This window comes from Flavobacterium sp. CF108, from assembly GCF_900129795.1.
Taxonomy (GTDB): domain Bacteria; phylum Bacteroidota; class Bacteroidia; order Flavobacteriales; family Flavobacteriaceae; genus Flavobacterium.
Map to the genome: position 1 here is coordinate 57,672 of NZ_FQWW01000003.1, position 57,671 is coordinate 115,342.

Sequence of the window (57,671 nt, forward strand, 5' to 3'; positions counted from 1 at the left end):
TGCTGCTCTGCTCCCGATAGCTATCGGGATTATGAGATTAAAAAAACTTTGCAACTTCATAATCTCAATTAAAAAATTAATGTAAATCATCTAATGAAAAAATTAAGTTATTTAAAACCTATTTTCAATTTTATAGTATTAGGATTACTGATTACAACCTTAAGCCGAATATTTTTATTTTTCCTTTTTAAAGAAAGGGTAGAGCAGACGCCTGATTTCTGGTATATTTTCCCAATCGGTTTGCGAATGGACTTGATTTTACTTTGTTATTTGTCCTTTCTGCCGGCTGTTTTAATTACTTTTCTGCCAAATAAATGGTTGAAATTCACCAATAGTTTTTTAGTAATTTACAGTTTCTTATTCCTGTTTTTGATTCTTTTTGTAGAATTAGCTTCGCCGGACTTCGTAAAACAATACGACACACGTCCAAATAAGATTTTCTTAGATTATTTAATTTACCCGAAAGAAGTGGTTGGAATGCTTTTAAAAAGTTACTTAATTTCTATCATCGTTACTTTTATAATTTTGGGGGCAGCGATTTATTTTGCCTTCAAAAAAGGGAAAAAATATTTTCATACTACAAGCACTGAATATAAATTCAAACTAATCGCTTTTCCATTAGTAGCATTTTTATTGTTTTTTGGAGCGCGTTCAAGTCTTACTTCAAAACGTCCTATCAATGCCAGTAATGCTGTTTTTTCTACAGATCAATTGACAAATACTTTAGGGTTAAATTCATTTTATACTGTTGCATTTGCCGCTTATTCTATTAAGAATGAAGGAAACACAAAAATGTACGGAAAAATGGATGAAGCCGAAGCCATTGCCCGTGTAAAAAAATACATGATCGCAGGCCCGACAGATTTTACAGATGCCGAAATTCCGTTTCTGCATGTACAGCAGCCGGATTCTGTTAAGAAAAAGCCATATAATTTGGTGATTTTTCTACAAGAAAGTTTAGGCGCAGAATATGTTGGAATTTTAGGCGGAAAACCTTTAACGCCGGAATTTGATAAATTATCAAAAGAAGGATTATTGTTTTCCAATTTATACTGCACCGGAACCAGAAGTGTTCGCGGAATCGAAGCTGTTGTAACCGGATTTTTACCGTCACCGTCTGAAAGTGTAGTGAAACTTGGGAATTCACAGCAAGGGTTTTTCACGCTTGCCGACGCTTTAAAACAAAAAGGGTACGATACGAGTTTCATTTATGGCGGAATGGCGAATTTTGATAACATGGCTTCATTTTTCAACGGAAACGGTTTCAGCGATATTGTAGATCAGGAAGATTTTGAATCAGATGGAAATAAATACGCTTTTAAGGGAACCTGGGGGTATTCTGATGAAGATTTGGTAACCAAAGCCAATAATTATTTCAAATCAAAAGGAGACAAACCATTTTTCTCTTTAATGTTTTCGACTTCAAATCACGAACCGTTTGAATATCCTGCTGGAAGAATAAAACAGTTTGATAAAAAAGCTGCAACGGTAAACAACGCCATGAAATATGCCGATTTCTCGATTGGTAAATTTTTCGAAATGGCTAAAAAAGAACCGTATTTCAAAAACACCATTTTCATTGTAATTGCAGATCATAATACCAGAACTTACGGAAAAAATTTAGTGCCAATAAATAAATTCCATATTCCAGCCTTCATTATGGGACCTGGAGTTCCAAAAGGAGCTGTTTATGACAGACTGGCAAGTCAAATAGATATTCCGCCAACGTTATTAAGTTATTTAGGACTTTCGTTTGAAACACCAATGGTAGGTAGAAACCTAAATAAATTAGATCCAAAAGTGCAAGGGAGATCCATTATGCAGTTTAATGATATCAACGCTTTTAGAGTAGAGAATCAGGTTGTAATTATGCAGCCGAATTTGAAACCGCTTCAATTCGAAATTAAAAACGATACGACTTTAATTCCGGTAAAATTAAATGAAGAATTAGCAAAAGATGCGTTGGCGCATGTAATTACAGCAGGAAATTTATACAAGGAAAACAAATATAAATTAAGACGCTAAGTTACTAAGATGCTAAGGTTCTAAGTTGTTATTTAGAGGACTTATAAAACGTTGTCACATTGAGCGAAGTCGAAATGCTTTGCGGGTTCTCGACTTCGCTCGAACTGACAAATCGTAAAAAAAAATATAACATGACAAGATTGAGGAAAAACTTAGAACCTTAGCATCTTAGTAACTTAGCGACTTTTATTAAAATAAAATTTTAATAAATCAGAAGCAGCAGCGAAAGGTGAAATCTCATCATTTTGCACTGCTTTTTTGTTTTGTTCTAGAAGCGTAATGATTTCGGGTTGGTTGAAGAAGTTTGATTTTAATTGTTCGTTGATGGTTTCCATCATCCAGAAATGATTTTGTTCATTTCTTTTTTCTTGGAAGAAACCAGTTTCTTTAGTCATTTCAAAGTAATCAGAAATAGTGTTCCAAATATCCGAAATGCCCTCTTTTGTAATAGCACTGCAAGTCGTGACTTTGGGCTGCCAGTTTGATTTTTTTGGCGGAAATAAATGCAAAGCCCTATTAAACTCCAGTTTCGCCTGATTCGCTTTTTTGATATTATCTCCGTCTGCTTTGTTGATGACGATTGCGTCTGCCATTTCTATAATGCCTCGTTTAATGCCTTGAAGTTCATCGCCCGCGCCGGAAATTTTTAATAAAAGAAAAAAGTCAACCATACTGTGAACAGCGGTTTCACTTTGTCCCACACCAACCGTTTCTATAATTATGGTATTAAAACCTGCAGCTTCGCATAAAATAATCGTTTCACGGGTTTTACGGGCAACACCGCCTAGGTTTTCTCCAGAGGCACTTGGACGAATAAAAGCATTTTCATCTTTTACCAGTTCTTCCATTCGGGTTTTATCGCCCAGAATACTTCCGTGCGAAATTGAACTGCTGGGATCAACGGCGAGAACGGCCACTTTTTTTCCTGCCTGAGTCAAATAAGTTCCAAAAGCCTCTATAAAAGTACTTTTTCCAACACCGGGAACACCAGTGATTCCTATGCGGATTGATTTATTGGCATGAGGTAAACAGCCTTTTATAATTTCGTCTGCTTTTGGTGAGTGTTCGGGATTTGTACTTTCGATAAGGGTAATCGAGCGGCTTAACGCGGTTATATTTCCAGAAAGGATTCCAGAGATTAATTCGGCCGCAGAAGGCTGCTGCCTGCGTTTGTTTTTAATTTGATTGATAGCCGAAACATTGGTGATTTCAGGAGATGAAATTCCAACTTTTTCTTGTAAACTGCTTGATTGTTTTTTTGAACTTGACAAAACGACACTTTTATGTGTCGTAAAAGTACAGAAAACAAAAAGAGTTTCAAAAAAAGGATTTCTTTGAAATTGTGGGTTGTTAGGTTTGCCACAACCCGAGAGATAGCGAACAGGCAGCAATTACACGAATTTACACGAATTTTTATGTCATTGCGAGGAACGAAGCAATCTCACGAAGTATGACACGAAGATTGCTTCTTGTTAGTGCGGTTGCTTCGTTCCTCGCAATGACTATGCGTGTTTTTAATACGCCGCAGTAAATCGAATCTGATGGTGTTTTGGGTTTTCAGTTTCATCAGCAATAACAACTGCTAAATCTTCTACAGATAAAATACTTCTTTGTTTGTCGTTAAAAACAGGATTTTCTAAGCCTAAACGGTATTTTCCTGTTCTTCCGGTTGTAATACCTTGGTGCATTTCGAAAGCGGGGCTAAAAAACGCCCAGTCTAGCTCTTTTTCTTCTTTTAAAATATTTAAATAATCTCTTGCTGCAGTAGCGCCGGCATAAAATTCTTTTGGAAAATCTGGAGTATCAACCGCTTGTAAACCCTGAGCAACAAACAAACTTCCTGCACCGCCAATTGTGATATATCGTTTTACACCCGATTTTTTTACTGCTTCCTGGATGGCTTTAGATCCTGCAATAAAATCATCATAAATGTTAGGGTTTGTCCATCCAGAATTATACGCATTGATCACAGCGTCGTTTCCTTTTAAAATTGCTGCTAATTCGTTTACATTAAAAATATCTGCACTTTTCCAGTTAATGCCGGCGGTGTCTTTTGGGGTTCTTGCAATAGCAGTAATATCGTGATTTCTGCCTGCTAATTCATTTAAGATTGCTGAGCCTACAAATCCTGTAGCTCCAATAATTGCGATTTTCATAATATATAAATTTATTTAGTAATAAAAAATGTTACAGTTTAGTGTAAAAAAATAGTTTTAAAACTGGTTCGAAAAATCTTCTAAAGAAATTCCCTGCAATTGTGCGCTTACTTTTTGATTTATGTCGGCATACAAAGCATCTAGGTTTTGATTGATTTTTTTCCCCACAGGACAATCCGGATTAGGCTGATTTTTAGCATAACCGAGATTGATGGTTTCAAAAGTCATTTCAAAAATTTCTTTTAAAGTCAACTTTGATGAATCTATGGCCAGTTTTGTACCGCCGTTTTTTCCTTCTTTACTTTCTACAATATGATGCGCTTTTAGGTTTGCAATTTCTTTTCGAACCAAAACCGGATTCAAATTAATACTTCCCGCAATATATTCTGATGACAAATAATCATTTGGAAATTTATTGAGGAGCGTAAGGATGTGAATCGTAATGGCAAATTTACCTGAAAGCATACTGTAATAAAATATATTACAAATATAATGAGTTTTAGAACACAAAAACAAATTTTAACTAAAAATTAATTCAGTTTGCTTTTTTGTCTGGGGCATAAAAACTTTAACACATAGAAACATAGTTCTTTTGTCTAAAAGAGAAGATCAAAAGAAACTAGTTTCTCACACATAGCTTATGTTTGTTAATGCAAGTGAAACGCCTTTTTTAAGTAAATAAAAGCTATGTTTCTATGTGTTAAAGTGGTTATAGATAGTAAGTTAAGATTTGATAAAAAAGAAGCGGGAGATTATGCACATCATCTATTTGAGTGATGCGCATTCTCTTGATTAACTATACAGTTTTTGATTGATTTTTGATGGAAAAAAAATATACCCAGGCTATAAAAAGAAGCTGTAATGGTATTCTAAACCATAGGAAAGACATGCCTTCGCCGCTATAGTTGGCACTTTCCAGATTTATATTGTGGTAAGCAGCGTAAATATTTGCCGGAAGCAGTACTATAAAAAACAGAATAAGAAGCCTGCCTGTGAGCAGTCTTGTTTTTGGGATCAGAAGCCCGGCCGCTGCTGTAAACTCTATTATTCCTGTAAGATACACAATTGTAACTGCAAAAGGTAAAAAAGAGATCATCATGGCCATTCCTTTGGTAAATAGAAAATGACCTATGGCAGTTAATACAAGCATGGCCGCCATAGCAATTCTGCCAGCTTGTGAAATTGCAGTTTTTTTGGTAATAAGTCTTATAACAAGCAGGGCAATCGTAAAAGTTCCTAATAATACAATTAAGGTTTCCATATCTTTTTTATACAAAGCTGCGTAATAAAGAAACCTGAAACAATGAACCTGGGTTAATAAATTCGTTTTCTTATTCTGCTCAATGCCTGTGGTGTAATACCAATATAAGAAGCCAGATATTTTTGAGGAATTTTTTGAATGAGCTGCGGCTGTTCAATAAATAGGTTGCGATACCGTTGTTCTGCAGAATCGTTGAGGAGCGAAAGTTCTCTTTTTGATTTTTGAAGAAATAACCCTTCGCTTGCCAGACGGCCAATGGTATTGCCAATTTTTGTTTCGGCATAAATTTCCTGCAGGTCATTATAAGATATACACCAAAGAGCAGTGTCGGCAAGGGCTTCAATGGTATAATTTGCAGGTTGTCTTGTAATAAAGGAATCGTAGCCGCTTGTAAATTCACCATCAAAAACAAAAACAAAAGTGAGATCGTTATCTTCACGAGGAATATAATATCTTACCAATCCTTTTTCTATAAAGGAGAGGTAATTTTCAACTTGGCCTGTTTGGAGTATTGGTGCTTTCTTTGAAAATTCACGGCGTATGAGCTTTGACGAAAAAATATTCCAGTCATCATCAGAAAGTTTTGCCATTCGCTCAAAATTATCTCTTATTTGCTGCATTGATTTTTAAAATTTCAGATTAAAAATAAACCCGTTGGGTGTAATCGCAAAAAAAACATTTAACACATAGTCCGATAGCTATCGGGATTCTTTGTCTAAAAGAAGATCAAAAGAAACTGGTTTCTAACACATAGAGCGCTATGTGAATTAAAAAAAAGTGAAACGCCTATTTTTTAGTTCTCAAAATCTATGTTTCTATGTGTTAATATTAATTATGCTCAATGAGTTAAAAATAACAAAAATCTTAGAGAAGGTGTGTAATTTGTTTTATGCATCAATTTATAAATACCTATTTTTGTGTTTAAGCCTTGATATGAACAACTTTATTATAATATTCTTCTTTTTGTTTTTAGGATTGCTTTTGCAGAATGTGAAGCGGTTTCCAACTCATATTTATAAAACGATCAATAAAATTGTTATTTATGTCTGCCTTCCGGCGATAACTCTATATCATATTCCGAAAATAAAATGGAGCAGCGAATTATTGTTCCCAATAGGAGCGGGGTGGATTAGTTTTTTTCTGGCTTTTGTGTTTTTTCATTTTTTAGGGCGACGACTGGGCTGGTCCAATAAACTAATTGGCTGTTTGATCCTGACCGCCGGATTAAGTAATTCATCGTTTTTGGGATATCCTATTGTTGAAGCTTTGTTTGGAAAAAAAGGTTTAGAAACGGCTGTATTGGTAGATCAGCCAGGAACTTTTGTGGTGGTTTCGACTTTGGGTGTTTTTGTTGCCGCTTTTTACTCTAAAGGAAGTCCTGATTTTAAAAGTATTTCAAAGAAGATTCTTTTATTTCCTCCGTTTATTACATTCGTCGCGGCGTGTTTACTCAACGTTTTTGATTATGATTTATATTCGAATATACAGCCTCTTTTATTAAAACTAGGAAGTTTGGTTACACCTCTGGCTTTATTTTCGGTTGGATTACAGCTCACTTTTAATCGAAAAAGCAAACATTGGAAATTTTTACGCCTCGGACTTTTTTTCCGACTTATTGTAACGCCGTTTATCATTTTCATTCTCTATGTTTTTGTTTTTAACCAGCGTTCTGAAGCTATAAAAATTACAATTATAGAAATCGCCATGGCTCCCATGATTACAGGCGCAATTTTGGCTTCGACTTATGGCTTAAAGCCAAAATTAAGCAGTATGATGATTGGTTTTGGGATTCCTGTTTCGTTTGTAACTCTTGCTATTTGGTACTTTGTGGTAGGTTTTATTTAATTTATTATAAACCGTTGGGTGCAATTATTTTCAACACAATAGTCCAGATAGCTATCGGGATTCCTTATCTAAAGAGAAGATCAAAAGAAACTAGTATCTCAAACATAGCCTATGTTTGTTAATGCAAGTGAAACGCCTTTTTAAGATTACAAAAAGCTATGTTTCTATGTGTTAAACTTAACATCCAAGTAAATTTAAAATACTAATTATATAGAGAATGTAGAATTTTAACTTTTTTTTAATTCTTACGTGTTTTCTAAATGTATTTTTTAGTTAATTTTAAAGGAACTAAAAAATTAAATTATGTCAACATTAAGATTAGGCGATATAGCTCCGGATTTTCATGCAGAAACCACACAAGGACCAATCAATTTTTATGAATACTTGGGAGATTCATGGGGCGTTTTATTTTCGCATCCAGCAGATTTTACTCCTGTTTGTACAACTGAATTGGGAACTGTAGCGAATTATATTCCGGAATTTGCCAAAAGAAATACTAAAGTTATTGCTTTGAGTGTAGACGGTTTGCAGTCGCACCTGGAGTGGATTAAAGACATTAACGAAACTCAAAATACAGAGGTTAATTTCCCAATTATTGCCGATGAAGATAAAAAAATAGCAACGCTGTACGATATGCTTCACCCAAATGCGAGCGATAAATTTACAGTGCGTTCTGTTTTTGTTATTGGTGCCGATAAAAAAATCAAATTAACATTGACTTATCCGGCTTCTACAGGAAGAAATTTTGACGAATTGCTTCGTGTTATTGATAGTTTACAATTAACAGCAAATTACAGCGTAGCTACTCCGGCAAACTGGAAAGATGGTGAAGATGTGGTAATTGCTCCAGCAATTCCTGATAGTGATATTCCGGCGAAATTCCCAAAAGGATATACACCAATTAAGCCTTATTTGCGTATTACCCCGCAGCCGAATAAATGAGGTACTGAGGGTCTAAGGTGCTGAGGTACTAATACTTTTTAAGATGTTAAGGTGCTAAGTTTCTAAGTTTTTTATTAAGAGGTTAAACTCTTAGTGGCTTAGAAACTTAGTACCTTTAATTTCTTTATGTTGTAAAGTTTCTAAGTTTTTAAGTATATAAAAAAGAAATCTTAGCGCCTTAGAGCTTTTGTAAGAGATATTCGCAAAGTTAAAAACCTCAGAACCTTAGCGGCTTAGAACCTTAGTTCCTTAGAAGCTCACTCATCTTTTTCTTATCTCCTACAACCCAAATGATGTCATTTGGCTGTAAAATTAAACTCGATTCAGGGTTTAAAATTCGGTTTCCGTTTCGTTCAATTCCAACGACTAGACCGCCGGTTTTCCCTCTGAATTGACCAATACTTTTTTGAATAAATTCTTCTTGAGAAACCTCTAACTGACGCAGTACAATTTCAGATTCCTGAACTGCAGGCGGAGCTTCAATTTCATTTTGATTTAAGTATTTGGCAAATTCTGTTACTTGGGCATCTGTACCAATTACGCAAATTTCATCGCTAGGAAACAAACGCTCATTTTTAGTTGGTATAGGAATCGTAATATCACCTCGTTTTATTTCAGCAATATTAATTCCGAGCTGTTCACGAATTCTTAATTCTTCAAGCGTTTTTCCTGCCAGATTCGATTCTTTTCCAATATCAAAAAATGACATGTGACCGTCCCACGGCATTAAATTGGCATAACGTCTGTCGATTTTTTTGTTTTCGCGGTCGTTGAGGTTTTTCAAAAAGTGATTCTCAATTTTATGATATTGTTCGTTCAGTTTTTTTGGAAAAAGCTGATACACTCCAATCGCAATAATCAAAGCTACAAAAGCTACTAAAGGTGAGAAAAAGATATTCAATAAAAAACCAACTAAAAATAATCCAAGGCTCATTCTGATTAAAATAAGCATTAAAAGTGCACCTCGGTATTTACGTTCTTCCCAAAGTATTTCGACTTCATCAACTTTTACACGGCGCAGCGATAATGCCCATAAAAAAGGAGCAATAATAACCATAGTAATAAGAGCTGCCAATGTGTTGCCAAATCTTGTGTCTTCAACCAAAGGAGCAACAAATTTAGCCGACAATAAAATGATGGCTGTAATAATAATAGTGTGTAATATGATCTGAATAAGATAAGCATTTAGGACTTTTTGCCAAATACTGACAGATTTTATCGCTTGTGCATTTAAGCTGTAACGGTTGATGTTTTTGACCCATTTTTTAGGAAGTTTTTGTTCCAGAAAATGAGAAAATGGCACAGCATATTTCACCATAAACGGTGTTGTAAAAGTTGTTACAGCTGAGACTGCTACAACAACGGGATATAAAAAAGAACTGGTAACATTGAGGGTCATTCCGAGTGTTGCAATAATAAACGAAAACTCTCCAATTTGCGACAAACTCATTCCTGTCTGCACGGATTGCTTTAACGGCTGACCCGCTAATAGTGCACCAATGGTAGAACTTACAGATTGACCAATAATTGTGACTAAAGTTAAAATTGCTACAGGCAGTGCATGTGTGTATAACATTTTGGGATCTATAAGCATCCCGACAGATACGAAGAAAATCGCGCCAAATAAATCTTTTACAGGTTTTACTAAATGTTCAATATGTTCTGCCTGAGTAGTTTCGGCAATAATTGATCCCATAATAAAAGCTCCTAAAGCCGGAGAGAAACCAACATTTGAGGCAAAGCTTACCATTGTTAAACAAAGTGCAAGAGAAATAATCAGCAGCATTTCGTCAGTAAGTAAATGTTTGGCTTTTTTAAGAAGTGTTGGAATAAAAAAGATTCCGCCAATAAACCATGCTGTAAGGAAGAATATTAGTTTTAGAACCGACATCATTAATTCGCTTCCTGAAAATTGCTGACTTACTGCAATAGTCGAAAGTAAAACCATCATTAAAATAGCTACAAGGTCCTGAACGATTAATGACCCAATTACAATTCCGGCAAATTTTTGTGCTTTTACACCAAGTTCATCAAAGGTTTTTAGAATGATTGTGGTAGAAGAAATGGATAAAATTACACCCAAAAAGATACTGTCCATTTGTTCCCAATCCATCCATCGCCCAACCAGATAGCCCAATACGACCATCGTGATAATCTGAGTAATTGCCGTTATCGAGGCAGTCCCGCCCACTTTCATCAGTTTCTTAAAACTAAATTCGAGACCCAGGCTGAACAATAAAATGATCACACCAATTTCTGCCCAGACTTCAACACTTTTCATCTCAGTAATAGTGGGAAAAAAATCAAAATGATTTCCGGCCAAAAATCCCGCAATTAAATACCCTAAAACTAAGGGCTGTTTAATTAATTTAAATAATAAAACGGCAATTCCGGCAGTCATCAGGATTAATCCCAGATCACTAATTAAAGGTTGTAAATGGTGTGTAGTTTCTGCAGCGGCATTTAAGGCAATCATAAACGTGGTATTTTAGTGAGTGATAATTCGATTTGCAATTTTGATTTATACTCTAAATTATTATTTGTTCCAGAACTTTTCTAATAGGTTCCAGCTGTTCTAATTTTGTAGCTGTCGATTCGGTAATACACATTCCAACTACATTTGATTTTTGTTTGATTTCTATGATTAAATCATAAACTTCATTTATTTTAAATCCATTACTTGATGGAAACAGGGTGTGTTTAAATTCTGATTCGTCTAAAACATCTAAATCAAGATGAATATAAACATTGTTAAAAGACTGGATTATATTTTCTAAATGGGAATAATGACATCTTAAAACAGATTTGATATTATTTGAGGCTATATATTCTATTTCTGGCTTGTCTAAATCTCTTAATCCAACAAAGCTTATTTGCCGTGGTTTAATGGTCGAAAAAAGAAGTTTCTTTATATTTTCATTTCCCTCACCAAGAAGTGTTCTCAAAGGCATTCCGTGAAATGCTTTACTAGGCGAACTCTCCGGGGTATTCAAATCAGCATGTGCATCAACCCAAATTACACATAAATCATTGCCGTAAATTTTGTTTAAATAAGAAATAGGAATAATTTCAATTCCACAATCACCTCCAATAGTTGCAACTTTTTTTAATTTATTTCCTGCAATTTCATTTTTAAAGAATTCAGTTTGTTTTAAAATAGAATTATAGGCAATAATATTATGATGTGTTTCTAAATCTTTTTCATAAAGAGAAATTTCTTTGAATTTATAATCTTTAAAAAATAACTTTAAGGTTTCTGCCCCGGCTTTTAATTCATTTGTTATTCCGGAACCTTGCCATTGAGGGTTTATAAAGAGCATAACATTTAAAAATTTTGTACATAAAAAAAGCTATCCCGATAAAGATAGCTTTTTTTGACAAAATATTTTAGGTTTTCTTTAGATTCCTGTGTAATTACTAGGAGTTATCTGCATTAATTCAGCTCTAACAGCATCAGAAACTTCTAAAGTCGCAATAAAATTATGAATTGCGTTTTTATCAATAGCTTCGTTAGTTCTTGTTAAACCTTTTAATGCTTCATACGGATTTGGATACGCTTCACGGCGTAAAATCGTTTGAATTGCCTCAGCCACAACTGCCCAGTTTTTCTCTAAATCTTCAGCAAATTTGCTTTCGTTCAATAATAATTTGTTCAAACCTTTCAGCGTAGCTTCAAAAGCAATAATTGTATGGCCAATTGGCACACCAACATTACGTAAAACCGTACTGTCTGTTAAATCACGCTGTAATCTTGAAATTGGAAGTTTTGCAGATAAGTGTTCAAAAATAGCATTTGCGATTCCTAAGTTTCCTTCTGAGTTTTCAAAATCAATTGGGTTTACTTTATGCGGCATTGCCGACGAACCAATTTCTCCAGCTTTGATTTTTTGTTTAAAATAATCCATTGAAACATACGTCCAGATATCACGGTCTAAATCGATAATGATATTGTTGATTCTTTTTAAACCATCAAAAAATGCTGCAAAATGATCGTAATGTTCTATTTGAGTTGTTGGAAAAGAATGTTGTAACCCTAATTCATTTTCAACAAAATTAGTTCCGAATTTTTTCCAGTCAATTTGCGGATATGCCACATGATGTGCATTGAAATTTCCTGTTGCACCGCCAAATTTAGCCGCAAACGGAATATTGAACAACAAACGCATCTGCTCTTCTAAACGCTCAACAAAAACAAGTATTTCTTTTCCTAAACGAGTAGGAGAAGCCGGCTGTCCGTGCGTACGGGCAAGCATTGGAATATCTTTCCATTCAACGCTTAATTCTTTCAATTTAGAAATTAAAGCAATCAATGATGGCGTATAAACCTGTTCAAAAGCTTCTTTTGTAGAAAGCGGAATGGCAGTATTGTTGATATCCTGAGATGTTAATCCGAAGTGAATGAACTCTTTATGTTGAGATAATCCTAATTTTTCAAAAGCATCTTTAATAAAATATTCAACCGCTTTTACGTCGTGATTGGTTACTTTCTCTGTTTCTTTAATCCAAAGTGCATCTTCTGTAGAGAAATTTTTGTAGATATTTCTTAAACTGTCAAATAAATTTGAATTTACGCCAGAAAGCTGAGGTAAAGGAATTTCGCATAAAGCGATGAAATATTCAATTTCAACCAGTACGCGATATTTTATTAAAGCTTCTTCAGAAAAGAAAGGTGCTAAATTTTGAGTTTTATTTCTATATCTTCCGTCAATTGGCGATATAGCATTCAATTCGTTTAGAGTAGTCATTGTTATGTTGTTTTTCGAAAGGTGCAAATATAAACAGAATTTGCGGATTTAAAGTAATGAGAAAGTCAATTGAAGACAATTTAAAAGGGCAAAACACGAATTAGCACTAATTTTTTAATTTATAGATAGTAAATAAATTCAAAAGAAATAATATTCGTGAAATTCGTGTTCAATAAATTATGTTCTTAAATCGATTTTAATTTTTCCCTTAAATCTGCAACACCTTCAGATGCAAATTTGGCAATTGTTTCTACTTTATTTCGAATATTTGGAATTGAAATAGGTTTTGGGTCAATATAAAAAACAGGCGTTGTACTTGGAGCATAAGAAATTAAACCTGCTGCAGGATAAACCTGTAACGAAGTTCCAATTACTGCAAAATAATCTGCTGTTTCGGTTATGTCAATTGCTTCTTCAAGTGCCGGAACTTCTTCTCCAAACCACACAATATGCGGTCGTAACTGATGTCCGTTTTCGTCTAAATCACCCGTTAGTAAATCCTCTGTCCAGTCTAAAATGAAATCACGATTTCGGGTACTTCTCACTTTTAATAATTCTCCATGCAAATGCAAAACTTTGGTGCTTCCGGCACGTTCGTGTAAATCGTCCACATTTTGAGTGATGATATAAACATCGAAATCTTTTTCTAATTCAGCTAAAATTTGATGTCCTAAATTGGGCTGAACTTCCTTAAGCTGCTGGCGTCTTTTATTGTAAAAATCCAAAACCAATTCTTGATTTTTGTTCCAGCCTTCGGGAGTTGCTACTTCCATTACGTTGTGACCTTCCCATAAACCATCGCTGTCACGAAATGTTTTAATACCACTTTCGGCACTAATTCCGGCGCCGGTTAAAACAACAAGTTTCTTTTTCATGCTTATTTATTAAAAGATAAAAATAGTAATTTATACGAATTAAGAGTTGTGCTGTAGGCACTAAATATCGGTAGAATATGAATGGAATAAATTTAGCGTGCCGTAGGTACGCAATAGCTGTCGTTATGTTGCGTACCTACGGCACGCTAACATACCTCAAACGTTATGGTCTACCGATATTGTGTGCCTAACGGCACGTTTCTTTTAGTAGTTGAAAATAATGATTTTTGTGAGCCAGTTAAAAACGCATATTTTGTGCCGTTAGGCACTAAATATCGGTAGAAAAATAGGAATTGAAATAAATTTGGCGTGCCATAGGTACGCAACAGCTGTCGTTTTGTCGCGTACCTACGGCACGCCAACAAATTTCGATAATTACCAATAGTTACCGATATTTAATGCCTAACGGCACATTTGCACGATTCTTTTTTAATATTTTTGAGAGACAATAAAACCGTAATTATACTTATTGTTTTGACTTTGCAGATTATTTAGTTTTAATGCCTCATAAAAACAAAAGAAATTCTAAATGATTTTAATTCAGTTTACAGGATTATCAGGTTCAGGAAAAACGACATTGGCCCAAAATGTTCAGCATTTATTAATCGAAAACGGTTATAAAGCTGAAATTGTTGACGGCGATGTGTACCGAAAAACGATTTGTAAAGATTTAGGATTTTCTAAAGAAGACCGCTGCGAGAATGTAAGACGTCTTTTTAATGTAGGACGAAATTTTGTTGCAGAAGATACCATTACATTAATGTCAGTAATAAATCCGTACGAAAGTCTGCGAAATGAATTAAGAACTCACGAATTTGTGCGAACTGTTTTTTTAGACTGCTCGATAAATAATTTGATTAAAAGAGATCCGAAAGGTTTATATAAAAAAGCATTATTGCCGGAAGATGATCTTGACAGAATTAAAAATTTTACGGGAATAAGTGATGTTTTTGAAACTCCAGAAAAAGCAGATTTAGTCTTAAAAACCGATTTAGAAACGGTATCTTTTTCAACAAATAAGCTTTACGACTTCATTATTGATAATTTAAGGAAAGGACTTTAGTTTTTAAAAACGAATTCCTGAATTTGTAAAATTTTGCTTATCTATTCGATGAATGGGTTGGTGTATTTTATATATTTACAGGACCAAAACAAATCTCAAATTTAACCCTAAGCTTATGAATCCTTCGTCAAGCATACTTCCTATTATCTTTTCGATTGAAAAATTACAGCAAGAACTTACAATTTGCGAAAATGATTTATGGACTCCTCATTTTAACACCAATCGGTATGAGGGAAACTGGACAAGCGTTTCTTTACGATCACAATCGGGTTTGGTAAATGATATTACCTCTTTTTCAAACAAGGAATACCAAAATACTCCGCTGCTGGATCGCTGTCATTATTTTAAAGAAATTATGGATTGGTTTCAATGCGAAAAAGAAGCTGTACGATTATTGCGATTAGGGCCAAACAGCGAAATCAAAGAACATACGGATAATGATACTTCTTACGAAGATGGATTTTTTAGAATTCATGTTCCTATCATAACAAATTCAGAAGTCTTTTTTTATGTAGATAAAAAACTTGTTCCTATGAAAATGGGAGAGTGCTGGTATGCTAATTTCCAGCTTCCGCATAGTGTTGAAAATAAGAGCGCCGAACCGAGAATTCATCTTACTCTTGACTGTATTCGAAACGACTGGTCTGATAAATTATTTGCCGAAATGGGGTTTGATATTCATGCTTCTTCAAATAAAAATGAATATTCTGATGAGATAAAACAACAGATCATTGCTGAACTTTCGCGGAATCCATCAGAAATGACAGCAAAAATTATCGCAGATCTTCAGTCAAAATAAAATAAACCACCAATGGAAAACATACATCATCCTCTTTCTAACTGGATTCCTTATAAGTTAATTGAAAAAAATAACGAAATCTATTTTGAATGGATTTATCTGGGAGATTTAAAATATGTCGATCCTTTTTTTGATGAAACAATTTCAAAATGCAGAGGCCACGAATGCAATTCAAAGTCGTTTAAAGTAATAAGTACTCCTGAAAATCTTATAGAATGGTCTGAAGAAATAATTTCGGTCGATTTAAAATCTTTGGTATTTCACGTTTCAAGATGTGGTTCAACAATGCTGAGTCAGTCTCTGGCCACTTCATCAGAAAATATTATGATTTCTGAAGCACCAATTGTGGATGAAATTTTACGAAGTAATTTGTTTGGTTTAGATAAAAAGACGGCACTTTTAAAAGCGGTCATTAAATTATTGGGCCAGAAAAGATTTCCGGAACAAAACAATTTAATTTTAAAACTGGATGCCTGGCATATTTTTGATGCGGGTTATTTAAGAAGCATTTTTACTGAAATACCTTTTGCACTTCTTTACAGAAACCCAACAGAAGTTTTGAAATCGCATCAAAAAAAGATGGGAATGCACATGGTCCCGAATTTACTGCCGCCGAGCGTTTTTGGAATTACAGCTCAGGAAATAAATAGAATAAGTTTTCAGCAGTATGGAGCCTTAGTTTTAGAGAAATATTTTGAAGGCTTTCTGGGGTTTTATGAAACAGATAAAAATGTTACGGCTCTTTATTATAATGGAGGAATGAAACAGGTTGTAGAAAAATTTATTTCGTTTATTAATGTTAATTATGCTTATGCCGAACTTGATAAAATGTTTGAGCGTTTAAATGCCCATTCTAAAAACGAAAATGAAGCTTTTAATGGTGATTCTTTTAAAGAAGAAGAATTAGAAATTAATTTTACAAAGCTTAATCTGCTGCACGAAAAATTAAACAACACGTTTCTGGAGCATCAGGAAAGCTAAAATACAGATGAATTTACTTTCTATTGATTTATATGTATTTTTGCGCCAAATACAAACAAAATGATTGATTTAGATTACCTGGCATTTCTCGAAAATATATTGACAGACAACCGAAAAGAGAAATTTTTAAAAGTATTAGAAAACCGAACCAAACATTTTACTATTGCAGTCGAAGATGTTTTTCAAATGCATAACACGAGTGCAGTAATGCGCAGCTGTGAGGTTTTTGGAATTCAGGAACTTAATGTTATTGAACAGCGTTACGGAAAACGAATCGATAAAGAAATTGCAATGGGCGCTCAAAAATGGGTTGATATCAATAAATTTGATTCGGTTACAAATTGTCTTTCGACTTTAAAAAATCAGGGTTATCAAATCATAGCCACAACTCCTCACGAAAATGATTGTCTGCTTGATGATTTTGATATTTCAAAACCAAGTGCTTTATTTTTTGGAACGGAAAGAGACGGATTGTCTGAAGAAATTCTACAGAAAGCAGATGGTTTTCTTAAAATTCCAATGGCGGGTTTTACTGAAAGTTTGAATATTTCTGTTTCTGCCGCAATCATTATTCAAAATCTAACCAACAGACTGCGAAATTCAGATATTGACTGGCATTTATCTGATGAAGAAATACTAGAAAAACGTCTGGCTTGGGCTAAAAATTCAATTAAAGATATTAAACGAATCGAAGCACGTTATTATCAGGAAAATTCGAAATAGTGCTTTCCTGCAAGGTTTCCAAAACCTTGTAGGTATCTTGGTATTCTTTTAAATAAGAAAAGTTTTGCCACGAATTACACGAATTAATTGATTTAAAAATTTGTGGAAATTCGTGTAATTCGCGGCAAAAAAAACTTAGTATCTCAGCAACTTAGAACCTTAGAATCTTTTTTACTTTTTTAAGAATAAAATAAAACCTAAGATGCTGACAATTAAAATGCTCAATGCAGCTAAAACTGTGGCCAGATCACGAATATTTTTTCCTGCCCAATCCATGAATAAAAATTTATGTAATATGGCAAATGAATAACCTTCTACTTTATCTGCATTTTTAACTACAGCTGCCAGTCTTGAAGTTGACGTTTCGATAAAATACGTTGTTTTTTCAGGAGTGTCGTACGCTAGTTTTACAACAGGCAGACGTTTATTTACAAAACCATATTCTCTGCTTTCAAAGTCAGTTAAAACTTTTGATTCTAATAATTTTACGTTTTCTATTGATTCTTCAGGTTCATCAGAAGTTTCGATCATTTCGCAGCAAGCCGCTTGCGGAGCCCCGCCCGTAAAATAGTAAGCCAGATATTCGGCATAGTGAAGATCAACATTTGGGACAACTTTATTAGTCGCAGGATTAATGTAAATTACTTCCGATTTTTGATCTTTCTTTTTATTCCATTTTGAATTAGAATCTACTTTTGAAGTCTTGAATTTACTTTTTTCAAGCAATTGACAACGGAAATAAGTTGTATCGTTTAAAGTAATAATACTTGTATTTTGAAAACGGGTCCAATCTAAATCCAACGCATTATTAGCTAACGGAATTTCTTTAGTCACAAATGTAGGTTCGTAAACCATTTGCGATAAAGTATAAGGTGCCCATTTTGTTGTAGCATGATATCCTCCGCTAAAAGCAAAAGTCAAAGTAAAAAGTGAGACCCAGATCCCAATTTGGCGATGGTATTTTCTAAGCCCTTTTTTAGGCGCTGCATTATCTGTTTTTTTGAATTGTTTCCACAGTAAACCGTAAATCAAGATGCCGCTTAAAGCAGAAAATCCAATAATTGACAATAAGAAAATCATGGTAATGATTCTGATACTATTGTTCGATATTGCATCTATAAAAGACCAATTATGAAAAGTATCAAAAAACCAGATAAAAGCTTGTCTTGAAGTAGGATTGTAAGTAGCCAGTTTGCTTGAAGATGTTTCAACATAAACCTGCATGGCATCAGGACGGTCAAAAGTTAGTTTATAAACCGGTAAATAACGATTCACATATTTGTATTGCGACGTAAATTCGGTTACAACTTCACTCTTTTTAACGGCACTTTTTTGATCGTCCAAAAAATAACGAGAAAGCCATTCAGCATATTTTTGATCTCCGTCTTCCAGTTTTTTTCCGTTAGAAGCATCATAATACCACAATTCGCCAAAAATGGTTTTTACCTGATAAAAGGTAGTATTATTAAAAGAGACAATTCGGAAATTTTTGAATTGAGTGATTTCATTTTTTTGTAAAACTTCCTGAATTGATAATTTCAGTTGATTTTTGTCTATTATTTGCTGTTCCAGTTTTTCGTGTGCAATTTCAGGTTTGAAAAAGTGCGCCATAAATGGATGCATTAAACCAGAAAGTGTCCAGAAAATAACAGGAACAATGGTAATTAAGCCAATAACACGATGCCACTTGTACATGTGCTGCTTGATTTTTTTTACGATTTTAGGATCTTTCTTTTTAGAAGATTTTTTCTTGATTTCTTTACTCATCTTGAGTTGTTTTGATTTTTATTTTTTTGCCACAGATTTCACGGATTAAAATGATTTTTTTATTTAAAAACTCTGTGATTAATCCTTTTAATCCGTGAAATCTGTGGGCAAATAATTTTATTTTTTTAATGAAAAATTGTACTGAATTCCAAATACAAATGTTCTTGGAGCTGCCGCCGTATATGTTGGCTGTGCGTTTGTGGTATTAGCTCTCGAAACGTTGTAAGCGTATAATTTATCAGTAAGGTTCATTACGTTTCCGTATACTTCAATTCCTTTCCATTGATAACCAACTCTTGCATTGAAAATGTTATAACCGTCGTATTTTACCGTATTGATCTGATCTTGGTAATAACTTCCCACAAGCTGCCATTCGATAGAAGTCCTTAAATTAGGAAGCCAGTTTGGATAATAACTTACCTCTGAATTTCCAGACCATTTTGGAGCAGCCGGCATTTCTTTTCCATTTAAATCCTGAACAGGATCGGTTGGTTTGTCCGAAAGTTTAAAATCGATATAAGTATGCTGCGCGTAAGTTCCGCCCAAGCGAAAATTAAATTGCTGCGAAGGACGATATGAAGCTCCAAATTCAACTCCTTTATGACCCGTTTCTCCTGCTGAACGATAATCTGTTGAGTTATCCGGAAGTTTAATGTTTAGTAACTCATTTTTGCCTTCCATATAATAAAAGGCATAATCAAAATTTAATTTGTTTTGAAGGAAAGAAAGCCATCCGCCCACTTCATAATTATCAAAAGTTGCCGGTTCTAAATTGTAATAAAAATCAGCTGGAACGCCTGTTGTTCCTCCAGTTCCGGGTTTAGTTCTAAAAATAGAGGTAATTCCGGGAGGTGCAAAACCTTGAGAATAATTGCCATAAAAGCCTGCAAACTCAACTGGATTAAAATTTGCACCTAGTTTAAAAGTGAATTTATCGTAGACTTTGCTTCCTGTAGATTTGTCTAAAGCATTATCATAGTCTACTTTCATGTTGTCGTATCGACCGCCAACTGTAAATATTAATTGTTCAATTGGATTAATACTCAATTGCGCGTATCCTGCTGAGTTGAAAATATCTGCCATATAATCTGCTAATTTTGAATCTGGATGTTCAGCAATTATTTCATAAGAATCAACAGTTTGTTTACCAGCTTCTCCCGGATTTAAATTAGCTTTCAAATCAATTACATAAGACCAATACGTAACTGGAGAATAATCATATAAAGCACCAGCCACAAGTTTTGTATTTAGAAAATCAAATTTTTGAGTGTGCTGTCCAATTGCTCCGTAACTTTTAAAGTTATTTGAATTTACTTCACCTTTAGCAGTTGTAGGATTTACAGTCGGGCTCCATTTAATTCCGTAAGAAGGATTTTGACCTAATTTATTATCACGTAAATAAGCTGTAATATAACTGCTTGAATTACTGTTCCAATCGTGTTCAAGCGTTAAACGAGTTCTTAAAGCATCAGATTTTCTATAAGTAAAATTAGAAGTGCTTTTATAAGTTCTGTTATTGAAAGCGTCTTCGTTAACCGTTCCGCTCATATCCGAATAATATTTTCCATACATCGTATTGCTTATTAATCGGGTAGAAGGAGAGATGTTATAATCGATTCTCGCATTCAAATTATCTTTGTTGTAATCAGAATAAGTCATCCAGCCATTTTCCTGTAAACTCGAAATTCCGGCAATATGAAAACCAACTTTTCCTACGGTTGCACCGCCGGCAGCCTGAAATCTTCTGTATCCATAATTATCTGCCTGAACTCCAAATTTAAATTCGGGATCAACAGGTGGTTTTATCGAAATTAAATTGATTGTTCCGCCCACAGCCTCAGGGCCGTATAAAGAAGAAACCGGACCTTTTACCACTTCAATACTTTGCAGATTATATTGATTGATTTCTAATAAAGCATTGTGATTGAAGATTCCCATTGGGCGAATTGGCAAGCCGTCTTCGAGATATAAATAATAAGCATTTGTTGTCATTGGCTGACGAATAGACATCATGTGCTGTTCGTTTCCTAAGTTAACCATTAAAACTCCCGGCGTTTTGTTTATAATTTCATAAACAGCAGTAGCCTTAGTTTCGTTAATAGTTTTGGCTGTTAATTTGCTAATTGCAACAGGAGTTTCTTTGCGTTTAGTAGCAGTTCTGTTGGCAGTTATAAAGACGTTTTCAAGCTCTTGAGATTTTGTTGTGTCTTTTTCTGGCTTGTTCTGCGCAAAGACAAATTGTCCTATAAGTAATAGGATAATGTATATTTTTTTCATTTTAAATTTATATAAATTTTAAAGTAACGTGTGCTTTTCCTGACTTGACGACAAGAAAAAATCTTTTCAAAAACGATTGAAAAGCGGTTATCAGAAATTTATATAAAATAGGATGGAGGTCGAAACGTAGTGTTTGAAATCGAAATAGGTTTTGTATCAAAAGAAGCAAAGATTTTTGCTCTTGATTCAATTGGAGTTACTAATTTAAAATTAGTCGTAGTAGTATGTTGAATGTAAACAACTTCTGCTTTTTCTTTCAGGTTGTTTTGCATTCTTTTTTCGTTATCAGCGTATTTTTTTAAACTTTTTTGAAGTTCGCATCGACCGTTACAGGAATTAAAAACCATTTTTCGCTGTACGCAAATCGTTTTTGAAATTTCTTCCTGATTAAGTTTGAAAGAAGTGTAAACAAAGAAGCTGCCAAAAGAAGGCAGTAAAAGTGTACATGAAAGCAATATGATCAAAAATCGTTTCAAAACGCTATTTCTATGTTTCGAATGCAAAAATACATTTAATTCGCATTTATTACCAAGAGTTTCGGGAAAAGTTTTTTTTGAAAGTGTTCAGTGTTCAGGTTTTTAGTGTTCAGTCCGGTTTGTAAACTAAAAACCCGACAGGTTTTAAAAACCTGTCGGGTTTGATATATAATTTGAGTATCAGTCTAAAAACTGTAACTGAACACTAAAAACCTGAACACTGAATACTAAAAAATTATTCCTTAACAATAACCCAAGCTCCAGAAGCTAAAAGAGTTTCTGCTTTTTTGAATTTCATTGTTTCTGTTTTACCAGTTGCAACTTCCTGAACTGTTACAGTATCATTACGATTGATTTTTGGCATATCTCTCACAATCGTTTCTGTAACCTGACGTTGTTGTGTTTCTCCAGCTTCGCGGTTGATGCTTTCACTGTTAGGAATTTCGTCTTTGCTTAATTGTAAATTCTCTTTTTGACGAACTTCTCTTGCTTCGTGAATTTCAGAAGTAACGTTTTGAGCTGGTAAATCACCTTTAAACAAGAATGAAATAACTTCTTTATTAACGTTGTCTAACATTCCTCTAAACAAGTTGAAAGCTTCTAATTTATAGATAAGTAATGGATCTTTTTGTTCGTGAACAGCCAATTGAACAGATTGTTTCAATTCGTCCATTTTACGTAAGTGTTTTTTCCAAGCCTCATCAACAATAGAAAGTGTGATGTTTTTCTCGAAATCAGCAATTAATTGCGCTCCTTCGCTTTCGTAAGCTTTTTTCAAGTCTGTAACAACATTCAAAGTTTTGATTCCGTCTGTAAAAGGAACTACAATTCTTTCGAAATGGTTGTTTGGCTCTTCATAAACTCCTCTAATAATTGGGAAAGCTTCTCTTGCGCTTCTTTCTGTTTTTTCAGTGTAGAAAGTTAAAGCTTCTTTGTATACTTTTCCAGTAACTTCAATGTCTGATAATTTTTGGAAATCAGCTTCTGAAATTGGAGAAGTAATTCCGAAATAACGAATTAAGTCAAAATCAAAACTTTTAAAATCATTTGCAATTTTATTGTTGCTTACAATTAATTCGCAGGTATCATAAAGCATATTAGCGATATCCAGTTTTAAACGCTCGCCAAACAATGCGTGACGACGACGTTTGTAAACTACTTCACGCTGAGAGTTCATAACGTCATCATATTCTAATAAACGTTTACGGACACCAAAGTTGTTTTCTTCTACTTTTTTCTGAGCACGTTCGATAGATTTAGTCATCATAGAATGCTGAATAACTTCACCTTCTTTCAATCCCATTCTGTCCATCACTTTAGCAACTCTTTCAGAACCAAATAAACGCATTAGGTTATCTTCAAGAGAAACATAAAATTGAGAACTTCCCGGATCTCCCTGACGACCAGAACGACCACGTAACTGTCTGTCAACACGACGTGAATCATGACGTTCTGTACCCACGATTGCTAAACCTCCGGCAGCTTTTACTTCTGGAGATAATTTAATATCGGTACCACGACCAGCCATGTTTGTTGCAATAGTTACAACTCCGGCTTTACCAGCTTCTTCAACGATTTGTGCCTCTTGCTTGTGCATTTTAGCATTCAATACGTTATGAGTGATTCCTCTCATTTTAAGCATACGGCTTAATAATTCTGAAATCTCTACAGAAGTTGTTCCAATCAATACTGGCCTTCCAGCGTTTGATAATTCGGTAACGTCTTCAATTACAGCGTTGAATTTCTCACGTGTAGTTTTATAGATATAATCTTCTTTATCGTGTCTTGAAATTGGACGGTTAGTTGGAATTTCAACAACATCCAATTTGTAAATCTGCCATAACTCTCCAGCTTCTGTAACCGCTGTACCCGTCATACCACCTAATTTGCTGTACATTCTGAAATAATTCTGTAATGTAACTGTTGCAAAAGTCTGCGTTGCAGCTTCGATTTTTACGTTTTCTTTAGCTTCGATCGCTTGGTGTAAACCGTCAGAATAACGACGACCATCCATGATACGACCTGTTTGCTCATCGACAATCATAATTTTGTTGTCCATGATAACGTATTCTACATCTTTTTCAAAAAGAGCATACGCTTTTAAAAGCTGGGTAAGAGTGTGAATACGCTCGCTTTTTACTCCAAAATCCTGGAATAATCTTTCTTTAGCTTCTGCTTCACCGTCTTTGTCCAGTTTTTGTTTTTCGATTGCAGCAATTTCAGTTCCAATATCCGGAAGCACGAAAAAGTCAGCATCTGTATCTCCTGAAAGGTATTGGATACCGTTATCAGTCAATTCAACTTGATTGTTTTTTTCTTCAATTACAAAATACAAAGCTTCATCCACTTTATGCATTTCGCGATTGTTATCCTGCATGTATTGATTTTCAGTTTTTTGAAGCAATTGTTTAATTCCTTCTTCACTTAAAAATTTAATTAATGCTTTATTTTTAGGTAAACTTCTGTAAGCTCTTAACAATAAGAATCCGCCTTCTTTAGTATTTCCTTCTTTGATTAATTTTTTAGCATCTGCCAAGAAACCATTCGCCAACTGACGTTGTTGTGCAACTAAGTTTTCGATTTTTGGTTTCAACTCGTTAAATTCATGACGATCTCCCTGCGGAACTGGTCCTGAAATAATAAGCGGTGTTCTTGCATCATCAATTAATACAGAATCGACCTCGTCGACAATAGCATAATTGTGTTTTCTTTGAACTAAATCACTAGGCGAGTGCGCCATGTTATCTCTTAAGTAGTCAAAACCAAATTCGTTGTTGGTTCCATAAGTGATATCAGCATCGTAAGCTTTCTTTCTTTGTTCTGTACTTGGCTGGTGATTATCGATACAATCTACAGATAAACCGTGGAATTCGAATAAAGGCGCTTTCCACGTGCTGTCACGTTTTGCTAAGTAGTCATTCACCGTTACTAAGTGAACTCCGTTTCCTGTCAAAGCGTTTAAGTATAATGGAAGTGTAGCAACCAAAGTTTTACCTTCACCCGTTTGCATTTCGGCAACTTTACCTTCGTGCAGAACCATTCCACCAATCAACTGAACATCATAGTGAATCATGTCCCAAGTAATGTCTTTTCCGGCAGCATTCCATTTGTTAGCCCAAACAGATTTTTCACCGTCAATTGTAATATATGGTTTTGTTGCAGAGAATTCGCGGTCTTTTGCAGTTGCAGTAACCTCGATATGAGAGTTTTCTTTGAAACGACGAGCCGTTTCTTTTACTACAGAAAACGCTTCTGGAAGAATTTCCAATAAAGTTTTTTCAGAGATTTCATAAGCTTCTTTTTCAAGAGCGTCTATTGCATCATAAATATCTTCTCTTTTGTCGATATCCTCAATATTTTCAACTTCAGCTTTTAGAGAAGCGATTTTTGCATCTTTATCTGCCCTTGCTTCTTTAATTTTTTCTTTAAAATAAGCGGTTCTCGCTCTTAGTTCGTCATGAGATAAACCCATTAAACTAGTTTCGAAAGTCTTAATTTTGTTTAAGTAAGGTTGTAAAGCTTTGACATCTTTTTGAGATTTATCACCTACAAAGACCTTAATGATGCTATTTATGAAACTCATAATTTATTTGTATTTCTTTATTATATAATATGTATTTGAACCAAAAAAAAAGCCTCTATGATGAGACTTTTTCCTTTGGTTTATTTTTTAATATTCATCCTCATTCCAAAGATAATCTTCGTCTGTTGGATAATCAGGCCAAATTTCTTCCATTGATTCATATATCTCGCCTTCGTCTTCTATTGACTGAAGGTTTTCTACTACTTCTAATGGAGCACCAGCTCTAATAGCGTAGTCAATAAGTTCGTCTTTGTTAGCAGGCCATGGCGCATCACTTAAATAAGATGCTAATTCTAATGTCCAATACATCTGTTATCTGTTTAGTTTGTGCAAAAATAAATTTTTTACTGAAAAAGACAAGTAAAATTTGATTTATTTTAATAAAATTTAAGAACGTCCTGTTAATTGCAGATTTTAGATTGTTAATTTTAGATTTATAGAATCTTGAAAAATCTAAAATCTTAAGTCTAAAATCTAAAATTTTACTTTCTCGGAATCCATTTCACTTCCTCCGCTTTTAAGTCAAACGACAACTTCCGTGCCAAGACAAAAAGGTAGTCAGAAAGTCGGTTTAAGTACATAATTGCGATTTCAGGAACGTGTTCATTATGGCTTAAATGTACTGCCAAACGTTCTGCTCGACGACATATACAGCGCGCTATATGACAATGTGACACGGTTGGGTGTCCGCCTGGTAAAACAAAATGAGTCATTTGCGGAAGACTTTCTTCCATTTTATCTATTTCGTTTTCGAGTAATTCGATATCTGAGTCAATTATTCCGAGATTTTTTAAGCGGAGTTCTCCGTTTTTTAAAACCTCTTTTTCCTGCGGAGTTGCCAAAATGGCGCCTACAGTAAAAAGACGATCCTGAATTTCTATTAAAATAGTTTTATAATGCGAATCTATTTCCTGATCGCGAATTAATCCTATATAAGAATTAAGTTCATCAACAGTTCCATAACTGTCAATCCTGATATGATCTTTAGGAACGCGCGTGCCTCCAAAAAGAGCCGTTGTTCCTTTGTCGCCTGTTTTGGTATATACTTTCATGGTTATTTTAGATTTTAGATTTCTGATTTTAGATTTTAGATTTTAGATTTACAGGATTCAATCTGAAATCTAAAATCTACAATCTAAAATTATTTCGTCGTGTCGCTTTCAATTAAACCATCACGCAAACGAATAACACGGTGTGCGTAGGCAGCGATATCTTCTTCGTGAGTTACTAAGATTACTGTATTTCCTTGTGCATGAATATCTCCAAAAAGTTTCATGATTTCTACAGAAGTTTTACTGTCTAAGTTTCCTGTTGGTTCATCGGCTAAAATAATCGAAGGTTTGTTGACCAAAGCACGGGCAATGGCAACACGCTGGCGTTGTCCTCCAGATAACTGATTTGGCTGGTGATCCATTCTGTCAGCTAGATTTACTTGTGTTAAAACCTCAGTAGCTCTCGCATTTCTGTCCGATTTTGAATATCCGGCATAAATCATAGGTAATGCAACATTATCTAAAGCCGTAGTTCTTGGTAAAAGATTAAAAGTTTGAAAAACAAATCCGATTTCTGTATTACGAATTCCGGCTAGTTCGTCATCACGCATTTGGCTCACATCTTTTCCGTTCAAAACATAACGTCCGGAAGTTGGTGTATCCAAGCAACCTAATAAATTCATTAAAGTTGATTTTCCAGATCCCGAAGGCCCCATTAAAGCGACGTATTCGCCTTTGTTGATTTCTAAATCAATTCCTTTTAAAACATAGACGATTTCATTACCAAGTACAAAATTTCGTCTTATGTCGGTTATTTTAATTAATGGATTTGCCATTTCGTTTTACAATTTTGGATTTAAAAGTACAAAACACTTTTCATAAAAATGATAAGTAGTTTAGAAATGGATTTTGTTACAAAAGCTTTTTAATAGATATGTATTAAAATAAATATGTTTTTTAAAGCAGAAACGGTTATATCATTTTCGATTGATTTTGCATAATTGTCATTATTTTATGAATTTTATAGTATTAAAATGTTTTTAAAATTTCAAACATGACAATAATGTAATTTGTTTGGTTAGTTATTTGGTAAATTTGATTATAATTAATTAAAACAATCAGTATTATGAAAAATATTCAAATGGTATTAGGAATCGCATTAATTGCATTAAGCTTTACATCGTGTAAAGATGAAAAACAAGAACAAGCTCAGAAAAAAGTTGACGCTTATGCAGCTTACGTTGATTCAGTTAAAAATGTTTCAGCAGAAAATTTAAAAGCAGACTGGAAAGCAGTTGATGCTGAATATGATAGAAGATCTCAGGAAGCTCAGGCAGCGTTAGCAGATTTAAAAGATAATTCGGCTGCGACCGAAAAAATAAATGCAAGTAAAGTTAAATATGAAGAGTTTAAAAATGAGATGACCACCGTTTTTGCCCCTCCAGCTCCAAGTCCGAAACAACAATTAAGAAACGCCTTATTTGGTGAAGGAAAAATTGGCGATGATATGAACTTTGACTGGGTTAATGCTCAAAATATTCACAGTGTGTACCAACAATTTGTTCATACTGTTGAAGATAACAAAGATAAATATTCAAGAGAAGACTGGGATGAAGTTAAACTGATGTATGAAGCACTTGACAGCCGTAAAAATACAGTTGAAAAAGAAGGACTTACAGCAGAAGATAATAGAAAAATTGCCGGTCTAAAAATTAAATTTGCACCAATGTATACTGTTAACAGAATGGGTGCAAAATCTGAAGAAAATAAAGAGGCTAAAAAATAATTGTAAATATTTTGAATTAGAAAAAAATGGCAATCAGAAATGATTGCCATTTTTTTATTGTAAAATTTCTAAAAGAGCTTAATTCTCAAATTTCCTTAAATCGTCTAAAAAAAGTTTCCAAATACTCTCTTTAAATTTATTTTTAAAGAAGCCAAAATGGCCAATATCTTTTACGCCAAATTCTTCGGCTTTTAAATGCGTTCTGGTTACTTCAGCATTTTTAAATTGTGAAGCAATCCAATTTACTGCCGGGACAGTTGCATAAAAATCATTATCGATACTATAAGAAATAATTTTACATTTAATTTTATCATAATGCTCTTTTACATTGTCGATACAATCAAAATGATAATTTGGTTTTTTACACCATTTTGCCCATTCCAGAGCCATTTCTTTTGGTAAATCTTCCATGCGGGTAAAATGGCTGGAAGGCAGATAATTGAAAATTCTGCAAAATAAAGGTATAGTAACATACCACAAAAATTGCATTTTTAGTCTTTCAAATCCTTTCCAGTGAATCCAGCTTCCAGATTGTGATACAGCCATGATTACGCCTTCAAATAAATTATTTGAAGGAACTAAACCTATAAGCTGACCGCCAATACTGTGTGTTATGATGAATATTTTGCTGTCTGGATTTTTATTTTTGACATACTGAACCACACTTTCAAAGTCGTTTTGTGCCCAATTTGTGGCTGTTGTAGAAAACTTCTTTAGAGATTCTGGTTTTGAATCGCCAATTCCTCCGTAATCAAAAGTGAAAACAGAATAATTGTTTTTAGATAAAAACTTTGAAAAATTCTGATAATAATTTTGCTTAACTCCTGTGGCAGAAGCAATAATAACACAATTGGCATTTGGATTGTCTGAAAGAAATTCAGTTACAGCTATTGAATATTGTAAAGGTGTATCAATTTTTATTGCATTCATATAAACTTCGTATGGTAACAAATGTAATAAAAATTGTATACTGAAATTTGTTAGGCGCGAATCACAAAATGTTCTTTTTCCTGTTCGTATCTAAAAAATACAAAACCCCATTGAAAAGTATCGATCGTAACTTTTACTTTTGGATGATTTTTTATAATCTCCCAAGCTTCTTCCATTTCAGGCGACCAATGTATGTCGTCAAAAATCCACACAGAATCGTTATTTATTGTTTGCAATAAAATTTCAAAATAAGTTAAAGTTGCTTTTTTTGAATGATTTCCGTCGAAGTATATTAGATCATAGCTTTTAGAGTTTAGATTCTCTGAAATTAAAAAAGATTCAAATTCTGAGATTATATTTTCGACATTTTTGCAGTCAAATTTATCTAATTGATTTTGGGCCGTATTTGCTGTGTTTGGACAGCCTTCAATTGTAATAACTTTTGCATCTGTATTTCCAAGAGCAAGGGCAGCGGTTGCCAAACCTAAAGAAGTTCCAATTTCAAGAATATTTTTTGGTTGAAAATAATTAGTAACGCGAAATAATAATTCAGCTCTTTTTGGAGAAATTCCGGCTGTAGATGCGATTTTAGAAATCTGTCTTCTGTTTGATTTAAAAACTTTAGAGCCTGCGCCAAAATCAGTTACTTCAATAAAATTTTTATTTTCAAGAAGCGATTTTCTATAATTTTTTAGGATCAGATATTCGCGTTTCGGTTTCTTATCATAAAAGCATTTGGTAAGTAAACTAAAAACAAAAGGCGAATGAACACCGTGTTCGTTTTTAGAATTCCAAAGAAATTTTAAATAAGATTTGATTTGAAAAAGCATGCCGAAATTTTGAAAATATCTTAATTAATCGATTTTAATGTTATGTCAAATATCAAAACAGATCCGCCTGGAATTCCATTATAATTTTTGCTTCCGTAACCTAAATGTGCAGGAACTAAAAGAACACCTTTTCCTCCCGGTTTAAAAAACGGGATTCCTTCTTTCCAGCCTTGAATTACCTGATTTAAACCAAATGCAACTCCTTTTTTATCTTCTTCTGCTACATTTTTGTCACTTTCATCAAACACATTTCCGTTTGTAAAATAACCTTTGTAAACAACCGTTACATTTGAATTAGGATCAGGGAATTTTTCGCCTTCACCCGGTTCATCTATAATATAATACAAACCAGAATCTGTTCTTGTTGCAGTTAAGTTATTTTTAGCCAAGTAATCTTTTATTTCTTGCTCATTTTGAGCTGTATAATCTTTAACTTCATCTTTATCTTTAGAACAAGAAACGAAAAGAGTCAATGCTAATAATGCTGTTAAAAGTTGTTTCATATTTTATTTTTTTGAAATAATTAAATATTTGGTTTCACAGAGATTCACAAAGAAAACGCAAAGATTCACAAAAAATTTCGTGCACCTCTGTGCTTTCTTTGTGAATCTCTGTGTAATAAACTTATCCTTCGATTTTAGCAGAAAGTTCAAACCAGCGTTCTTCTTTCGCTTCGATTTTATTAATTATATTTTGAAGCTCATTTGCTTTTTTCTCGATATCCGCATCGGCAACTTTTCCGTCAGCGAATAATTGCTCGATTTTAGTTTTTTCGATTTCTAAATCTTTGATTTCTCTTTCGATTTTTTGATATTCTTTTTGCTCGTTAAAGCTCAAATTTCCGGTTGGATTATTTTGCTTCCAGTCTTTCTTTTCGGCCTTGTTTTCTTCTTTTTGAGCTACGTCGGCACTGTCTTCATAAGCACGGAAATCAGAATAGTTTCCAGGGAAATTTTCGATTTCGCCTTGTCCTCTAAAAACAAATAAATGATCAACAATTTTATCCATGAAGTAACGGTCGTGCGAAACAACCAATAAACATCCCGGATAATCTAAAAGAAAACTTTCCAAAACGTTTAACGTTACAATATCCAAATCGTTTGTTGGCTCATCGAGAATCAAAAAGTTCGGATTCTGAATTAAAACCGTACATAAATATAGACGTTTTAATTCTCCTCCGCTTAATTTTTCAACATAATCGTATTGTTTTTTAGCATCAAAAAGAAAACGCTCTAACAATTGCGAAGCCGAAATAATTTTCCCTTTTGCAAGCGGAATATATTCTCCGTATTCCTTAATAATATCAATAACACGCTGACCCGGTTTTGGGTTAATTCCAGATTGCGTGTAATAACCAATTTTAATAGTATCTCCTTTTACAACTCGACCGCTGTCTGGCGGTATTGTTCCTGTAAGAAGATTTAAAAAAGTAGATTTTCCAGTTCCGTTTTTACCAATAATTCCAATTCTTTCGCCACGCTGAAAATCAAAACTAAAATGATCCAGAATTACTTTTTCCTTGAATTTTTTAGAAAGTTTATGAAGCTCAATAATTTTGCTTCCCATTCTTTCCATATTAATTTCAAGCTCCACTTTATTTTCTTTACGTCGGCTTTGAGCTTTTTCTTTAATTACATAAAAGTCATCCTGACGCGATTTAGATTTGGTTGTTCTCGCTTTTGGCTGGCGGCGCATCCATTCTAATTCTTTAACAAATAAGTTTTTAGCTTTGTCAATACTCGAATTTTCAGAAGTAATTCTTTCTTCTTTTTTCTCTAAATAATAAGAGTAATTTCCTTTGTATTGGTATAATTTTCCGTTGTCTAATTCGATGATTTCGTTGCAGACACGCTCTAAAAAGAAACGGTCGTGCGTTACCATAAACAATGTAATATTTTCTTTAGCAAAATAACTTTCAAGCCATTCGATCATTTCAAGATCTAAATGGTTGGTTGGCTCATCCAGAATCAATAAATCAGGGCGATTGATTAATATGATAGCCAATGAAAGACGCTTTTTTTGTCCTCCCGAAAGATTTTTTACTTTTAGTTTAAAATCTTCCAGTTTTAATTTAAATAAAATTTGCTTGTACTGCGTTTCAAAATCCCACGCATTATGCTGATCCATTCCGTCAAAAGCTTTTTGATACGCTTCTTCGTCATTTGGATTTTCAAGTGCTTTCTCGTAAGCCTCGATTATTTTAAGCGTTTCGTTATCAGATGCAAAAATGCTTTCTTCAATCGTAAGTTCATCCTGTAGATTATTGTCTTGCGAAAGAAACGCCATTCTAATTCCTTTTCTCAAAACAACTTGTCCCGTATCCGGTTCGTCTAAGCCATTAATAATGCTCATAATGGTGGTTTTACCAGAACCATTTTTAGCAATAAAAGCGATTTTTTGGTCTTTGTTGATTCCAAATGAAATGTTGTCAAAAAGGACTCTTTCGCCAAATGACTTCGATATATTTTCTACAGATAGGTAATTCATTGTAATTTATTGCCTAACAAGGCTTTTTATGTTTTTAAAATCAAAGAGGTCTCTAATTAGGTCTCTAATTTTAAATAGGAGTTTAATTACGAGAGTGCAAAGATACTCCTTTGAATGGAACAAAAAAAGATAGATAGACTATCTAATATTAAAACTCATGTTAGGTTGATTTAGGCTTCTGTATTTAGGTTAATACATCACTATGATTTTAGGCTGAGAAACAGTAGCAGCCATTTTGATTTTGAAACAAATTTTTCATTACAGACAAACTATTATGCTTGAATTTGTTAGTGGAAATTCTAAACTGCTTGGTTGAAGTGTCACTTGGTACTGGATATCCAGTATAGCTTTACATATTGATATTGAATATATAATGGTTTGATAATCTAGTACTTCGGTTGTTTTAAAAAATAATAATCAGGTACTTATACGGGATTTTATTGGTAGTTTTTTTCTTATTTTTATCAGTATATCATAACTTTAATTAATTGTATGAAAAACCAGTCTTACGAACCAACATACGGCTTCTTTTCACAATGGATGAAATACATTGACGGCCGTAAAAAAATATTCGAGCTCACTATTCCCGGAACTCATGACAGCGGTACTTATCCTGCATCTGACATAAATTATCTGGCAAAATGCCAAACAATGGATTTGCCTACACAGTTAAATTCTGGTATCAGGTTTTTGGATATTAGGCTCAAGCGGGGCATACAAGCAAATACGGACCATGTTTTATGGGTGTACCACGGTTTTGCCGATATGGATATTAGTTTTAGCGGAAGAGTTTTGGGAGATTGTCAAGCATTTCTGACAGCCAATAAAACCGAAACAATTATCATGTCTGTAAGGAATGAGAACGATCCTAGTGATGAAGAGCAGAAGGAAAAATTTTATGAGGATTTTGTGTTGTCCATCAATGAACATCCAGCAGCGCTGTTTTATACTGGTACCAAGATTCCACGGCTGGATGCTGTACGGGGCAAAATTGTCCTCTTGAGAAGATTCGGGCTTGGAAAACAAAATCAGATAGGTATTGATCTTTATGATAACTGGCCTCCTGATACACAGAAAGAGTTCAATAATTACGGCACTCCTTTTTACGTTCAGGATGCATTTAAAAATTGGGGCTGTTCTGAGGAGCGACAACCAAAAAATAAATTTATTAACTGGATATTACCCACGTTGAAATTGGCAGCGGGAGAGCAATATAAAGAAAGTTTATTTATCAATTTTACCAGTGGTACGGGGAATATTTTCGCACAAGGTGTCTTTCCTAAAGCACTTTCCAATGGTTATATAGATTGGGTATACTTTGAAGGGATCAATAAGATGCTTTTGAACCATATTAAAAATGAGCAAAATAATCGTTATGGCATAATACCGATGGATTTTCCGGAATTTCCCAATGACACAGATGTAATTAAAAAGTTGGTAACACTAAATACCTTTATGCCATGTTATCGACCAGATCTCAACGGAAACAAATTTACCAACAAATTTACCGGTATGGTATATCTGGTATTAGATGGCATACTTCGCTATATTCCAAACCCTACTGTCGCAATAAGGCTTTTTGGGGAGCAATGGGGTGATGGAGTACGGAATGAATTGGATTTGGTAACAATTACGACAGGATCTTCCTTACCTTTAGATACACGTATTGTCCGTTTCGGGGAAATGCCTGAGCTTTATCTCTGTTTTACAGAACTGAATGCGACACGGTCTATCATAAGACCTATACTTAACGCCACTATAATAAAAGCGTACAGCTTTTATGGTAGTGTCCTTACATTGCCAGCAAATAGCGAACATAATTACGACAGGCATGCACCGTTACAATCTCCAGATGCAATTCTAAAACGCCCGGACCTGAACGGAAAACGTATACATGATGCAAATACCGGAATGGTGTATCTTATAATTGATGGGGTATTACGCTACATTCCTAATCCTGAAACTGCAAATTCTATCTTCGGTTCAAATTGGGGTGTTGATGGGGACATCTTTCCAAATGTTATAGAAAAATCTACACCATTGCCCCAAGATGCACGAATTATCAAGTTTAGGAGCGGACCAAAACTTTATCTGTCTTTCAAGGAACCTGGTGAATCAAAAACAACCATTCGACATATACCAAATATGAGGGTTTTAGGTGAATATGGTTTGCATGGTAAAATTCACACCAGCGATCGTGAAATTAATGAGTTTTCGGAGAAACTGCCACTACCGCCTGCTTCAAGCCTTGACCCGCAGTAAAAGATGTTATAGGTCTAATATTAACTCGTTGGGTGTAATTCATTTATATATTAAACAAAATTTTTATGAACTACACCCAGCAAGTTAATTTATAAAACTGGAGTAGAAAAAATAGTCAAAATGATACTTGTCGTCCGGACACTATCTTTTACGTTGAACTTTTAGAATTTATATCTTTTTCTAAAGTTGAAAAATCATGTAACATTTTAGAACTATCTCCGACATATTTGAAAATTTAATTCCTTAAATATGAGTGAGAAAGAAATAAACACTGGTAGTTTTGAAGATTTTAAAATAAACACAAAAATCAAACTTGCAGCATTGTGGACTTCCGTAATGTTTTGTTATATATATGGAGATTATTTCTCGCTCTATGTTCCAAAAAAAGTCGAAGATTTTATAAGCGGAGACACATTGCTGGATTCTCCTGTCAAATTATTTCTCGCGACACTTTTAATGACAATTCCGGCATTAATGATTTTTGTATCGGTAGTTTTAAAACCAAAAATAAACCGCTTGCTTAATCTCATTTTCGGAATTATTTATACTGCCATAATGCTGTTAATAGCATTTACTACAACTGGAGCTTGGTGGAGTTTTTACATTTTTCTGGCAATAATAGAAAGTATCCTTACATCAATCATATTTTGGACTGCACTTAAATGGCCAAAACAAGTTTAAATTTAAAGATAAAAGCATGAATCAAGAATCAAAACTATCGTTTAGAAATACAGGAAGAATTTCAGGTTTATTATATTTAGTAGTTGTAATAACCGGGATTTTTAGTTTAGGATACGTTCCTTCAAAATTAATTGTCTGGAACGATGCTGCTGCAACTTTTACCAATATTGTTAATTCTGAATTTCTTTTTAGACTTGGTATTGTAAGCGGATTAATCTGTTACACCTTCTTTTTGTTTCTGCCTTTGGTTTTGTACAAATTATTGCAGCCAGTTCATAAAACGTTTGCAATATATATGGTTGTTTTGGCTATTGTAAGCGTGCCGATTTCTTTTATAAACATGCAGAATAAATTTGCAGTTCTCTCTATAATTAATTCGGGCGGGCAAGAAAAAGATCTGGTAATGTTTTATCTGAATCAATATGATTACGGAAATTTAATCGTTCAGGTATTTTGGGGACTTTGGCTGTTTCCGTTGGGATATTTAATTTTTAAATCAGGAATAATTCCCAAGTTTTTCGGAATATTATTAATGCTTGGCTGCGTGAGTTATTTAATAAATTTCTTCGGAAATGCATTGTTTTCGAATTATTCTGAACTTGGAATATCATCATACGTAAGACTTCCGGCAAGTCTTGGTGAAATCGGAACGTGTTTGTGGCTCTTAATAATGGGAGCGAAAAATAGCGTTATTTCTGCCGATTAACATATTGATTTAAAAGGGAGCTCAAATCTAAATAATGAATTTGCTGTGGAACATTTAAAATAGGTTTTCGAACCAAAGATTCATTGGTAATAAAATAATGAAGACCATCTTTTGTCGCAATTCCTTCTATTTGATGGAATGGAAGTTTGAGATCAATTTTTCGTTTATTTCCCGATAAAAAATCATGGTTTTTAAAATCGTATAAAAGATAAAGAAATGTTTTTCCCGTTTTAGAATAACCGCAAAGAGCTACGATTTTCTTTTCTTCAAAATAAGTTGCACCCGTAACTAAACCTTTAGTGTCCAGCGTATTTTTAAATTGTGCGATATGATTTCCGGGTTGATTGGGTAAAACATAAATACTAGTTTTAGACGATTTCCATTGTTTGGAAAACAAATAAATACTGTCTTTAGAAACTAGAAAAGCTTCACAGTCAAAATCGGTCGAATTTGGTTTTTGTGCCGAGAAATCAGTTTGGTCAGTATATTGAAATGAAATTTTTTCGATAATGGGATTTCCTTCTAAAAATGATTTTTTTTCAATTTTCAGGATATTTAAATCCGTTCTGTTTCCGTTATAATTATTCCCAAAATCTCCAATATATAAATACGAACTATCTTGCGAAATCTCTTCCCAGTCATGATTTATAACCTGATCCAGAATGATTTTCTTTTTGATTTTCCCTAAAGAATCTAATCCGTAAATCGTTTTATCGTGATCATCATTATGAGTCCACAATAAATCATCAAAAGCAATTAAACCCGAAGTTTCTTTAATCGAGTCGCTAAGTTTAATTGAATATTCAGGTTTTAGTTTTAAATTTTCATAAAAACAGCTTCCGTCGTTTTGTAATGCATTTGGATTGTAATTTTTTGAAAGCACATCTGTACAGCCTGAAGTTTGGGCTTTAACTGAAAAAACAGATAGAATAAAAAACAGTAGAATCCTTAGCATTTTTTATGCTTTAAATTTGGAAAAATTAGAATCTAAAAAACTGATTATTGGCAATAACTTCTTTTAAGTTTACAACTGAATCTATTTTGATTTTTTGATGTAAAGATTCGATATGATTACTGTGATGCACATCGGTTCCCGAAAAATTATACATTCCTTTCTTTAATAAAAGCGCAGCAGTTTTTGTGATTTCGCTGCCATAATAACCCATAACAGCCAATAAATTAAGCTGAAATAAACATCCTGCTTTCTTTAGTTTTTCATACTCCTCAAAGTTATTATGAAAATATAAATATCGTTCCGGATGTGCCAAAACCGGAATATATCCTGCAAGCTGTATCTCAAAAATAATTTTGTATAAGTTTAAAGGCGCACTTAAATACGATATTTCAACTAATACATAATTGTCCTTTAAGGTTAAAAGCTTTTCTGTTTTTACATGATTTTCAAACCAGTCATCCATAAAATACTCTGATGCGGCTTTAAACGGAAGGTTGAGGTTTTCTTCTTTTAATAAAATCTCAGTTTCTTTTTGTTTGTCTAAAATACCCTGTTCAGAATTATCCCAGACAAAATGATTAATATGCGGCGTAGTAACAAATTGAGAAATTCCCAATTCCTCAAACGCCTTTACGAGTTTTATTGTTTTTTTGATTGATGATGCGCCATCATCAATTCCCGGAAGCAAATGTGAGTGAATATCGACATAATCGCCCGCCAGAAGGTCTTTTAAAAAAGGTTTTGATTTAAAGAATGATAGCATAAGTGCAAAAGTAAAGAATTGATATTGTTTTTATTTCTGCTTTAAAGAAATATTGCAAAAGAAAATTTATGTAACAATGTAACTGACATTTTAGAATTATATTATATTTGATAAAAAAGTAATATTTTATGAAAATTAAAGAGAATTTATATAATCAAAGGATTATTTCGATTGACGCTTTGCGCGGAATTACCATTTTTGTAATGATATTTGTAAATGAACTAGCAAGTGTCAAAAATGTACCACAGTGGATGAAACACATGCCCGCAGATGCCGATGCAATGACCTTTGTCGATTTAGTTTTCCCTGCTTTTTTATTTATAGTTGGAATGTCAGTTCCGTTTGCCTTTAATGCCAGATTGATAAAAGGCGACAGCCCAAAAGTAATCTGGACACATACTTTAAAACGTGCTGTAGCCTTAATAATAATCGGTATTTATATGGTCAACGCCGAATATGGTTATGATGCTTCAAAAATGATAATCATGCCGGCTTTTTGGGGACTTTTAGCTTATGCAATGCCAATTCCTATTTGGAATAAATACCCAAAAGATTTTTCAGTTTGGTTAAAATACTTACTGCAATACGGCGGCATACTGGTTTTAATCACACTTTATTTTTTATACATTCAGGAAGAAACCGGAAAAATAGGAATCACGCCAAAATGGTGGGGAATTTTGGGTTTAATTGGCTGGGCTTATCTTATTTCTGTAATTTATTATTGGCTGGTTTCAGGCAGATTATGGGCGATGATTGCTTTTCTTGTAGTTTGTGTTGCCGCAAATTCGGCTAATTTGACAAAAGGTTTAGTCATGCCGGAATGGCTGCATTTTATTGCCGGACATTTAACACATGTAACTTTAGTAACGGCCGGAATAATAATTTCACTGTTATTTTTTGACAAGAAAATCGAAAATAAAATCAATTGGCCCGTAATAGGATTTATTGTGTTGTTTTTCGCCGTTGGCTTTTTTCTTCGTCCACATTACGGAATCTCAAAAATACAAGGAACGCCTTCATGGACATTAATTTCTGCCGGAATTTGCACCGTTTTATTTTACTTTTTGTATTGGTTAATGGAAATTAAAAAACAAACCAAATGGAGTAATTTTTTTATGCCTGCAGCAGCAAATCCGTTATTGATTTATATTCTCCCGGGCATTATTTACTATTTTAATCTCGCTTTTAAAATCTCTATTATCCCAGAATATTTCAAAGAAGGAGTTCCGGGAATTATCTGGGCGCTGGTTTTTTCAACAATAATGTTATTCGTAATGAAAATCTTCAACAGGTTTAAGATTCAGCTTCACTTATAGTTTTATTAAAATCGATTTTTGTAACGCAAAGAGCGCAAAGGATTTTCGCAAAGTTCACAAAGTTTTTTTCTAAGTGAGTTTTTCAAACTGCAAAGTTCTCAAAGCTTTGTATTGACAAAGCTTTGAGAACTTCAGCTAATTTTTTAGCTACAACTTAAAAATCTTAGCGAACTTTGCGAAAATCCTTTGCGCTCTTTGCGTTAAAAAAAAACACCCTCATTTCAATTTAAAATAACAGATTTTATCTCTAAAGTCGCTCCAGAAACCGGATTATAATTCACAAAATTGAATTTACACAGATTGTGAATATCTAAACTCTTTCCATTTGGATTGCCGTCTTGTTTGAAATCCGTCCATGGAATTTTAATGGTTGTGAACTTTTTTGCAGAAGCAGGTAAATCTACTCTCGGATGCGAGCCGCCGTGTACACATCCCGTTCCTTCTGCATTTCCTTCACGTGCCTGCAATTTTACAAGATGCGATGATTTATACGTAATACTTAGATATTTTGAGCTTTCAGACAAATTTGTTGGTTTGTCATCGTTTGAATCAGATTCTGTAAGCATCACATTCAGCTCAATTTCTCCAACAGGATTATCTTTTGCTGTAACTTTAATTATCCCTTTTTCTCTTCGGATTTTATTAATTGTTTCCTGATTTTCTTTGGCAGGACCAGCAATAAACCAAGTTGAGGTCTTTACTAAATCTGTATTGGAGTTCGAAACTTCTTCCGCGGAAGCGGAACTTAAAATTGCAAACACAAAAAAAAAGAGAACCAAGTAAAACAACTGCTTTGATTTTCATTGAAAAAGAGATTTTGATTTACTTCAAAAATAGAATTTTCTTTTTATTTATTTTGAAAGAAGCGTATATTCTGAATAAAATTTTAAATTTGTAAGAAGTTGTATCTGAAAAACTTACGTTATGAAAAATGCAAAACTTCTATTAGGTTTCTTTTTCTTTTTTCAAATGCATTTCAGCTATTGCCAAAACGATTCCATTTCACATAATAATAAAGATATTCTGGATGTTTTGTACAAGCTTTTTAATAAAAACGATTCGTTACGAAAAAATCAGGATAAAAAAATAGCTTTTTCTTTACTTCCCGTTCCAATCGATGCTAATAAAAATGCCGGTTTAGTAGTTTCTTTTTTAACCACTTTTTATCTCGGCGACAGCAACACGACCAAAATGTCTCAGGTTTCGTTTTCACCTTATTTTAGTTTCACTAAACAATATGTTTTTCCCATTCAAACCTATATTTATACGAAGGATAATTACTGGAATTTTATAGGTGATTATCGGTATATGATTTATCCGCAGGATACGTATGGTCTGGGCGGACATAATACAGATAAAAAAATGTCAACTCTGGATTATCAGCAATGGCGCTTTTACCAATTTGCAACCCGAAAAATAATTGGGAATTATCGACTTGGGCTTGGTTTATTGTTTGACAATTATCAAAATATTTCTGAAGAATCGTATATCGATGAAGAAACCGATTATTCTAAATATATGAACGGAGATTTTTCTAACGAAAGTTCCTTCGGAATTGCTATTCAGGGACTTTACGATTCTCGCGAAAACAACGTAAATCCCGAACAAGGTTTATATGTCGAAGCAGATTACCGAATTAATACAAGCGGAGTGGAAGGAAAAAAATGGAATTCGATTTATTTTGATGCCCGCAAATACCATTCTTTTCATAAATACAAACATCGGGTTTTGGCTTACAGAGCTTTTTATTGGTCAACCTTTGGCGGAAAACCACATTATTTAGATCTGCCAAGTATTGGCTGGGATCGCGACGGAAGAACCGGACGCGGCTTTACCCGAAACAGATTTCGCAGCAATGCGCTGATTTATTTTGAAACAGAATACCGAACTGATATTTCTAAAAACGGTTTTTGGGGCGCTGTATTTTTTACCAATGTTTCCTCTGTTTCAAAGTTAGATACGTATCAGTTTAAAAAATGGAATCCTGCCATTGGAACCGGATTACGTATTAAATGGAACAAGAAAAACAACAGTAATTTAGTCCTTGATTACGGAATTAGTAAAAACGACTGGTCATTGCGATTAGGTTTGGCCGAAAATTTCTAACTTTCCCCAAAATCAATTACAAAAATTTCAATGCAATTATCGGTTATCATTCTTAATTATAATGTGCGTTACTTTCTGGAACAATGTGTTTTAAGTGTTCAGGAAGCAATTGCTAATCTTGATGCCGAAATTATTGTTATCGATAATAATTCATCAGATGACAGCTGTTTGATGATGAAAACCCAATTTCCGAAAGTAAAATTGATCCAAAACCAGGAAAATTTTGGTTTCCCAAAAGGAAATAATATTGGAGTTGAACAAGCCAGCGGAAAATACATCTGCATTTTAAATCCCGACACCGTTGTTGCCGAAGATACTTTTACTGAAATTTTGGCTTTTGCCGAAGAAAAACAAGATTTAGGAATTATTGGATGTAAATTAATTGACGGAACAGGAAATTTTCTGCCCGAAAGTAAACGCGGCATTCCATCGCCTTGGATTGCTTTTACCAAAATCTTTGGTTTGTATAAAGTATTTCCAAAATGGAATCTTTTTAATCAATATTATGCACAGCATTTAAATGAAAACCAAACCGGAAAAGTTGAGATTCTCGTTGGCGCCTTTATGTTTTTAGAAAAAGATTTGTACCAAAAACTAAATGGTTTTGATGAAAACTGCTTTATGTACGCAGATGATATTGATTTGTCTTACAGGGCACTTCTACTAAAAAAATCTAATTATTATTTTCACGAAACAACCGTTTTACATTATAAAGGAGAAAGTACCGTTAAAAACGAATTGTATATGAAACGTTTTCAGGATGCAATGAATTTTTTCTACCAAAAGCATTTTAAAAAATCATGGTTTTTTAGCTTTTTCATTCAAGTTGGAACCTGGTTTTTTTCATTTATAAAAATGTTTCAGGGAAAGAGTAAAATAAAACCATTGCCGGAAAGTTATATTTTATACTCTGAAAATGAGAATTTGTCTGAAAAGTTGGCTTCGATTTTAGAAAATAAAGTTAGTTTTTTAGATTTCAAAAAAGAAAAAATGGTAAATTCGTCGCTGATTTTAAAGGGAAAAAAGGCAGAGATCATTTTGGATAATCACTATGTTTCATTCAAAAAATGTATCAATATCATAGAAACTCTTAAAGATAAGAACATTACTTTTAAGATTTTCCCCAAAAATACCAATTATATTATTGGAAGTAATTCGAGAAATGACAGAGGGCAAATCAAAAAAATTCGGTAAAAATTATATTAAGTGTAATTTATATTTAAATTTTTCAGTAATTTCGCAATCAGAAAATCAAAATCACCCTTTAGAATAATAATATGGCAAGATTTGAATTAAAGCTTCCTAAAATGGGAGAAAGCGTCGCTGAAGCAACCATTACTAACTGGTTGAAAGAAGTGGGAGACAAAATTGAAGCTGATGAAGCTGTACTGGAAATTGCAACTGATAAAGTTGACAGCGAAGTGCCAAGTGAAGTATCTGGAATTTTAGTTGAACAATTATTTGGCAAAGATGATTTAGTTCAGGTAGGGCAGACTATTGCAATTATCGAAACTGAAGGTGGTGATGTGCCCGCTGCAACTTCAGTTGTTGAAGCTGCTGCTCCTGCAGAAGCTGTAGAAATCGAAAAAACAATTGAAGCAGTAAAAGAAGAAGTTGCTGCTCCTCAGGATTTTTCAGGATCAGAAAAATTCCTTTCTCCTTTAGTAAAAAATATTGCAAAAGAAGAAGGTGTTTCTCTTACTGAATTAGATAATATTCAAGGTTCAGGAAAAGACGGCCGAGTAACAAAAGATGATATCTTAAAATATATAGAAGACCGCAAAGCAGGAATTGTTCAAACTCCAAAAGTAGTTGAACAAGCGCCAAAAGCAGTGGTTGAAACTCCAAAAGCAGCTGTTGAAACTGCGAAAGCACCAGAACCAGTAGTTCAAAAAAGCCAGCAGGCAGTTCCGGTTTCTGTAAATGGCGGTGATGAAATCATCGAAATGGACAGAATGCGTAAACTGATTTCAGGTTATATGGTGGCTTCTGTACAAACTTCGGCTCATGTACAATCGTTTATTGAAGTTGATGTAACGAACATTGTAAAATGGAGAGATAAGGTTAAAACGGCTTTTGAAAAGAGAGAAGGCGAGAAGCTGACTTTTACACCAATTATGATGGAAGCGGTTGCAAAAGCTTTAAAAGATTTCCCTGGAATGAATATTTCTGTTGATGGCGAGTATATCATCAAAAAGAAAAATATTAATTTAGGAATGGCTGCTGCGTTACCAAACGGAAACTTAATTGTTCCTGTAATTAAAAATGCAGATCAGTTAAACCTTGTTGGAATGGCAAAAGCGGTTAACGATTTAGGAAACCGTGCAAAAGCCGGAAAACTAAAACCAGACGATACACAAGGAGGAACTTATACAGTTACAAATGTTGGTACTTTTGGAAGTGTTTTCGGAACGCCAATTATCAATCAGCCGCAAGTAGGGATTTTAGCTCTTGGAGCAATTCGTAAAGTTCCTGCGGTTATTGAAACTCCAGAAGGAGATTTTATCGGAATCCGCCAAAAAATGTTCTTATCACACTCTTACGATCACAGAGTTGTAGATGGTGCATTAGGAGGAAGTTTTGTAAAAAGAGTAGCAGAATATTTAGAAGCTTTTGATATAGACAGAGATTTCTAATCGATTTATAAATAAAATTTGATACCCGAAAAATTTAAAAATTTTTCGGGTTTTTTCGTTTATAAGAAAAACTAAAAATGGACTTGTTAAGGTTTAATTTTAAACGTAAAATCAACAAAAAAAGCCAATTTTAGTCAAAAAAATAGAAATTTGGGCGGGAACTTTGGCTTTAAAAATTTACATTTGTAATCTTATAAAAATTAAAAATGGAATTAAAACTTAACAAACCAATCTGCTTTTTTGATCTTGAAACAACTGGAATTGACATCGGTAAAGATCGAATAGTAGAAATTTCGATATTTAAAGTTTTTCCAAACGGAAATAAAGAAAGTAAAACCTGGCTGGTTAATCCAACAATTCCAATTCCTCCACAAACTACAGCCGTTCACGGAATTACTGATGAAAAAGTAGCAAACGAACCTACTTTTGCAGAATTGGCACCGCTGGTTCATAATATGATAAAAGACAGCGATTTGGGAGGTTTTAATTCAGATCGTTTTGATATTCCGCTATTAGCAGAAGAATTACTTCGCGCCGGAGTTGATTTTGATATGAAAAATAAAGTTTCTGTAGATGTTCAGACTATTTTTCATAAAATGGAAGAACGTACTTTAAGTGCTGCTTTGAAGTTTTATTGCGGAAAAAGTCTTGAAAATGCGCATTCGGCAGAAGCAGACACAATGGCAACTTACGAGATTTTGAAAGCGCAGTTAGATCGTTATCCTGAACTGGAAAATGATATGAAATCATTATCTGAATTTACAACTCGTAAAAAAATAGCCGATTTTGCCGGAATGATTGCTTTTGATAAAGACGATGAAGAAATTTTTACTTTCGGAAAACATAAAGGTGCAAAAGTTTTAAAAGTACTGGAAACAGAACCAGGCTATTTTAGCTGGATTCAAAATGCCGATTTTCCTTTGTACACCAAAAAAGTTTTGACAGGAATTAAATTGAGAAAATTAAATACAAAATAAAGTATTCAGTGTTCAGTTTTTAGTGTTCAGTTTTTTTGAGTGCTAAGTTTTCCTGAACACTAAAAACTGAAAACTGAACACTTAAAAGAATGAAGATCATTTGTATCGGTAGAAATTATACCAATCATATTGAAGAATTAAAAAACGAGCGTCCGGATGAGCCTGTGGTTTTTATGAAACCGGATTCGGCGGTTTTGTTGAAGCAGCATCCGTTTGTAATTCCGGAATTTTCTCAGGAAGTTCATCACGAATTAGAAATAATTGTGAAAATTAATAAGGTTGGAAAATATATTGAGCCTAAGTTTGCACATAAATATTATGACGAAATAAGTGTAGGTATTGATTTTACTGCCAGAGATTTACAAGATAAATTAAAAGCAAAAGGGCTGCCTTGGGAAAAAGCAAAAGCATTTGACGGTTCAGCTGTAATTGGAGATTTTTTACCAAAAAGTGATTTTGTTTCGCTAGAAAATCTTACGTTTGAGCTCAAAAATAATTCTGAAACAGTTCAAAAAGGAAATACAAGTTTTATGCTTTGGAAAATTGATGAATTGGTTTCTTATGTTTCTCAGTTTTTTACCTTAAAAATTGGAGATATTATTTTTACAGGAACACCTGCAGGTGTTGCACCAGTTAAACCAAATGATGTTTTGGAAGGCTTTTTAGAAGATAAAAAATTATTCAGAATACAAGTAAAATAATGGCTTTAAAGTATAATCTTTCGAAAGTGTATGCGCTTTCAGACAATGACCCCGAATTTGTAAACGAAATTCTAAAATTATTTGTTACAGAAGTTCCTGAGGATTTGAAACAAATCAAAGAAGGAATCAAGAAAAAGGATCATAAATACGCTTATTCGTATGCGCATAAAATTAAACCTACATTAGACTTAATGGGGTTAAATGTTGCATTTGAAGAAATCCTGCAAGTCGAAGCGTGGACAAAAGCAGAAGGAAAGAAAAAAGATATTATCGAGACTTTTAAAAGTATAAAAGTGCAGGTAAAAGACGCGATTAAAGAAATCAAAAAAGATTTTGACGTCTAAAATTCCCATAATTCCGCTTTTTTAAACTGAAAAGCGGAATCATTTTTCTTTATTTTATTTTAATCCATTTTTTAGGGTTTTAACTTCTTAATTAAAATTTAAAAGAAATTGTCTTTTAAATTTTTCTGCCTCAAATCATTTCCACAACCCTACTTCATAAATAAACTTATATCTTTATAAGTAAAACTTTTAATAATATGAAAGCAACAATAGTTACCATTGGAGATGAGATTTTAATTGGTCAAATTGTAGATACAAATTCAAATTTTATAGCCAAAGAACTGGATCGAATAGGTGTCGAAACTTATGAAATGATTTCAATAAGTGATGACAAACAGCATATTTTGAATACTTTTGCACTGCTGCAAAACAAAGTTGATATTGTAATTATTACCGGAGGTTTAGGGCCGACAAAAGATGATATCACAAAAAAAACTTTCTGTGATTATTTTGACGATCAATTGGTTGTAAATCCCGAAGTTCTGGCTCATGTAACGGAACTTATTGAAGGTTTTTATAAAAGACCCATTTCACAGTTAAATAAAGATCAGGCTCTTGTTCCTTCAAAATGTACCGTTCTTCATAATAAAATGGGAACTGCACCGGGAATGTGGATGAAAAAGGAAAATACTGTGTTTGTTTCGCTTCCGGGAGTTCCGTACGAAATGAAATATCTGGTAGAAAATGAGATAATCCCAAAAATTGTAAAAGAATATAAACGTCCTTATATTATTCATAAAACCATTTTAACATACGGTCAGGGCGAAAGTTTAGTCGCAGAACGTATCGAAAACTGGGAGAATAATCTGCCTGAATTTATCAAATTAGCATATCTGCCAAATCCGGGACGAGTTCGTCTGCGTATGACTGCCCGCGGAGCAGATAAAGAAGAGTTAGAAAAAGCAATTGAAGAAAATGTTCAGTCACTAGATGCTATAATTCATGATATTATAGTGGGTTATGAAGAAAATGAAACGATTGAAACCGTAGTTGGAAAACTGCTGGCTAAAAATAATAAAACGATTTCTACAGCAGAAAGCTGCACTGGTGGAAAAATTGCTTCGCTTTTGTCATCTGTGCAAGGAGCATCAAGATATTTTAAAGGAAGTGTGGTTTCCTATGCAACAGAAGCAAAGGTCAATGTTTTGGGTGTTTCGCAAGACTTAATAGATCAATTTTCGGTAGTAAGTGCTGAGGTTGCAGCAGCTATGGCTTTGAATGTGAAAGATATACTCAAAACCGACTATGCAATCGCGACAACCGGGAACGCTGGTCCGTTAAAAGGAGACTCAAATGCTGAAATTGGCGCTGTTTTTATCGCTTTGGCTACACCGGAGGGAGTAATCACAGAAGAATTTAACTTTGGCCAACCACGTGAAAAAGTGATAGATAGAGCAACTATTAAGAGTTTAGAAATATTACAAAAAGAAATTTTAAAAATTGTGCAATAATTTTTTGCTACAATGGTTTATTTTTCTTTTCTTTGCACCCTGATTTTGAATAACGATAAAAGATAAGTATAATGTCAAGAGTTTGTGACCTTACAGGTAAAAGAGCGATGGTAGGAAATAACGTTTCTCACGCTATGAACAAAACTAAGAGAAAGTTTTCTGTAAACTTAGTTAAAAAGCGTTTTTATCTTCCAGAAGAAGATAGATGGATTACTCTTAGAGTAGCAGCATCTACGATAAAAACAATTAATAAAAATGGAATCACTGCTGTTTTGAAAAAAGCACAGTCAGAAGGATTTATCAAATAATCTTTTCCTAAATAAATATATAGCAAGATGGCAAAGAAAGGTAATAGAATCCAAGTAATTTTAGAATGTACTGAGCACAAGACTTCTGGTGTTCCAGGGACTTCTAGATATATTACAACTAAGAACAAAAAAAATACTCCAGACAGATTAGAGATTAAGAAATTTAATCCAATCTTAAAAAGAGTAACTGTTCACAAAGAAATTAAGTAATAATTAGAGATTTTTGTAAATCTCAATGGTTTGGCCATTAGAGTTTTATAAAAGCTTCAAATAACATTTGAATCATGGCAAAGAAAACCGTAGCATCGTTACAAACATCTTCTAAGAGATTATCAAAAGCCATCAAAATGGTAAAATCTCCTAAAACTGGTGCATATACATTCGTAGAATCTATTATGGCTCCTGAAGAAGTTGATACTTTCTTGAAAAAGAAATAATTACAATTACAATATATAGAAAAGCTACTTTCATTCGGAAGTAGCTTTTTTATTTTTTATATTTGTTTAAAATTTTATAGAAACCAATCAATTTGTGTTTTTTTAAACATTTGTTTCCGCCAGACTCTTTATCTTTACTTGTTTAAAGAAAACATAAAAGGATAGATGAAGTTGGGGTTAAATTAAAACAAAAGGCGTTCTATAAAACATTAAGATTGTTTCAAAACTCTTAGAAACAATCTAAAACTAACAATAAATTAAAAATGAGTTTTTTTAAAAAATTATTCTCTACCGAAAAAAAAGAGACTTTAGATAAAGGTCTTGAAAAAACAAAAACTACTTTTTTCTCTAAGTTAAGCAAAGCTGTTGCAGGAAAATCTAAAGTCGATGATGATGTTTTAGATAATCTTGAAGAAGTTTTGGTAGGTTCAGATGTTGGTGTAAATACAACATTGAAAATCATCGAAAGAATCGAAAAACGCGTATCTGAAGATAAATATTTAGGAACAGAAGAATTAAATCAAATTCTTCGTGATGAAATTGGCGGATTATTATCTGAAACCAATACAGGCGAAGCAACCGAATTTGATATTCCAAAAGATAAAAAACCTTACGTTTTAATGGTTGTTGGAGTAAACGGTGTTGGAAAAACTACAACAATTGGTAAACTGGCTTATCAGTTTAAAAAAGCCGGTTACAAAGTGGTTTTAGGTGCTGCCGATACTTTTCGTGCTGCAGCTATCGATCAGTTACAAGTTTGGGCAGATCGTGTAGGCGTTCCAATCGTAAAACAAAATATGGGAAGCGACCCGGCTTCTGTGGCTTTTGATACTTTACAGTCTGCTGTAGCTCAAAACGCCGATATTGTTATTATTGATACTGCCGGACGTTTACATAATAAAATCAATTTGATGAATGAATTGACAAAAGTGAAGCGTGTAATGCAAAAAGTGGTTGCAGATGCACCTCACGATGTTCTTTTGGTTTTAGACGGTTCAACAGGTCAAAATGCTTTTGAACAAGCTAAACAATTTACTGCTGCAACAGAAGTAACTTCATTAGCAGTAACAAAATTAGACGGAACAGCAAAAGGCGGTGTTGTAATAGGTATTTCAGATCAGTTTCAAATTCCGGTAAAATATATTGGTGTTGGCGAAGGAATTGAAGATTTACAAGTCTTTAATAAATATGAATTCGTTGATAGTTTCTTTAAATAATTTATAATGAGTTTTTCTTCTTTTAAAAATATATCGGCTGTTGTTTTTTATTTTGCAAGCGTTATATGTTTTGTTTTAGCAAATGTTTTGAGAGATAATAGTCTTTCTTTTTACTACGTTTTATTAGTTCTGGGGATAGGTTTCTTTTTTATGGGAGTTCTTAAAAGGTTGAGAACTAAGCAATAATTTATTGACACATTTTTGATTATGAAATACTGCTTTTTTGTTTTTCTTTTTATTGTGCTTTCTTGTACAAACGGAAAAAATGAAAATAGTAACAATCAAAAAGTAATTGTTATTCAGCCTTTAGGCAGTTTTAAAACTGAACAGGCTAAAAAGGTTTTTAAAGAAATTAAAGCTATAAATCCAAAAGTAGTTTTAAGATCAAATATTTCATTTCCTGAAAATTCCTATTATAAACCAAGAAATAGATACCGCGCTGATAGTATTATTAAAAGTCTTAAGGATAATATTGGTAAAGATTCTGTAATAGTTGGGTTATCAAATTCGGATATAAGTACTACTAAAAACGGAATTAAAGACTGGGGTGTAATGGGATTAGGTTATAGACCCGGAAAAGCCTGCGTAGTCTCAGATTTTAGATTGTCTGTCAAAAATAAAAATCAACAGTTTTATAAACTAGTTTTACATGAATTAGGTCATACAGCGGGTTTACCGCATTGTGCAATAAAAACGTGTTTTATGCGCGATGCTAAAGGAGGAAACCCACTGGATGAAGAAAAAGATTTTTGCAATGATTGTAAAAGCTTTTTAAAATCTAAAGGCTGGCAATTGATTTAAACTTTGTGCAGTCCTTTTATTGATACAAAGCACTAATTTTTTCCCACAAAACTTTATCGAAATCAGATAAGGCCGGATTTTCATTATCTGCTGCATCTCCCATTCTGATAACTACCATGTTTTTACTTGGTACTACATATATTTTTTGATCATTTTTTCCTAAAGCCATAAACATATCGCTTGGTCCGGTTGGAATTACGCTTCCTTGAAAAGTAAGTTGTGATTGTGGTAAATGATAGGAGCTTTTACCATTTAACCACCATAAATAACCGTACCCTAAATTGATGTTTTGTGAAGTTGTTGTAGCTTCATTGAAGTAGGTTTCATTTAAAATAATATTATTTTCCCATTTCCCTTTATTCAACATTAATAGCCCGAAGCGTGCCATGCTTCGTGAATTACTTGCATAAACGCTGTTTACATCAATTTTTAACCAAGTACCATTCATTCCGATTTTATCTCTTAATTTGGCGTTGAAATAATTTTCCCAAGTCTGTCCGCTTGCACTTGCAACGACATCTTGTAGTTTTACATAAACATTGTGATAAGCCCATCTTGTTCCTGCATCGGCTTTGTAAATTAGATCTGCAGGATCTACATCATCGGTTGAATCATCAAGACCGGATGTCATAGTTAGTAAATGCTTGCAGGTAATTTTGTTTTCTTGTGCTAATGTTTCGCTTGTCCAGCCAGTACCGATGTATTGAGAAACTTTATTGTTGATGTTTAGTAAGTTCTCTTGTTGTGCAATTCCGGTAACGGTTGAAGTTAATGTTTTTCCGGCGCTCGCCCAATACCAATTTGTTGAAGCATTATGTCCGTTGAAGTAGTTTTCTAAAACGATTCGGCCATTTACTAAAATGATAAACGATTTAGAATGTTTTAGCTCTAAGTAATCCAGAAGCGGCTGTACGGCATTTTGGTTCCACTTTAAATCGGCGATGGATTTTGTTTCCCAGGTTGTTCCGGTTAATGGAGGGAAATACATGTTTTCTGATGGAGTAGGAACCGGATCTGGTTCTGCTGAATCTTTACTGCAGCCTATCAATAATAAGGCAGTCAGGATTGTACAAAGAGTTTTGGTCATGGTTTTTTGTTTTTGGTTTGGGGTTTGACCAAAAATATGTAAAATAGTTTAATGAGTGGGAAAACTTATTTTACATATTTAACCATGAAGTGTTTTATTTAAGTTCCCACTTTGTGCCATTTGTAAATACTACATAATATGCTCTAACTTTTATAATACGGTTTGCATCTGTAGAAAAATCTTCCCATGTTTTTGAGCTTGTTTCGCCTGTTTTTAATAAATAAGCTATTTCACCAGTAGATCTTCCTTTTCCATAGAAATATCTCCCGTTTGCAGGCTCGTCAAATGAATTTTCGCAATACCATTCCAGCTTAATTGCCTGAATATCCTTTTTACTTGAATTTTTAAAGACGATTTTAATATCCTTATGATCGGAGTATTGCGCTCTTGATAGATTAGAAGCTACAATTGTGACTGGTGAATTTTTTGAATTTTTGTTTTGTAAAAAATCATCTTTTATGGAGGGTGTACTATTTTCTTTCTCTTCAGGTTGATGATGATTATTTATTTGGACATATACAGGTTTAGTGTGTGCAATGCTTTTTGGTTTTGTTTTACTACATCCAAAAATTAAGAGCAGAGTGCTTAATGTTATTATGAAATATTTTTTCATTCTATTTTTAATAAAAGGATTTATGAATAAAATTTTATTTGAAATTGTCTTCTTTAGAGGAAAATGTAACTGAAATAATTTTGCTGCAAAAGTCTGATAGATTTGCCTGAAAATCTGCCATAATATGACATAAGATTGTTAAAATAGGCTTTTTTGTAGCCTGTAAATATTTAGGAAATAAAGTCTTAGAAAAAAGAGATAATTATTGATTAAAGTATTTCTTTTGAAATTTATAAAGTTACCTTTGTAATTCACTAAATTTTCTTTTGAAAACGGGAGTCCTAGCCCTGATGGGAGCGGCATCCTTTTATGGTGGGGTTCACCATAAAAGATATAGCAGACAGCAGGAAACAGCTCCTTATTAATATTATATTTTACTATGAAAAATGCTTTTATGATTTTGGTTTTGTCGCTTTTGTTTGTGAGCTGTAAAGAGGAAATAAAACCGACAGATATTGAAAAACTAAATGGTTACTGGGAAATTGAAAAAGTGGTTTTTGATAAAGGGGAGGAAAAGGCTTATGGCATGAATGAAAACTTTGATTTTTTTAAAATTAAAGGCACAAAAGGAACTCGAACTAAAGTAATGGCTCAGCTTGACGGAACTTTTTTGACTACTGATACTTTTGAAAATGTTTCGGTAAGATTTACTGATAAAGGAACTTTTCTGGATTATAATACGGATTATGCTAAATGGACTGAGGAATTAATCTCGATTTCGGATGAAGAGTTTGTAGTAAAAAATGATCAGAACAAAGAATATTATTATAAAAAAACGGGACCAATAAATATTTTAAACGATGGCAAAAAGACTAAATAACCAAAGTACGATTGGGGCTGTTTTACAACAAATTATTCAGGTTAATAAATTACAGCCTGGAATGGATCAGATTGATGTAAAAGAAGCTTGGACGCAATTAATGGGGAATGGTGTAAAAACGTATACTAAGAATGTTGTTTTGAAAGGAAGCACGCTGTATGTTGAACTTGGATCGGCTGTTTTAAGAGAGGAATTAAGTCATGGAAAGTCTAAAATTGTTAAAATGATTAATGAAGAACTTGGTCGTGAAGTGGTAAAAGATGTGGTTTTGCGCTGATCAAATTGTGATTTGAAACTTAAAAATAAATTTTACACTTCCATTATGGAAGTGTTTTTTTTATGATATATTTGAGCATTAAGCATTTTTTTTATAAATGCCTGATTAATAATAAACAAATAAAAACAAAACCAAAACATGAAAAAAGTATTACTTATTTTAACTGTATTATTTGCCTTAACTAGTTATTCACAAAAGAAAAAAGTTGCTGTTGTTTCGTTTTATACGGATAAAACAATTGATCTTTCGGAGTTGGGTTTAAATGGACTGGCTGCGATAGCTGATTTAGGAAACAACCCAAATTTTAATCTTTCTCCAATTTTAGAAAAATATCACAACGCATTTTTTAATGATTATTCTAAAAAATTTCCGTTTGATTTACTTCCTGAAACTGAAGTAACTCAAAAACCGGAATACATTGCTTTTACTCCTAAATTTGCAAGAGAAGGCGGAGAAAGTGGTACTATTATTAACTATCCTGGATATAAATATATTTATGAAGGAATGAATGGTTCTGCAAATGAAGTAGCATCTGCTCAAATGTTTAAAGAAGCAGCTGATGGTGTTTTATTTACAGAAATTCATTTTGCTGTAGTAAAAGGATTCGCTGTTGGCGGAACTGGAACAATAAAAATGAAAGCTTATGCCAGAATCGCTTTATACGATAAAACAGGAAAAAAAGTATTTGCTTTTTCTGAAGGAGCAAACTCTAAGAAAACTGGAACAATCGTAGGTGGAGTTCCTGTTTTAAGTCTTGATAAAGTATTACCTATGTGTGAAAGTGCATTAGAAGAGCTTTTGAAAGATCTTGATGAAAAATTGGAGAAAATTGTTAAAAAGTCAGACAAGCTTTAATCGACATTTGTATTTAAACAAAAAAATCCATTTCAATTGAAATGGATTTTTTTTATTTACAAAGTTCAGTAATCTAAAATCTGAATTCTAAAATCATAAATTAAAACTGCTCTCTACCAGCAAAGTGAAATGCACCCTCGATTGCAGCGTTTTCGTCGCTGTCAGATCCGTGAACTGCATTTTCTCCAATAGAAGCTGCGTATGCTTTACGAATAGTTCCTTCAGCAGCTTCAGCTGGATTTGTAGCTCCAATTAAAGTTCTGAAATCTTCTACTGCGTTATCTTTTTCTAAAATTGCAGCAACAATTGGTCCACGTGACATGAATTCAACTAATTCTCCGTAGAAAGGTCTTGCAGCGTGAACAGCATAAAATGCTTGAGCATCTGCTACAGTTAATTGAGTTAATTTTAATGAAACGATTTTGAAACCACCATTAGTGATCATTGCTAAGATATTCCCGATGTGTCCGTTTGCAACAGCATCTGGTTTAATCATTGTAAAAGTTCTATTTGTTGCCATTTTATATTTTATTAAATTTTGTGCAAAAGTAGACTTTTTTTATGAATTGATTTTAATAAATTCATAATTAAAACAAGGTAGAATGATGTTTTAACCAAGAAAAGCTTTTTTCTAAACCATATAAGTTATAGTAGAGATGCACTGCAGTGCATCAACACAAAGTAGGATTAAATGAAAAGAGACGCACAGCAGTGCGTCTCTACATATATGGTTAATTAAATTTATACTTTGAATATTAATTTGTTTCTGTAGAATATCCATAAAATAAATGTCCAGATACAAACGTAAACTAATGCTCCAGCTAATGAAGCCATCATAGGATTATTGAAAAACGGTGCAATCCAAAAGCTATATAAATAATTTAATAAATTAATTTTTTCTCCGGTTTTATGTGGATTTTGAAATTCAATCATTACTAATGCCTGCGGAATTATCTGCGAGGTAAAGAAAACGATCATTGGGTTTACACCCCAAATTAAGAATGGTTTGAATCCTTTTTTATAATCGGCAATATCAATTATATAATATAAAATAGCTAAAAATGTTGTGGCTAATCCGGTAGTATATAAAACATAACTGCTTGTCCAAAGTGATTTATTTATTGGGAAAACAATGTTCCAAAGTAAACCAGCAATAATCAAAGCGACTCCGGCAATTGCCATTTTTTGCGCTTTTTTAGTTTTTGGAAAGTTTTGTTGTAATAATAGACCAATCAATAAACCAATAATTCCGTTTACAATTGACGGAAGTGTACTTAAAATTCCTTCTGGATCCCAGGTTACAGTTCCGCGATACATATGTCCTTTTAATAAAACGCTATCCAGCCAAGATGCTAAGTTTGTTCCTTTTTCGAGATTTGCGTCGCCAATTCCGGGAACAGGAATTAAAGCCATGATTGCCCAATATCCTAATAACAAAACGATTCCGGTTATGATCTGCGTTTTTTGAGATGTTTTTAAATACAAAAGAGAAACTACAAAATAAACAATTGCAATTCGTTGTAAAACTCCCGGAAGTCGCACACTGCTGTAGGCTTCGATACCGCTGTAAGCAAGAAATAGATAAATTATCAGAATTGAAAATGCTAAAATATTTTTGACTTTTGAACTAAAATTTCCCATTAAAGCATAACCAACCCCAATAGTAATAGCAAGTCGGCCAATTAAAAGCGGAATTCCTTCAAGTCCGAATAATTGGATTTTTCCAAAAAAGTTGAAGAAAATCCCCAAACAAAGCATTCGCAAAGAGCGAACTAAAATTTTGTTGAATGTTGTGCCGTCATAAAATTTATCAGGCATTGCAAGCGGAACGGCAACTCCCATTATAAAAACGAAAAGCGGAAATACTAAATCGGTCGGGGTGCAGCCATGCCATTCGGCGTGTAATAATGGCGGGAAAACATGGCCCCAATCTCCGGGGTTGTTTACAATTGTCATCAATAAAATAGTGAGTCCTCTAAAGACATCCAATGAAATCAAGCGCTCTCTGGTCATAGTTTTGGTAAATAGGTTAATTTTTTTGTTTTTATAAATTTTTCTATTTGGTTTAGAGAGGCAATAATTTCGAGAAGAAGGTGGTTATTTGGTTCTCAAGAATTACTACTTATTTTTTGCCACGAATTTCTCGAATTTAAACTAATTTCTATTCTTTACAAGAAAAAAATAATTCGTGATAATTCGTGTAATTTGTGACAAACTATTTTAAATTGTTATGATATTAAAATTCATTTCTAAAGGTTTCAGTTTTTGCAATAAAAGCGGAACTAATTGCTCGCCTTTTTCCAGATAAAATTCTGAAAAATTACTTTGACGTTCCTGTAAACTATTATTTGGGAATAGTTCGCATTGTAGATCTACTACACGCTGCAATTGATTGTTAAGTTTTCTTTTTTGTGCTTTCAATAAACGCTTTTCTAAATTTTCAAGACCTTTTGTCTGTTTCACTTCCTGTGCTTTTACAGCTCCAGAAAAAGATTTATCGGTTTGATTTGCTAATTCGTAAAGATATTGAAATTGGGTTTTCAATATTTCTTTTTGAGGCGTTAAATCAATTGGAAATGCAGAAATTTTGTGAGTAATCACATTTATTAAATTTTCTTGTTTGGTAAAAAGAGCCGCCCAGCTTAAGTTTAATTGATCTGCTTTTTTTTCTTGTTTTTCGGTTGCCAAAAGAACAGAGTTACGAACCAAAATCATTGGAAAAGTAATTTTTACGGCATCAAAAAAAGATTTTAATTCCAGCCAATAAGCAATTTCTCCGCCTCCGCCAATGTAGCATAGATTCGGAAGAATAATTTCCTGATAAAGTGGACGCATGATAACATTTGGACTGAATTTTTCAGGATGATTTTCTAATTCTGAAAGAATTTGTTCTTTAGAAAATGAAATTTTTGTGTTGTTTACAAAGTACTTACCTTCTTCAAAAACGATTCTTTCACGTAGATTATCTTCAATATAAAATAAATTAATCTCCCGCGGATTTACCTGAACCGTATATTCTTTTAATTGCTCAATTGTTTTCTGAACCGCTTTGTATGAAGTCTGTTTTTCTAGTTCTTCTTTTGCATACGGGATAAAAACACGTTTTAAATCGGCATCGTCAGCATCTATAATTACTAAACCATAATTAGCAAATAAACTGTTAGCTAAAAATCGGGTTGCATCTGCCAGATTATCGTGTTTTAAATAAGCATCTTCAAAAAGCTTTTTTAAAGTATTGGCGTTTGTGCTTGAGCCTAATTCCAGAGAATAAATTTCAAAGAATTCATCTAAACCTTCCGTTGAAAGCCGTCCAACTGGTCCGTTACTTTCTTTGTTCCATCTAAATTTTTTTCCTTTAAAATTAAAATAGTTGATTTCTTCAAAATCATGATCTTCTGTCGCCATCCAATAAATTGGAACAAAATTGTACGACGGATATTTCGATTTTAATTCCTTAGTAAGATTGATGGTCGAAATGATTTTATATAAGAAATACAATGGCCCGCTAAATAAATTTAACTGATGTCCGGTTGTAATTGTAAAAGTATTTTCGAGTGCTAAAAGCTCAATGTTTTGTTTTGTTGAGTCAGAAATTTCGATGCTTTGATATTGCTTTTTTAAAGTTGTAACCAAAGGAATTCGGTTACTGTTATCAAAGTTGTCTGCTTTTTCGGCAATCTGTTTTTCGAAATTCTCTAATGTTGGAAAATTGTTGTACAGCGGTTTTAATTCTGATTTCTGATCTAAATAATCTTGTATCAATTTAGAGAAATATCTAGATGTTTGATAGCTGATACAGTCGGTAGGCATAATTT

General features: G+C 33.5%; 55 protein-coding genes. 27 read left to right on the top strand and 28 right to left on the bottom strand.

Annotation, left to right across the window (positions count from 1 at the left end):
- Positions 1-93: 93 nt before the first annotated feature.
- A complete protein-coding gene (locus BUE10_RS08885; RefSeq protein ID WP_073484333.1) occupies positions 94-2,025 on the top strand; it encodes an LTA synthase family protein in 1,932 nt (643 codons plus the stop codon).
- Between the two features lie 176 nt (positions 2,026-2,201).
- On the opposite strand, the gene meaB is transcribed toward BUE10_RS08885, so the two are convergent.
- The 5 genes from meaB to BUE10_RS08910 all read right to left on the bottom strand — a co-directional run bounded on the left by meaB (position 2,202) and on the right by BUE10_RS08910 (position 6,062).
- On the bottom strand, positions 2,202-3,296 hold the full coding sequence (gene meaB, locus BUE10_RS08890; protein WP_073484335.1) for a methylmalonyl Co-A mutase-associated GTPase MeaB: 1,095 nt from the start codon (positions 3,294-3,296) through the stop codon (positions 2,202-2,204).
- A 243-nt stretch (positions 3,297-3,539) separates the two neighbouring features.
- A complete protein-coding gene (locus tag BUE10_RS08895; RefSeq protein ID WP_073484338.1) occupies positions 3,540-4,181 on the bottom strand; it encodes an NAD(P)-dependent oxidoreductase in 642 nt (213 codons plus the stop codon).
- A 57-nt stretch (positions 4,182-4,238) separates the two neighbouring features.
- Entirely contained in the window at positions 4,239-4,646 is a 408-nt protein-coding gene (locus BUE10_RS08900) for an RrF2 family transcriptional regulator (RefSeq protein ID WP_073484340.1), read from the bottom strand.
- Between the two features lie 331 nt (positions 4,647-4,977).
- Positions 4,978-5,442: a DoxX family protein gene (locus BUE10_RS08905; protein WP_073484342.1), complete on the bottom strand. Its 465-nt coding sequence runs from the start codon at positions 5,440-5,442 to the stop codon at positions 4,978-4,980.
- A gap of 53 nt (positions 5,443-5,495) precedes the next feature.
- Positions 5,496-6,062 (bottom strand): Crp/Fnr family transcriptional regulator, encoded by a 567-nt coding sequence (locus tag BUE10_RS08910; protein WP_073484344.1) that lies wholly within the window; start codon positions 6,060-6,062, stop codon positions 5,496-5,498.
- 313 nt (positions 6,063-6,375) lie between these two features.
- On the opposite strand from BUE10_RS08910, the gene BUE10_RS08915 reads away from it, so the two are divergent.
- Together BUE10_RS08915 and BUE10_RS08920 are read left to right on the top strand one after the other, a co-directional pair.
- On the top strand, positions 6,376-7,287 hold the full coding sequence (locus BUE10_RS08915; protein ID WP_073484346.1) for an AEC family transporter: 912 nt from the start codon (positions 6,376-6,378) through the stop codon (positions 7,285-7,287).
- 303 nt (positions 7,288-7,590) lie between these two features.
- Positions 7,591-8,229, top strand: coding sequence for a peroxiredoxin (locus tag BUE10_RS08920; RefSeq protein WP_073484348.1), 639 nt, complete (start codon positions 7,591-7,593; stop codon positions 8,227-8,229).
- 241 nt (positions 8,230-8,470) lie between these two features.
- On the opposite strand, the gene BUE10_RS08925 is transcribed toward BUE10_RS08920, so the two are convergent.
- The 4 genes from BUE10_RS08925 to BUE10_RS08940 all read right to left on the bottom strand — a co-directional run bounded on the left by BUE10_RS08925 (position 8,471) and on the right by BUE10_RS08940 (position 13,849).
- Complete coding sequence (locus BUE10_RS08925; RefSeq protein ID WP_073484350.1) at positions 8,471-10,705, bottom strand: cation:proton antiporter domain-containing protein; 2,235 nt, start codon at positions 10,703-10,705, stop codon at positions 8,471-8,473.
- 52 nt (positions 10,706-10,757) lie between these two features.
- On the bottom strand, positions 10,758-11,549 hold the full coding sequence (locus tag BUE10_RS08930; protein ID WP_073484353.1) for an arginase family protein: 792 nt from the start codon (positions 11,547-11,549) through the stop codon (positions 10,758-10,760).
- Between the two features lie 78 nt (positions 11,550-11,627).
- The gene (gene purB / locus BUE10_RS08935) at positions 11,628-12,974 is read right to left on the bottom strand and encodes an adenylosuccinate lyase (protein ID WP_073484356.1); all 1,347 of its coding nucleotides are present in this window, start codon (positions 12,972-12,974) and stop codon (positions 11,628-11,630) included.
- A gap of 185 nt (positions 12,975-13,159) precedes the next feature.
- Positions 13,160-13,849, bottom strand: a complete 690-nt coding sequence (locus BUE10_RS08940; protein WP_073484358.1) for an SIR2 family NAD-dependent protein deacylase — start codon at positions 13,847-13,849, stop codon at positions 13,160-13,162.
- A 529-nt stretch (positions 13,850-14,378) separates the two neighbouring features.
- Here BUE10_RS08940 and cysC point away from each other — a divergent pair.
- The 4 genes from cysC to BUE10_RS08960 all read left to right on the top strand — a co-directional run bounded on the left by cysC (position 14,379) and on the right by BUE10_RS08960 (position 17,415).
- Entirely contained in the window at positions 14,379-14,912 is a 534-nt protein-coding gene (gene cysC / locus BUE10_RS08945; protein WP_073484360.1) for an adenylyl-sulfate kinase, read from the top strand.
- Between the two features lie 115 nt (positions 14,913-15,027).
- Positions 15,028-15,711 (top strand): aspartyl/asparaginyl beta-hydroxylase domain-containing protein, encoded by a 684-nt coding sequence (locus BUE10_RS08950; protein ID WP_073485236.1) that lies wholly within the window; start codon positions 15,028-15,030, stop codon positions 15,709-15,711.
- A 12-nt stretch (positions 15,712-15,723) separates the two neighbouring features.
- Positions 15,724-16,692 (top strand): sulfotransferase family protein, encoded by a 969-nt coding sequence (locus tag BUE10_RS08955; protein ID WP_073484362.1) that lies wholly within the window; start codon positions 15,724-15,726, stop codon positions 16,690-16,692.
- Positions 16,693-16,752: 60 nt separating this feature from the next.
- On the top strand, positions 16,753-17,415 hold the full coding sequence (locus BUE10_RS08960; RefSeq protein ID WP_073484364.1) for a TrmH family RNA methyltransferase: 663 nt from the start codon (positions 16,753-16,755) through the stop codon (positions 17,413-17,415).
- Between the two features lie 171 nt (positions 17,416-17,586).
- Here the strand turns inward: BUE10_RS08960 and BUE10_RS08965 are convergent, their stop codons facing one another.
- The 7 genes from BUE10_RS08965 to BUE10_RS08995 form a co-directional block, all read right to left on the bottom strand.
- Positions 17,587-19,182, bottom strand: coding sequence for a PepSY-associated TM helix domain-containing protein (locus tag BUE10_RS08965; RefSeq protein WP_073484366.1), 1,596 nt, complete (start codon positions 19,180-19,182; stop codon positions 17,587-17,589).
- Positions 19,183-19,299: 117 nt separating this feature from the next.
- Positions 19,300-21,459, bottom strand: a complete 2,160-nt coding sequence (locus BUE10_RS08970) for a TonB-dependent receptor (RefSeq protein WP_073484368.1) — start codon at positions 21,457-21,459, stop codon at positions 19,300-19,302.
- 98 nt (positions 21,460-21,557) lie between these two features.
- The gene (locus BUE10_RS08975) at positions 21,558-21,935 is read right to left on the bottom strand and encodes a hypothetical protein (RefSeq protein WP_073484371.1); all 378 of its coding nucleotides are present in this window, start codon (positions 21,933-21,935) and stop codon (positions 21,558-21,560) included.
- Between the two features lie 235 nt (positions 21,936-22,170).
- A complete protein-coding gene (gene secA, locus BUE10_RS08980; RefSeq protein WP_073484373.1) occupies positions 22,171-25,518 on the bottom strand; it encodes a preprotein translocase subunit SecA in 3,348 nt (1,115 codons plus the stop codon).
- An 87-nt stretch (positions 25,519-25,605) separates the two neighbouring features.
- Entirely contained in the window at positions 25,606-25,827 is a 222-nt protein-coding gene (locus BUE10_RS08985; protein ID WP_007138072.1) for a DUF2795 domain-containing protein, read from the bottom strand.
- Between the two features lie 173 nt (positions 25,828-26,000).
- Entirely contained in the window at positions 26,001-26,570 is a 570-nt protein-coding gene (locus BUE10_RS08990; RefSeq protein ID WP_073484375.1) for a cob(I)yrinic acid a,c-diamide adenosyltransferase, read from the bottom strand.
- A gap of 89 nt (positions 26,571-26,659) precedes the next feature.
- Positions 26,660-27,346, bottom strand: coding sequence for an ABC transporter ATP-binding protein (locus tag BUE10_RS08995; protein ID WP_073484377.1), 687 nt, complete (start codon positions 27,344-27,346; stop codon positions 26,660-26,662).
- 290 nt (positions 27,347-27,636) lie between these two features.
- Here BUE10_RS08995 and BUE10_RS09000 point away from each other — a divergent pair, with 290 nt between their 5' ends.
- Positions 27,637-28,296, top strand: coding sequence for a DUF6565 domain-containing protein (locus BUE10_RS09000; protein ID WP_073484379.1), 660 nt, complete (start codon positions 27,637-27,639; stop codon positions 28,294-28,296).
- A 78-nt stretch (positions 28,297-28,374) separates the two neighbouring features.
- On the opposite strand, the gene BUE10_RS09005 is transcribed toward BUE10_RS09000, so the two are convergent.
- The 4 genes from BUE10_RS09005 to BUE10_RS09020 all read right to left on the bottom strand — a co-directional run bounded on the left by BUE10_RS09005 (position 28,375) and on the right by BUE10_RS09020 (position 32,543).
- Positions 28,375-29,226: an alpha/beta hydrolase family protein gene (locus BUE10_RS09005; RefSeq protein WP_073484381.1), complete on the bottom strand. Its 852-nt coding sequence runs from the start codon at positions 29,224-29,226 to the stop codon at positions 28,375-28,377.
- Positions 29,227-29,276: 50 nt separating this feature from the next.
- The gene (locus BUE10_RS09010) at positions 29,277-30,056 is read right to left on the bottom strand and encodes an O-methyltransferase (RefSeq protein WP_073484383.1); all 780 of its coding nucleotides are present in this window, start codon (positions 30,054-30,056) and stop codon (positions 29,277-29,279) included.
- A 20-nt stretch (positions 30,057-30,076) separates the two neighbouring features.
- Positions 30,077-30,559: an FKBP-type peptidyl-prolyl cis-trans isomerase gene (locus BUE10_RS09015; RefSeq protein WP_073484385.1), complete on the bottom strand. Its 483-nt coding sequence runs from the start codon at positions 30,557-30,559 to the stop codon at positions 30,077-30,079.
- A 121-nt stretch (positions 30,560-30,680) separates the two neighbouring features.
- Entirely contained in the window at positions 30,681-32,543 is a 1,863-nt protein-coding gene (locus tag BUE10_RS09020) for an ABC-F family ATP-binding cassette domain-containing protein (protein WP_073484387.1), read from the bottom strand.
- Between the two features lie 492 nt (positions 32,544-33,035).
- On the opposite strand from BUE10_RS09020, the gene BUE10_RS09025 reads away from it, so the two are divergent.
- From BUE10_RS09025 to BUE10_RS09035, 3 genes are all read left to right on the top strand, one after another.
- The gene (locus tag BUE10_RS09025) at positions 33,036-34,805 is read left to right on the top strand and encodes a phosphatidylinositol-specific phospholipase C (protein WP_073484390.1); all 1,770 of its coding nucleotides are present in this window, start codon (positions 33,036-33,038) and stop codon (positions 34,803-34,805) included.
- A 249-nt stretch (positions 34,806-35,054) separates the two neighbouring features.
- Positions 35,055-35,486 carry a DUF6326 family protein gene (locus tag BUE10_RS09030; protein WP_073484392.1) on the top strand — a complete coding sequence of 144 codons (432 nt, stop codon included), beginning with the start codon at positions 35,055-35,057 and terminating at the stop codon, positions 35,484-35,486.
- Between the two features lie 16 nt (positions 35,487-35,502).
- Positions 35,503-36,192, top strand: coding sequence for a DUF4386 domain-containing protein (locus tag BUE10_RS09035; protein ID WP_073484394.1), 690 nt, complete (start codon positions 35,503-35,505; stop codon positions 36,190-36,192).
- Here BUE10_RS09035 and BUE10_RS09040 read toward each other — a convergent pair.
- Together BUE10_RS09040 and BUE10_RS09045 are read right to left on the bottom strand one after the other, a co-directional pair.
- Entirely contained in the window at positions 36,176-37,147 is a 972-nt protein-coding gene (locus BUE10_RS09040) for a hypothetical protein (protein WP_073484396.1), read from the bottom strand. The genes BUE10_RS09035 and BUE10_RS09040 overlap by 17 nt on opposite strands.
- A 25-nt stretch (positions 37,148-37,172) precedes the next feature.
- The gene (locus BUE10_RS09045; protein WP_073484399.1) at positions 37,173-37,910 is read right to left on the bottom strand and encodes a tyrosine-protein phosphatase; all 738 of its coding nucleotides are present in this window, start codon (positions 37,908-37,910) and stop codon (positions 37,173-37,175) included.
- A gap of 128 nt (positions 37,911-38,038) precedes the next feature.
- Here BUE10_RS09045 and BUE10_RS09050 point away from each other — a divergent pair, with 128 nt between their 5' ends.
- Positions 38,039-39,226, top strand: a complete 1,188-nt coding sequence (locus BUE10_RS09050) for a DUF5009 domain-containing protein (RefSeq protein WP_073484401.1) — start codon at positions 38,039-38,041, stop codon at positions 39,224-39,226.
- 221 nt (positions 39,227-39,447) lie between these two features.
- On the opposite strand, the gene BUE10_RS09055 is transcribed toward BUE10_RS09050, so the two are convergent.
- Positions 39,448-39,987, bottom strand: coding sequence for a hypothetical protein (locus BUE10_RS09055; protein ID WP_073485238.1), 540 nt, complete (start codon positions 39,985-39,987; stop codon positions 39,448-39,450).
- A gap of 163 nt (positions 39,988-40,150) precedes the next feature.
- On the opposite strand from BUE10_RS09055, the gene BUE10_RS09060 reads away from it, so the two are divergent.
- The 12 genes from BUE10_RS09060 (at position 40,151) to BUE10_RS09120 (ending at position 50,204) form a co-directional block, all read left to right on the top strand.
- Positions 40,151-41,332 (top strand): BamA/TamA family outer membrane protein, encoded by a 1,182-nt coding sequence (locus BUE10_RS09060; protein WP_234984727.1) that lies wholly within the window; start codon positions 40,151-40,153, stop codon positions 41,330-41,332.
- Between the two features lie 30 nt (positions 41,333-41,362).
- The gene (locus tag BUE10_RS09065) at positions 41,363-42,526 is read left to right on the top strand and encodes a glycosyltransferase family 2 protein (RefSeq protein WP_073484403.1); all 1,164 of its coding nucleotides are present in this window, start codon (positions 41,363-41,365) and stop codon (positions 42,524-42,526) included.
- 83 nt (positions 42,527-42,609) lie between these two features.
- Positions 42,610-43,968 carry a dihydrolipoamide acetyltransferase family protein gene (locus BUE10_RS09070; protein WP_073484405.1) on the top strand — a complete coding sequence of 453 codons (1,359 nt, stop codon included), beginning with the start codon at positions 42,610-42,612 and terminating at the stop codon, positions 43,966-43,968.
- A 206-nt stretch (positions 43,969-44,174) separates the two neighbouring features.
- Complete coding sequence (locus tag BUE10_RS09075) at positions 44,175-44,945, top strand: 3'-5' exonuclease (protein ID WP_053473803.1); 771 nt, start codon at positions 44,175-44,177, stop codon at positions 44,943-44,945.
- A gap of 89 nt (positions 44,946-45,034) precedes the next feature.
- Positions 45,035-45,646, top strand: a complete 612-nt coding sequence (locus BUE10_RS09080) for a fumarylacetoacetate hydrolase family protein (protein WP_073484407.1) — start codon at positions 45,035-45,037, stop codon at positions 45,644-45,646.
- On the top strand, positions 45,646-45,990 hold the full coding sequence (locus tag BUE10_RS09085; RefSeq protein ID WP_053473805.1) for an Hpt domain-containing protein: 345 nt from the start codon (positions 45,646-45,648) through the stop codon (positions 45,988-45,990). The genes BUE10_RS09080 and BUE10_RS09085 overlap by 1 nt, the downstream gene beginning before the upstream one ends.
- 197 nt (positions 45,991-46,187) lie before the next feature.
- Positions 46,188-47,441: a CinA family nicotinamide mononucleotide deamidase-related protein gene (locus BUE10_RS09090; protein ID WP_073484408.1), complete on the top strand. Its 1,254-nt coding sequence runs from the start codon at positions 46,188-46,190 to the stop codon at positions 47,439-47,441.
- Positions 47,442-47,512: 71 nt separating this feature from the next.
- Positions 47,513-47,749 carry a 50S ribosomal protein L28 gene (rpmB, locus tag BUE10_RS09095; RefSeq protein ID WP_008468080.1) on the top strand — a complete coding sequence of 79 codons (237 nt, stop codon included), beginning with the start codon at positions 47,513-47,515 and terminating at the stop codon, positions 47,747-47,749.
- Positions 47,750-47,776: 27 nt separating this feature from the next.
- A complete protein-coding gene (gene rpmG / locus BUE10_RS09100) occupies positions 47,777-47,959 on the top strand; it encodes a 50S ribosomal protein L33 (RefSeq protein ID WP_008253902.1) in 183 nt (60 codons plus the stop codon).
- A 74-nt stretch (positions 47,960-48,033) separates the two neighbouring features.
- Positions 48,034-48,186 (top strand): DUF4295 domain-containing protein, encoded by a 153-nt coding sequence (locus BUE10_RS09105; RefSeq protein ID WP_007805819.1) that lies wholly within the window; start codon positions 48,034-48,036, stop codon positions 48,184-48,186.
- A gap of 263 nt (positions 48,187-48,449) precedes the next feature.
- On the top strand, positions 48,450-49,403 hold the full coding sequence (ftsY, locus tag BUE10_RS09110) for a signal recognition particle-docking protein FtsY (protein WP_073484409.1): 954 nt from the start codon (positions 48,450-48,452) through the stop codon (positions 49,401-49,403).
- A gap of 207 nt (positions 49,404-49,610) precedes the next feature.
- Positions 49,611-50,204: a Zn-dependent protease gene (locus BUE10_RS09120; protein ID WP_073484411.1), complete on the top strand. Its 594-nt coding sequence runs from the start codon at positions 49,611-49,613 to the stop codon at positions 50,202-50,204.
- 16 nt (positions 50,205-50,220) lie between these two features.
- On the opposite strand, the gene BUE10_RS09125 is transcribed toward BUE10_RS09120, so the two are convergent.
- Entirely contained in the window at positions 50,221-51,291 is a 1,071-nt protein-coding gene (locus BUE10_RS09125; RefSeq protein ID WP_073484412.1) for a serine hydrolase domain-containing protein, read from the bottom strand.
- A 94-nt stretch (positions 51,292-51,385) separates the two neighbouring features.
- Complete coding sequence (locus BUE10_RS09130; protein WP_073484413.1) at positions 51,386-51,904, bottom strand: putative periplasmic lipoprotein; 519 nt, start codon at positions 51,902-51,904, stop codon at positions 51,386-51,388.
- A 379-nt stretch (positions 51,905-52,283) separates the two neighbouring features.
- On the opposite strand from BUE10_RS09130, the gene BUE10_RS09135 reads away from it, so the two are divergent.
- From BUE10_RS09135 to BUE10_RS09145, 3 genes are all read left to right on the top strand, one after another.
- On the top strand, positions 52,284-52,724 hold the full coding sequence (locus BUE10_RS09135; protein WP_073484415.1) for a hypothetical protein: 441 nt from the start codon (positions 52,284-52,286) through the stop codon (positions 52,722-52,724).
- Positions 52,705-53,001, top strand: coding sequence for a DciA family protein (locus tag BUE10_RS09140; RefSeq protein WP_056201824.1), 297 nt, complete (start codon positions 52,705-52,707; stop codon positions 52,999-53,001). The genes BUE10_RS09135 and BUE10_RS09140 overlap by 20 nt, the downstream gene beginning before the upstream one ends.
- Before the next feature lie 138 nt (positions 53,002-53,139).
- Complete coding sequence (locus BUE10_RS09145; protein WP_073484417.1) at positions 53,140-53,856, top strand: hypothetical protein; 717 nt, start codon at positions 53,140-53,142, stop codon at positions 53,854-53,856.
- 100 nt (positions 53,857-53,956) lie between these two features.
- On the opposite strand, the gene BUE10_RS09150 is transcribed toward BUE10_RS09145, so the two are convergent.
- From BUE10_RS09150 to bshC, 3 genes are all read right to left on the bottom strand, one after another.
- Positions 53,957-54,376 (bottom strand): nucleoside-diphosphate kinase, encoded by a 420-nt coding sequence (locus BUE10_RS09150; RefSeq protein WP_073484419.1) that lies wholly within the window; start codon positions 54,374-54,376, stop codon positions 53,957-53,959.
- Between the two features lie 221 nt (positions 54,377-54,597).
- On the bottom strand, positions 54,598-55,869 hold the full coding sequence (locus BUE10_RS09155) for an acyltransferase family protein (protein WP_073484422.1): 1,272 nt from the start codon (positions 55,867-55,869) through the stop codon (positions 54,598-54,600).
- A gap of 207 nt (positions 55,870-56,076) precedes the next feature.
- Positions 56,077-57,666, bottom strand: a complete 1,590-nt coding sequence (gene bshC / locus BUE10_RS09160; RefSeq protein ID WP_073484425.1) for a bacillithiol biosynthesis cysteine-adding enzyme BshC — start codon at positions 57,664-57,666, stop codon at positions 56,077-56,079.
- Positions 57,667-57,671: the final 5 nt, after the last annotated feature.

Coding starts and splice junctions, on each gene's coding strand:
- BUE10_RS08885 (WP_073484333.1), top strand. CDS start 94: ATGAAAAAATTAAGTTATTTAAAACCTATTTTCAATTTTATAGTATTA.
- BUE10_RS08895 (WP_073484338.1), bottom strand. CDS start 4,181: ATGAAAATCGCAATTATTGGAGCTACAGGATTTGTAGGCTCAGCAATC.
- BUE10_RS08900 (WP_073484340.1), bottom strand. CDS start 4,646: ATGCTTTCAGGTAAATTTGCCATTACGATTCACATCCTTACGCTCCTC.
- BUE10_RS08905 (WP_073484342.1), bottom strand. CDS start 5,442: ATGGAAACCTTAATTGTATTATTAGGAACTTTTACGATTGCCCTGCTT.
- BUE10_RS08910 (WP_073484344.1), bottom strand. CDS start 6,062: ATGCAGCAAATAAGAGATAATTTTGAGCGAATGGCAAAACTTTCTGAT.
- BUE10_RS08915 (WP_073484346.1), top strand. CDS start 6,376: ATGAACAACTTTATTATAATATTCTTCTTTTTGTTTTTAGGATTGCTT.
- BUE10_RS08920 (WP_073484348.1), top strand. CDS start 7,591: ATGTCAACATTAAGATTAGGCGATATAGCTCCGGATTTTCATGCAGAA.
- BUE10_RS08925 (WP_073484350.1), bottom strand. CDS start 10,705: ATGATTGCCTTAAATGCCGCTGCAGAAACTACACACCATTTACAACCT.
- BUE10_RS08930 (WP_073484353.1), bottom strand. CDS start 11,549: ATGCTCTTTATAAACCCTCAATGGCAAGGTTCCGGAATAACAAATGAA.
- purB (WP_073484356.1), bottom strand. CDS start 12,974: ATGACTACTCTAAACGAATTGAATGCTATATCGCCAATTGACGGAAGA.
- BUE10_RS08940 (WP_073484358.1), bottom strand. CDS start 13,849: ATGAAAAAGAAACTTGTTGTTTTAACCGGCGCCGGAATTAGTGCCGAA.
- cysC (WP_073484360.1), top strand. CDS start 14,379: ATGATTTTAATTCAGTTTACAGGATTATCAGGTTCAGGAAAAACGACA.
- BUE10_RS08950 (WP_073485236.1), top strand. CDS start 15,028: ATGAATCCTTCGTCAAGCATACTTCCTATTATCTTTTCGATTGAAAAA.
- BUE10_RS08955 (WP_073484362.1), top strand. CDS start 15,724: ATGGAAAACATACATCATCCTCTTTCTAACTGGATTCCTTATAAGTTA.
- BUE10_RS08960 (WP_073484364.1), top strand. CDS start 16,753: ATGATTGATTTAGATTACCTGGCATTTCTCGAAAATATATTGACAGAC.
- BUE10_RS08965 (WP_073484366.1), bottom strand. CDS start 19,182: ATGAGTAAAGAAATCAAGAAAAAATCTTCTAAAAAGAAAGATCCTAAA.
- BUE10_RS08970 (WP_073484368.1), bottom strand. CDS start 21,459: ATGAAAAAAATATACATTATCCTATTACTTATAGGACAATTTGTCTTT.
- secA (WP_073484373.1), bottom strand. CDS start 25,518: ATGAGTTTCATAAATAGCATCATTAAGGTCTTTGTAGGTGATAAATCT.
- BUE10_RS08985 (WP_007138072.1), bottom strand. CDS start 25,827: ATGTATTGGACATTAGAATTAGCATCTTATTTAAGTGATGCGCCATGG.
- BUE10_RS08990 (WP_073484375.1), bottom strand. CDS start 26,570: ATGAAAGTATATACCAAAACAGGCGACAAAGGAACAACGGCTCTTTTT.
- BUE10_RS08995 (WP_073484377.1), bottom strand. CDS start 27,346: ATGGCAAATCCATTAATTAAAATAACCGACATAAGACGAAATTTTGTA.
- BUE10_RS09000 (WP_073484379.1), top strand. CDS start 27,637: ATGAAAAATATTCAAATGGTATTAGGAATCGCATTAATTGCATTAAGC.
- BUE10_RS09005 (WP_073484381.1), bottom strand. CDS start 29,226: ATGAATGCAATAAAAATTGATACACCTTTACAATATTCAATAGCTGTA.
- BUE10_RS09010 (WP_073484383.1), bottom strand. CDS start 30,056: ATGCTTTTTCAAATCAAATCTTATTTAAAATTTCTTTGGAATTCTAAA.
- BUE10_RS09015 (WP_073484385.1), bottom strand. CDS start 30,559: ATGAAACAACTTTTAACAGCATTATTAGCATTGACTCTTTTCGTTTCT.
- BUE10_RS09020 (WP_073484387.1), bottom strand. CDS start 32,543: ATGAATTACCTATCTGTAGAAAATATATCGAAGTCATTTGGCGAAAGA.
- BUE10_RS09025 (WP_073484390.1), top strand. CDS start 33,036: ATGAAAAACCAGTCTTACGAACCAACATACGGCTTCTTTTCACAATGG.
- BUE10_RS09030 (WP_073484392.1), top strand. CDS start 35,055: ATGAGTGAGAAAGAAATAAACACTGGTAGTTTTGAAGATTTTAAAATA.
- BUE10_RS09035 (WP_073484394.1), top strand. CDS start 35,503: ATGAATCAAGAATCAAAACTATCGTTTAGAAATACAGGAAGAATTTCA.
- BUE10_RS09040 (WP_073484396.1), bottom strand. CDS start 37,147: ATGCTAAGGATTCTACTGTTTTTTATTCTATCTGTTTTTTCAGTTAAA.
- BUE10_RS09045 (WP_073484399.1), bottom strand. CDS start 37,910: ATGCTATCATTCTTTAAATCAAAACCTTTTTTAAAAGACCTTCTGGCG.
- BUE10_RS09050 (WP_073484401.1), top strand. CDS start 38,039: ATGAAAATTAAAGAGAATTTATATAATCAAAGGATTATTTCGATTGAC.
- BUE10_RS09060 (WP_234984727.1), top strand. CDS start 40,151: ATGAAAAATGCAAAACTTCTATTAGGTTTCTTTTTCTTTTTTCAAATG.
- BUE10_RS09065 (WP_073484403.1), top strand. CDS start 41,363: ATGCAATTATCGGTTATCATTCTTAATTATAATGTGCGTTACTTTCTG.
- BUE10_RS09070 (WP_073484405.1), top strand. CDS start 42,610: ATGGCAAGATTTGAATTAAAGCTTCCTAAAATGGGAGAAAGCGTCGCT.
- BUE10_RS09075 (WP_053473803.1), top strand. CDS start 44,175: ATGGAATTAAAACTTAACAAACCAATCTGCTTTTTTGATCTTGAAACA.
- BUE10_RS09080 (WP_073484407.1), top strand. CDS start 45,035: ATGAAGATCATTTGTATCGGTAGAAATTATACCAATCATATTGAAGAA.
- BUE10_RS09085 (WP_053473805.1), top strand. CDS start 45,646: ATGGCTTTAAAGTATAATCTTTCGAAAGTGTATGCGCTTTCAGACAAT.
- BUE10_RS09090 (WP_073484408.1), top strand. CDS start 46,188: ATGAAAGCAACAATAGTTACCATTGGAGATGAGATTTTAATTGGTCAA.
- rpmB (WP_008468080.1), top strand. CDS start 47,513: ATGTCAAGAGTTTGTGACCTTACAGGTAAAAGAGCGATGGTAGGAAAT.
- rpmG (WP_008253902.1), top strand. CDS start 47,777: ATGGCAAAGAAAGGTAATAGAATCCAAGTAATTTTAGAATGTACTGAG.
- BUE10_RS09105 (WP_007805819.1), top strand. CDS start 48,034: ATGGCAAAGAAAACCGTAGCATCGTTACAAACATCTTCTAAGAGATTA.
- ftsY (WP_073484409.1), top strand. CDS start 48,450: ATGAGTTTTTTTAAAAAATTATTCTCTACCGAAAAAAAAGAGACTTTA.
- BUE10_RS09120 (WP_073484411.1), top strand. CDS start 49,611: ATGAAATACTGCTTTTTTGTTTTTCTTTTTATTGTGCTTTCTTGTACA.
- BUE10_RS09125 (WP_073484412.1), bottom strand. CDS start 51,291: ATGACCAAAACTCTTTGTACAATCCTGACTGCCTTATTATTGATAGGC.
- BUE10_RS09130 (WP_073484413.1), bottom strand. CDS start 51,904: ATGAAAAAATATTTCATAATAACATTAAGCACTCTGCTCTTAATTTTT.
- BUE10_RS09135 (WP_073484415.1), top strand. CDS start 52,284: ATGAAAAATGCTTTTATGATTTTGGTTTTGTCGCTTTTGTTTGTGAGC.
- BUE10_RS09140 (WP_056201824.1), top strand. CDS start 52,705: ATGGCAAAAAGACTAAATAACCAAAGTACGATTGGGGCTGTTTTACAA.
- BUE10_RS09145 (WP_073484417.1), top strand. CDS start 53,140: ATGAAAAAAGTATTACTTATTTTAACTGTATTATTTGCCTTAACTAGT.
- BUE10_RS09150 (WP_073484419.1), bottom strand. CDS start 54,376: ATGGCAACAAATAGAACTTTTACAATGATTAAACCAGATGCTGTTGCA.
- BUE10_RS09155 (WP_073484422.1), bottom strand. CDS start 55,869: ATGACCAGAGAGCGCTTGATTTCATTGGATGTCTTTAGAGGACTCACT.
- bshC (WP_073484425.1), bottom strand. CDS start 57,666: ATGCCTACCGACTGTATCAGCTATCAAACATCTAGATATTTCTCTAAA.